Origin of the sequence: Nesterenkonia halobia, from assembly GCF_039536005.1 — a bacterium.
GTDB lineage: Bacteria > Actinomycetota > Actinomycetes > Actinomycetales > Micrococcaceae > Nesterenkonia > Nesterenkonia halobia.
In genome coordinates this window covers 111,148-168,082 of the sequence record NZ_BAAAYG010000003.1, presented here as the reverse complement: position 1 = coordinate 168,082, position 56,935 = coordinate 111,148, and the positions used below count along the sequence as shown (strand labels likewise).

Below are 56,935 nucleotides of genomic sequence, written 5' to 3'. Positions count from 1 at the left end.
ACGACGCCTACAAGGAGCGCATCCGCACTGTCGTCGGCTCCGGCGAGGCGCCGACGCTGATCATGAACTGGACCGGCGGCACGCTGGCCGAGTACGTCGCCGAGGAGCGCGTCGTCGACCTCAGCGACGAGGTCGGCGACCTGGAGTCGCGCGTGCACGACTCGGTCTGGCAGAACGGCGTCGTCGACGGCTCGGTCTACGGCGTGCCGATGAGCGGCGTGCAGCCGGCGGTCATGTACCTCAATCAGGACGTCTTCGACGAGGCCGGGGTCGAGCCGCCGCAGACCTGGGCCGAGGTCAAGGAGGTCATCCCGCAGCTCCGCGACGCCGGGTACACGCCCTTCTCGCTGGCCGGCGGCTCCGTCTGGCCGGCGCTGATGTGGCTGCAATACCTCACCGACCGCCACGGCGGCGCCGAGGTCTTCCAGGCCGTCGTCGACGGCGAGGAGGGCGCCTGGAGCGACGAGTCGATCCTCTGGGCTCTGGAGGAGATCCAGTGGCTGGCCGACGAGGGCGGCTTCGACGAGACCTTCACCGGCGTCGACGCCTCGCAGAACGAGGACGCGCGCCTGCTCGCCGAGGGCGAGGCCGCGATGCTGCTGCAGGGCAGCTGGGTCTACTCGACCATCCACGCCGACTTCCCGGAGTTCGCGGAGTCCGACGCCTTCGCCTTCACCGAGTTCCCCGCGCTGGAGTCCGGCGAGGGCGACCCGAGCAACGTCACCGGCAACCCGGCGAACTTCTGGTCGGTCTCCGCCGACGCCTCCGAGGAGGAGCAGCAGGTCGCCGTCGACTACATCTCCGAGCACCTCTACAACGACGAGTACGTCCAGAACACCCTCGACGACGGCAACCTGCCGCCGCTGAACGACATCGGCGAGGAGATCGAGGCCGCGGAGAACGCCGACTTCCTGACCTTCGCCGACGAGCTGGTCAGCGAGGCGGACCACTTCCAGCTCTCCTGGGACCAGGCGGTGTCCCCCGAGGTCTCGCAGCCGCTGATGGAGAACCTGGAGAAGATCCTCGTCGGCGAGATCACCCCGGAGGAGTTCTCCGAGGCGATGAACGGACAGCAGGGCTGATCGCAGCATGACTCAGACTGTGACGTCCCCCCGGTCCGACGCCCGGCGCCGTCAGGGGCCCTCGTTCCTGATGGCGCTGCCGGCGGTGCTCTTCTTCGGCCTCTTCGCCCTGGTGCCGCTGGCCGGCGTCGTGGTGCTGTCCTTCATGTCCTGGGACGGCCTCGGCACGCCCTCCTTCGCCGGCCTCGACACCTGGTTCCGCATCCTGCAGGAGGACCAGACGCGCCATGCGCTGTGGCTGACCTTCCTCTTCGTGATCATCTCCTATGTCTTCCAGGCGCCGGCGGCGCTGCTGCTGGGCGTGTTCATGGCCGGCCAGCAGAAGTACCGAGCCTTCCTGTCGGTGCTGTACTTCCTGCCGCTGCTGTTCTCCTCGGTGGCGGTCGGCATCACCTTCCAGACGCTCTTCAGCCCCAACTACGGCCTGACGCCGGCGCTGGGGTGGGACTGGCTGCCGGCCCAGTGGCTCGGCAGCCCCGACATCGCGCTGCTGGTGGTGATCTTCGTCGTCGGCTGGTGCTTCGTGCCGTTCCACTCGCTGCTCTACCAGGCCGGCGTGCGGCAGATCCCGGCGACCATCTACGAGGCGGCGACGATCGACGGCGCCGGCCGCATGCGCCAGTTCTTCAGCCTGACGCTGCCGCAGCTGCGCTACACGATCATCACGTCCTCGACGCTGATGCTGGTGGGATCGCTGACCTACTTCGACCTGGTCTTCGTCCTCACCCAGGGCGGACCGGCCGGAGCGACCCGGATCCTTCCGCTGGACATGTACATCACCGGCTTCCGCGAGTACGACATGGGCGGAGCCTCGGCCATCGCGGTGCTCCTGGTGGCCGTCGGAGTGACCCTCTCCCTGCTGCTGAACAAGATCTCCGGATCCAGCCGCATGGAGAGCGACAAGGCAGGGGCGTGAGATGAGCACGACTGTGGACGACACCACCCGTCGGCGGACCGGCCGCGCGACCGCGAGCGCCGGAGCAGCCCGCCCGCCCGGTTCGGCCCCGACGGCGCCGGGCCCGAACCACAAGGCCCGCAAGCCCACCGACCGGCCGAACATCCTGGGCGGCCTCGCCGGCTGGGCCTGGCTGGCGGTCATCATCCTGCCCATCTACTTCATCGTCATCACCGCGTTCCGCAGCCGCCAGGACCTGGCGCAGTCGAACCCGCTGGTGCCGTCGAGCGAGCCGACGCTGCAGAACTTCGTCAAGGTCCTCGAGAACGACTTCCTGCACTTCTTCGCCAACTCGGTCATCGTCACTCTGGCCGTGGTGGCGGCGGTGCTGGCGGTCTCGCTGATGGCCTCGTACTACATCGTCCGCTCGACGACCTTCGGCGGCCGCCGGCTGTTCAGCCTGATCCTGCTGGGCATCGCGATCCCGGTGCAGGCGACGATCATCCCCGTCTACTACCTGATCCGCGAGCTCGGGCTGTACGACACCCTGTGGGCGCTGATCCTGCCGCAGATCGCCTTCGCGATCCCGCTGAGCGTGCTGATCATCGTCAACTTCGTCCGCGACATCCCGGCCGAGCTCTTCGAGTCGATGCGCGTGGACGGCGCCGGCGAGTGGAAGATCCTGCTCAACCTCGTGCTGCCGATGGCGGTCCCGGCGATGATGACCGTCGGCATCTACCAGGCGCTGCAGGTGTGGAACGGGTTCCTCTTCCCGCTGATCCTCACGCAGAGCCGCGAAGTGCGCGTGCTGCCGCTGTCGCTGTGGGAGTACCAGGGCCAGTTCGCCGTCGACGTGCCGGCCACGCTGGCCGCCGTCGTGCTCTCCGCGCTGCCGCTGCTGGCCGCCTACGTCGTCGGCCGCCGCTACATCGTCGCCGGTCTGACCGCCGGCTTCAGCAAGTGATCCCGCCCCGCCGCGGGCGCCCCGAGGATGGACCAGAGGACGAAGGAGACTCCCGTGACCGAAGCGACCGATGTGACTGATGCGAGCGTCGAGCGCCGCACCGGCGTCTGGAACGACGCCGGACGCCCCGTCGCCGAGCGCGTCGAGGCGCTGCTGGCCGAGATGACCCTGGAGGAGAAGGTCTCCCAGCTGGGCTCCCACTGGGAGATGCGCCGGGACGAGGAGGCCCAGGGCGAGGTCGCGCCGATGGAGAGCGCGATGTCGGCGGGCAAGCTGGCCTTCGAGCAGGAGATCGTCGACGGCGAGGGCCACCTGACCCGCACCTACGGGACGACGGCGCTCTCGGTGTCCGAGGGGGCGGCCGACCTGCGCGCGCGGCAGGCCGCCGTCGTCGCGGCCAGCCGTTTCGGCATCCCGGCCATCGCCCACGAGGAGTGCCTGACGGGCTTCACCGCCTATCAGGCGACGGTCTATCCGACCTCGCTGGCCTGGGGCGCGACCTTCGACCCCGACCTGATCGAGGAGATGGCCGCCGCCATCGGCCGCGACATGGCCGCCGTCGGCGTCCAGCAGGGGCTCTCGCCGGTGCTCGACGTCGTCCGCGACGCCCGCTGGGGCCGCGTGGAGGAGACCATCGGCGAGGACCCGCACGTCGTCGGCACCGTGGGCACCGCCTACGTGCAGGGGCTGCAGCGGGCCGGCATCCTCGCCACGCTGAAGCATTTCGCCGGCTACGCCGCCTCGCGGGCCGGGCGGAATCACGCCCCGGTGCACATCGGCCCGCGCGAGCTGCACGATGTGATCCTGCCGCCGTTCGAGATGGCCGTCCGCGAGGGGCGGGTCGGCTCGGTGATGAACTCCTACGCCGACCTCGACGGCGAGCCGCCGGCGGCCTCGCACCGGCTGCTCACCGAGATCCTGCGCGAACAATGGGGCTTCGAGGGCACCGTGGTCGCCGACTACTGGTCGGTGGCCTTCCTGGAGTCGATGCACCGGGCGGCCGCCGATCAGCCCGAGGCCGCCCGGCTGGCGATCTCGGCCGGCCTCGACGTCGAGCTGCCGCACACCGGCGGCTACCGCACGCTGGCCCGGCAGGTCCGCGACGGGACGCTGGACGAGGCGGTCGTCGACCGCTCGGTGCGCCGGGTGCTGCGCCAGAAGGTCGAGCTCGGGATGCTCGACGCCGGCCCGGGCGAGACCTGGGAGCCGGCCGTCGACGAGTCGACGGACCTGGACTCGGCGTCCAACCGCGCCCTGGCCAAGAAGGTCGCCGAGCGCTCGCTGGTGCTGCTGAAGAACGACGACGGCGTGCTGCCGGCGCGGCCCGAGGCGCTGTCCGGAAAGCGCGTGGCCGTCGTCGGGCCCTCGGCCGACGAGCCGCGGACGATGATGGGCTGCTACTCCTTCCCGAACCACGTGCTGGCGAAGTATCCCGAAGGCACCTTCCCGCATCGCGGGATCGGCGTGCCGATGCCGACCATCCTGGAGTCGCTGCGCGAGGCCTGGGGCGATGCCGAGATCACCCACGCGAGCGGCTGCCCGATCGTCGAGCACGACGCCTCGCGGATCGCTGAGGCCGCCGAACAGGCCGCCGCTGCGGATCTGGCGGTGGTCACCGTCGGCGACCTGGCGGGCATGTTCGGCGCCGGCACCTCCGGCGAGGGCTGCGACGTCGAGGACCTGCGGCTGCCCGGCGCCCAGCAGGAGCTGGTGGAGACGGTGCTCGACGCCGCCGAGGCCTCGGGCACTGAGGTGGTGCTCGTCGTCGTCTCCGGCCGGCCCTATGCGCTCGGGGCGGTGGCGGAGCGCTGCGCGGCCATCGTGCAGGCGTTCTTCCCCGGCGAGGAGGGCGGCCCGGCGCTGGCCGAGCTGCTCACCGGGGCCGTCGAGCCCGCCGGGCGGCTGCCGATCGGCGTGCCCGCGCTGCCGGGCGGCCAGCCGGCCGGCTACCTGGCCGCGCCGCTGGGGCAGAACAGCCAGGGCGTCTCCAACCTGGACCCGACGCCGCTGTACCCCTTCGGCCACGGACTGAGCTACACGACGGTGGAGTACTCCGCGTGGGAGGTCTCGGCCGCCGAGATCCCGGTGGACGGCACTGTGGAGGTCTCGGCGACGGTGACCAACACCGGCGAGCGTCCGGTGGACGAGCTGGTCCAGCTCTACGTCGGTGACCGGATCGCCCAGGTGGCGCGTCCGGTGCGGCAGCTGATCGGCTACGCCCGCGCCGCGCTGGCCCCGGGCGAGTCGAAGCAGGTGACCTTCGAGGTGCACGCGGATCGGTTCTCCTTCATCGGCGTCGACCTGCGGCGCATCGTCGAGCCGGGCACGATGGACCTGTGGATCGGCCGCTCGGCGGGCGACCTGCCGCTGGCCGGCGAGATCGAGCTGACCGGCGCGCTGCGCGAGGTCACGGGCGCGCGGGTGATGACCACCCCCGCTCGCGTGGGCTGAGGGGGTGCTCTCCTCCCGCCCCGCCCCGCCCGGCGCTGAGTGGTCGATTCTGACGGGACTTCCGGCCCGACACGCCGTGTTCGGCGCGCAGAAGCCGTCAGAATCGACCACGCGTCGCGTCAGAGGCGGCGGATCCGCCCATCGGGCCTCCACCCGTGGGCACGCAGCGCGTCGACGATCTTGCGGATCGCCGCCTGCCATCCGGCGGCCCGGTGACGGTTCGTCAGTCGCACCTCGATCCACCCGTGGGCCATCGCGATCTCGGCGCGGGCGACGTCGCGTTCGACCTGCTGCGGATCGGAATGATGATGCCCGTCGTACTGGACGGCCACGCGCAGGTCCTCGAAGGCCAGGTCCGGCTGGAAGAGCGTCCTGCCCTGCTCATCGCGGACCCGGATGTTGACGGAGGGCTCGGGCAGGCCTGCGCGGAGGATCGCCAGCCGCAGCTCCGTCTCTCGCGGCGAATCGACCCGCTCCCGCGCCAGGTGCGCCGCGTTCCGGGCCAGGCGCACGCCGGGCGAGGCGGTCCGAGCGGCGACGGCGGCTTCGAGCTGCTCGGGCGAGGTGAGCTGGCTGCCGCGCTCGCCGAACTCCGGGCGCGGGGCGCGCAGCATCTGATCGGCGAGTGTCACGGCGTCGAGAAGCCCGTTCAGCTGGGGACAGAGGTCGACGAACGTCCACGCGGGATGGGTCGCGGGTAGCCCCAGCGTCTCGGTGGTGAACTGCTCCGGCACGTCCGTGCGGTGCCCGACCACGAGGCCCGGACGTCGGACACGACTGCCCGCCCGCGGACTCGTGAGATGGAACGGTGCGTCGAGACGGCCCGGCCTCATGTCCTGGAGCACGGCGGCCGTGGCGTGGGAGACGAGCCGGTCCGAACCGCTCGTGAGGGCGTGGAGCGTCTCGAGGGCCGCGGAGTCCTCCTCGAGCAGGTGATCCGGAGAGGTGTAGAGCCCGTGGGCGAGCCGTCGGAGCTGACCGTGGCCCCGTGCACGGCGGAGTTCCGCGGAGGAGAGCTGGGCATCGAGCAGCGTGGCGCGGGGAGAGCCGCGGGTCGAGATGTCGCGGACAGGGCGGCGGCGGAGATCGGGGTGCTCAGTCGTCATGGTGCCCAGTCGACGTCGGAGGTGTCCGCGGCGGAATGCCAGGACGCGCGACTGTGCACGGCCCGGCGTGTCGCCGTCGGAACGACCGTCCCTGTGGAGGAGCACGGCCCTTTCGCCGGCCGGGGGAGTCCCTCGATGCTGTGCCTCTGTGCCTCTGTGCCTCTGTGCCTCTGTGCCTCTGTGCGCCGCACGGCGCCATCGAGTGGTCACGAAGGACGGCGCTGCATCGTTGGAAGGTGCCACTCAGGGCCGAGATGCCGTCAAAAGTGACCACTCCGTGGAGGGGAGCCCCGGGGCACCGTGTGCCGAGCGCCGATTCGGCCACTCGGTGGTGGGAGGGCCCGACGCGCCACCGCGTCCCGGGCCGGAGGGGTCCCCAGGGCGGGGGCGCTCGTCATAGCATGCAGACGTCAGCACGAGATGCGCGACGACACCAGGACCCCACGGGCGGACGGACCGTCCCCAGGAGGCATCACCGTATGGCAGACGAACAGTTCGCCGACTACACCGTCCCGGGCCTCGCGACGGAGAACGGCCACGAGATCGCCGGACTGCTGCAGATCCGGCTGCACGCCTTGAACGACCTGCAGCTGACGCTGAAGCACGTCCACTGGAACGTCACCGGCCCGCACTTCATCGGCGTGCACGAGATGATCGACCCGCAGGTGACCACGGTCCGCGGGTTCGTCGACGAGCTCGCCGAGCGGATCGCCACCCTCGGGGGATCCCCCAGCGGCCGCACCGGCGAGCTGGTCGGCGCCCGCCACTGGGGGGACTACCCGCTGGGCAAGGCCGACACCATGACCCACCTGACGGAGCTGGACAAGGTCTACAGCGGCGTCATCTCCGACCACCGCGAGGTGATCGCCAAGTCCGGCCAGGTCGACCCGATCACCGAGGACATCCTCATCGGCCAGACCAAGGAGCTCGAACAGTTCCAGTGGTTCCTCCGCGCCCACCAGGAGCGCTCCGCCGGCTGATCGGCCGACCGCCGCCCGCCCGGCCCGGAACCGATGACTCGGCGGAATGCGTGGGAAAGCCACGGCATTCCCGCACGTTCCGCCGAGTCATCCCGGAGCGGGGCGGGGCTGGGCCGGCGGCGAGTGTTCTAGTCCCGCTCGGCGTAGAGCCCGCGGCGGGCGGCGTAGGCCTCGCGCACCTGCGGGGTCGGCGCGGCGGTGAAGGTGTGCACCGGCGACGTCGTCCACGACGGCGGCTGCGCGGCACCGGGGAGCACCCACGCCGCCTGCCGTGCCGCGCCGTCGGCGACGTACTCGCCCGGCTCGGGCACCTGCACCTCGCGGCCCAGCACCGCCGGGGCGATCTGCTGCACCGCCGCCGAGCGGGCCGCGCCGCCGATGAGCTTCACCGACTCCACCGGCACGCCCTGCTCGGTCATCGCCTCCAGGCCGTCGGTCAGGCCGCAGAGCAGGCCCTCGACGGCGGCCCGGGCGACGTCGGCGGGGTTCATCGACGCCAGCGAGAGCCCGACGAAGGAGCCGGTGGCCCGCGGCAGGTTCGGCGTGCGCTCGCCCTCCAGGTACGGGATCAGCGTCAGCCCGTCGGCGCCGGGCTCGGCGGAGAGCGCCAGCTCGGCCAGTCGGGCGTGGTCGACGTCGAGCATCGTCGCCGCGCCGTCGAGCACGCGGGAGCCGTTCAATGTCACCGCCAGCGGCAGGAAGGCGCCGGTGGCGTCGGCGAAGCCGGTGACCATGCCGGTGGGGTCCTGGATCGGCTGCGGGGAGATCGCCGAGACGACCCCGGAGGTGCCGATGGAGATCGCCACGTCGCCAGGCGTCATGCCCAATCCCAGGGCCGCGGCGGCGTTATCCCCGGCGCCGGGCCCGAGGATCAGCTCGCCCCAGCCGCGGGCGGCGTCGCCGGTGCCGGCGCGCTCGCCGGGATCCAGCACCCGCGGCAGCACGATCTGCTCGGCGGCGGCCTGGTCGATGCGCAGCGCCCGGGCCAGCAGGTCGCGGCGGTAGGCGCCGCCGGCGGGGTCGTAGTAGCCGGTGCCCGAGGCGTCGGAGCGGTCGGTGGTCAGCTCCTCCAGCCGGGTGGAGCCGGAGAGCTTCCAGGTCAGCCAGTCGTGGGGGAGGGCGACGGCGGCCACGCGCCGCGCGTTCTCCGGCTCGGCGTCGGCCAGCCAGCGCAGCTTGGTCACCGTCAGCGAGGCCACCGGCACCGAGCCGGTCATCCGGGTCCACTCGGCCGCGCCGGCCGTGCCGCCGCCGAACTCGGTGACCAGGTCGTCGGCGGCGTCGGCCGAGCGGGTGTCGTTCCACAGCAGCGCGTCGCGGATGACCGCGCCGTCGGCGTCGAGGGCGACCATCCCGTGCTGCTGGCCGCCGACGGCGGCCGCGGCGACGTCGGCCAGCCCGCCGGCCTCCGCGATCGCCTGCTGCAGCGCCTCCCACCAGGCGGCGGGGTCGACGGAGGTGCCGTCGGGGTGCTTGGCCGAGCCGGTGCGGATCAGCTCGCCGGTCTCGGCGTCGCGGATGACGACTTTGCAGGACTGGGTCGAGGAATCGATGCCGGCGACGAGCGTGGGCACTGCGGTCTCCTTGGCGCTGAGGCGGGTGTCGGGATCGGGGTCAGTCTAGACGGGTCGCGTGACCTGCGGCACAGCCGGGCGCGGCCGGCCGCAGACGCGCGCGGGGAAGCCGCCGGCGTCCCGGGCGGTGCCCGGTCCGACGCGGCGGCTTCCCCGGTCGTCAGGGTCGGCGGATCAGCCGATGAGGTGCTTCAGCGCCAGCTGGTTGAGCTTGACGAAGCCGAAGTTGCGCTCGGCGGCCTGCTCGGCGTCGAAGTCCTCGTAGGCGGACCGGTCGGCCAGCAGGTCGGACACCGACTCGCCCGCGGCCAGCGTGGGCTCGCCGAGCTCGTAGATGCCGGCGGCCTGCATGGCCTCCTGGACCTCCGCGTCGGCGCGGTAGGCCTTCGCCTTCTCCGCGAGCATGGTGACCATCTCGATGTTGGCCTTCGCCGAGTCCCAGATGCCCTGCACGTGGTCGGTGCGCGAGGGCTTGTAGTCGAAGTGGTACCAGCCGTCGTAGCGCGGGCCGCCGCCGGGGAATCCGTTGACCAGCAGGTCGATGGTGAAGAAGGCCGAGGTCAGGTCGCCGTGGCCGAAGACCAGGTCCTGGTCGTACTTGATCGAGCGCTGGCCGTTGAGGTCGATGTGGAACAGCTTGCCGGCCCAGAGCGCCTGCGCGATGCCGTGGGTGAAGTTCAGCCCCGCCATCTGCTCGTGGCCGGTCTCCGGGTTCAGGCCGACGATGTCGCCGTGCTCCAGCTCGGCGATGAAGCCCAGCGCGTGGCCGATGGTCGGCAGGAAGATGTCGCCGCGGGGCTCGTTCGGCTTCGGCTCCAGACCGATGCGCAGGTCGTAGCCCTTCTCCTTGATGTAGGAGGCGACAGTGTCGATGCCCTCGGCGTAGCGCTGGTGCGCGGCGTGCAGGTCCTTCGCGCCGTCGTACTCGGAGCCCTCGCGGCCGCCCCACATCACGAAGGTCTCGGCGCCGAACTCGGCGGCGCGGTCGACGTTGCGCAGCAGCTTGCGCAGCCCGAAGCGGCGGACCGAGCGGTCGTTGGAGGTCAGCCCGCCGTCCTTGAAGACCGGGTGGCCGAAGGTGTTGGTGGTGACCATCTCGACGGTCAGCCCGACCTGCTCGGCGACGTCCTTGAACTTCGCGAAGTACGTCTCCCGCTCGGCGTCGTCGGTGCCGAAGGGGGCGACGTCGTCGTCATGGAAGGTGACGCCGTCGGCTCCGGCCTCCTTGATCCGAGGCAGGTACTCCCACGGGTCGAAGGCCGGGCGCGAGGCGGAGCCGAACTGGTCCTGGGCGGTCCAGCCGACGGTCCAGAGGCCGAACGAGAACTTGGGGGAGACGGCGTCGTGATGGGTCATGGAGGTCCTCCTTGGCAGAAGAGTGCGGGGCGAACGCATAGTGTGGAGCACAGGTGTGACTCGGCACTCATTTTGTTTCTAGATCGAACCTAAATCCTCTGGGGGATAAGATCAAGTCCGTGACCGAATCGAGACCCGGCGACGCCGACGCCCAGCAGCCCGCCGGACCCGCGTCCGGGTCCGGGCGGGGTGCCGGAGCGCGCGCCGCCGACCAGGACGCCGCCCGGACCGCTGACCAGGACGCCGGTCAGGACGCCGCGCCGGATGCCGCGCCGGATGCCGGCCAGAATGCCGCGCGGGGAGAGGCTCGCGCCGCCGGCGGGCGCGTCGTCGGTCCGGATCCGATCGCCCGGCTGGGCCGCCGTGGCGCCGGCCGGGGGCTCAACGGCGGCGGCGACGATGTCCAGCCCGGTCTGGGCGGGCGTCGCGAGCGGCCGGCGCAGCGCCGCCCGCAGCGGCCGGGCGCGCGCCAGGAGACGCTGCGCGAGTCGAACCTGCTGCTCATCACCGAGGAGATCTTCTCCGCCGCCGAGCCGCTCTCCCGCGCCGATCTGAGCACGCGCACCGGGATGACGCGCTCGACCGTCTCCCGGCTGGTCGACGATCTGCTCGCCGCCGGCATCGTGCGCGAAGGCTCGCCCATCGTCGGCGGCAGCCGCGGGCGCCCGGCGGTGCCGCTGCATCCGGCGCGCAGCACGCTGGCCGGTCTGGGCGTCGAGGTCAACGTGGACTTCATGGCCGCCCGGGTGCTCGATCTGACCGGGGCGATCCTGGCGGAGGAGGTCGTCGAGGGCGACTTCCGCGACTCCGAGCCGACCTCGGTGCTGCCGCAGCTCGGCGCGCTCGCCTCGCGGGTGGCCCGTCGTGCCGGCGACCGCGGGGCACGGGTGGTCGGCACCGTGCTGGCCATGCCCGGCCTGGTCTCGGCCGGCGAGGACCATCTGCTGCTGGCCCCGAACCTCGGGTGGCGGGACGTCGACGTGCCCGAGGCGCTCGGCGAGGTGCTGCCGCGCCCGGTCGACGACGCCGGGCTTCCGCCGGTGCTGAACCGTGAGGAGCCGGTCTACGGCGAGTTCGGCGACTTCGTGGTCACCGCCAACGAGGCCAAGCTCGCCGCGTTGGCCGTCGCCCAGGACCTGACCCGGCAGGACGAGGTCGAGCAGTCCTTCCTCTACGTCTCGGCCCAGATGGGCATCGGCGCGGCGGTGGTCATCGACGGCGTCGTCGACGCCGGCCCGCGCGGCTGGGCCGGGGAGGTCGGGCACATCGCCGTCCAGCCCGGCGGCCCGCTCTGCGGCTGCGGGGCCACCGGCTGCCTGGAGGCCTTCGCGGGCAAGCGCGCCCTGCTGAAGGAGGCCGGTCTGGACCTGCGCTCCACCGCCGAGGAGCTGGTGGCGATCACCGAGTGGGACGACGAGTCCGGCGCCCGGGCACGGGCGGCCATCGACCGGGCCGGCTGGGCGCTCGGCGTCGCGCTGGCCGGAGCGGTGAACATGCTCGACGTCGACGACATCGTCCTCGGCGGCGAGTTCGGCCCGCTGGCCGACCTGCTGCGCCCGCGGATCGAGGAGGAGCTGCGCCAGCGCGTGCTGGCCGCCCCCTGGTCCAGCTTCCGGGTGCGCGAGACCGGCACCGGTCTCGCCCCGGCGACCACGGGCGGAGCGCTGCGCGCGCTGCGGGCCGTGGTGGACTCCCCGATGCAGTGGGTGCCGGCGGAGCAGAGCCCTGCCTGAGTCCTGAGTCCTGCCCGGGCCCGGCCCGATCACAGCGAGGGGCGTTCCGGCGGCTGTCCCCGGCGGCGGAGCCGACGTCGTCTCGGCAGTCGGTGAGGCGGCGGGTCAGCCGGCCCGCAGCGCCTCGATGCTGTAGCCCACGCGGAACCACTCGCCCGGCGTCAGGCGCACCACGTCCTCGCCAGAGTTGAAGGCGTCCGGCGGGCAGGTCATCGGCTCGACGGCGACGCCGGCCCGGCCGATGGAGTCTCCGGTGAAGATCTGCGCCCAGGGCGTGTCGGCGATGAGCCGCACGGTCAGGCCCGAGGCGTCGTGGGTCAGCTCGGCGATCCAGGCCTCGGCGGGCAGATCGGTGTAGGCATGGTCGATCGTGCGGCCGTCCAGCCGCGGGCCGACGACCAGGTCCAGATCGCCGGAGACGGTCTCGCGGCCGGTGACCTCGCCGTCGGATTCGGTGCTCAGGACGGTGGACGCCGGCAGGGTCAGCCGGCACTCGTCCAGCGGGGCCTCGCCTGCGCGCAGGTAGGGGTGGAAGCCGGCGCCGAAGGGAGCTCGCACGGGGGTCTCGGCGGGCGTCTCATCCGCCTGCGCGGCGCCCTCGGCCTCCGTGTCCGCGGCCTCTGCGCCCTCGTCCGTCTCTGCGCCCTCGTCCGTCTCGGCGGCCTCGGCGGTCTCGGCAGACTCCTCCGACGCCGGGGCCTCGTCGGCCTCGGCGGCTTCGGCGGCTTCGGCGGCGGCATCGGTCTCGGCAGACTCCTCGCCGGAGTCCGCACTGGGGTCCTCGGCAGGGGCGTCGAGGGTCTCGGCCGTCTCCTCGGCCGCGGCCGCGTCGGCCGTCGCGGGCTCGACCGCGTCCTCGTCGGCCTCCTGCTCCTCCTGGTCCGCAGCGTCGGTCTCGGTGACCGGCTGGCGCGCCATCAGCGTGATCCCCAGGCCGGCCTCCGGCAGCAGGCGGGCGCGGAGCACCAGATCCAGAGTCCACGGGTACCCCTCTGTGGCCTCCAGCCGGGCGGTCAGCTCGAGGATGTCCTCGGTCTGCTGGGCCACGGTGAAGTCCAGCTCGGTGATCAGCCCGTGCAGCGCCGCGCCGGTGGAGTCCTCAGTGGCCGCCAGCTCGTGGGCGGAGCCGTCGACGGTGTAGGAGGCGCCGGCTATGCGATTGGGCCAGGGCGCGAGCACGCAGCCGGCGTACCCGCCCTCGGTCCGGTCGGCCGGCACCACCAGGTCCTCCTGCCCGTGTGAGAGCGCCAGCAGGCGTGCTCCCCGCGGGGAGATCTCGGCGGCGTACTCGCCGGCGATGAGCGTGACGCTGTCCTGTGGCTGGTGCATGCCTTCCTCCAGTGCTCCATGACGCCGCCGGTCGGCGTCGTGTCCCGGCAGGTGCCGCCGGGTTCTCGGCGATGGACGGGCCGCCGTCGTCGCTGGCCGGCCCATTGCTGTTCACCGGACATTCTGCCCGGACTGGAAGCATCCGGCATAATGGGCTGATCCCCTTCGCGGGTCGGCCACCCCGACCCGGCGAGGAACAGGACACGACCAGTGCAGGCGACGCTCATGAATACATCCTCGGACACTTCTCCCTCGGACTTCGCAGTCCCCGCCGCCGGACTCGGCGGCACCTTCGTCCATCAGCAGGGCAAGCTGATGGTCTGCCTCGACGTGGACGGCACCCTCGTCGACCACGACGGGCATATGTCCGAGGCTGTGAAGCAGTCCGCCCGCGCCGTCGTCGGCGACGGCCACGCAGTGGTGGTCGCCACCGGACGCTCGCTGCCGGCCACGCTGCCGATCATCGAGGCGCTCGGCGTCACCCACGGGTACGCCGTGTGCAGCAACGGCGGGGTGACGGTGCGGATCGACGTCGACCTGCCCGACGGCCACGAGGTGATCGACCGGCGCGTCTTCGACCCCGCTCCCGCCCTGGACGCGCTGGCCGAGCGGCTGCCCTATGCGAAGTACGCGATCGAGACCGACGACGGCGGCTTCCTCTCCACCCAGCGCTTCCAGGACATGTCCTTCGGCCTGCAGGCCCGTGGGACGAGCTTCCGCGAGATGCGCCGTGCCAGCGCCGTCCGCCTGGTGGTCAACTCCGACGACTCCACCTCCGACGAGTTCGCCGCCGCCGTGGAGGGCATCGGGCTGCACGGGGTGACCTACTCGGTGGGCTGGTCGGCCTGGCTGGACGTCGCCGCCGCCGGCGTCACGAAGGCCTCCTCGCTGGAGGCGCTGCGCGATCAGCTCGCCGTGCCGGAACGGATGACTGTGGCCTGCGGCGACGGCCGCAACGACCTGGAGATGCTGCGCTGGGCCGCCCGCGGCGTGGCCATGGGCCAGGCGCCGGTGGAGGTCAAGGAAGCCTCCGACGAGGTCACCGGCACCGTCTGGGAGGACGGGCTGGTCGAAGTGCTGACCAGCGTGCTCACGGTGGACTGAGCCGCGGCGCGCCGGTTCCCTGCGTTGCCTCTGGACTTTGGGCCTTAACCCCCGCCGTCGCGGAGGGGGTTAAGGCCCAAAGTCCAGAGGCAACGTCGTCCGAGTCCAGGTTCAGCGCGTCTCGGCCCGCTCCATCGCCTCGCCGAGCGCGTCGAGCGCGGCGACGCCGACCAGATCGCCGGCCAGCAGCGGCAGGGTCTCGACGGCGGCGCCGTCGGCCCGTCGCTCCAGCTCGGCCAGCTGCGCCTGCTCCTGCGCGCGGCGGCCGGCCAGGAACTCGCCGGCCTCGGCCGGGGCCAGCCGGTTGGCCACGAAGCCGCCGACGGCGACGCCGGCCTCGTCCAGCTGGTCGCGCAGCGCGGCCGACTCCAGCACCGGCAGCCGCTCGGCGGTCAGCACGATCACGAAGCTGCACCGCGTCGCCTCGGTGATCACTGCGCGCATGGCCGCGAAGCGGTCGCGACGCCGGGTGATCGCCCGGCGGATGCGGCGGTCGCGGCCTTCGGAGGAGACGCTCTCCGGGTCGTCGTCGGCGTCCAGGGCGCGCACCGCCGCGCCGAAGCGCTCGGCGCGCGTGCGCCGGTCCAGCAGCCCCTCGGTCCAGGCGGTCATGATCTCCGGCAGCGCCATCAGCCGTACGGTGTGGCCCGAGGGTGCGGTGTCGACGACGACCAGATCGTGACTGGTCTGCCCCTCGTCCAGCAGCACGGCCAGCCGCTCGAGCATCGCCGACTCATGGGTGCCCGGCGAGCGGGCGGCCAGGTCCAGGTGCTTGTCCACCTCCGAGTGCAGATGCTCGGGCATCATGGTCCGCAGCGTCTCTCCCACCTCGTCCAGATGCGCCGCGGCGGTCGCGTCCGGGTCGATCTCCACCGCATCGAGGCGGCCGGCGCGCGCGGAACCGGTCGGTCCGCCGACGTCGCCGGCGTCCTCGCCCGCCCAGACCGTCGTGGCGGCATCGCCGAGCTGCTGCTCCCAGAGATGGCCCAGGTTGTGCGCCGGGTCGGTGGAGATCAGCAGCACTCGGGCGCCCTCGCGGGCGCGGCGCAGCGCGACGGCCGAGGCCACCGAGGTCTTGCCGACGCCGCCCTTGCCGCCGAGGAACAGCACGCGGCGGGATCGGGCGAGGTCGAGCAGCATGGACGGTCCTTCCGCAGGTGGGGTCGCGGGCGGGTGGTCGGCGAGTCAGCGGGATGGCGAGGAGCCGCCCGCACCGATCGCGATGCTCAGCAGCAGCGCAGGTTCTCCTCGAACGGGGATCGCTCCATGCCCATGCGCAGATGCCAGTCGTGGAAGCGATCCAGCATCTCCGGCAGCAGCTCCAGCGTGGTGCCGGCGGCCGGATTCGGCACGCCGAGCGCCTCGGAGACCACCAGCATCATGAACAGGTCCTCCTCGTCGCGCTGCGCGCGGGCGAAGGTCCGGCGGTACGGGGCCACGTAGACCTCGCGCAGGCCGTCGGAGACGGCGGCGACGGCCCGGCGCAGCCCGGCCAGGCCGCGCCGCGCCGTCGCACCGGCTCCGCTCGAGGGTCTCGAGTCCACCGCCGCTCAGCGCTCCAGGGGCAGCTTCTCGTCGTCGGTCAGAGCGACCTCGTCCTCGGGCTCCTTCTCCGCCCGGCGCGCGGCGCCCATGGCGATCAGCGACTCCACCAGCACCCAGAGCGCGGCGATGATGATCACCACGTCGAGCACCAGCAGCAACCACTCGCCGGCGGCGTAGAAGTCGACCAGCTGCACGAAGGCCGCGGCGATGCTCACCGCCAGCACGAAGAGCATCGGGATCAGCACCGGCAGGAACGGACGGCCCTTGCGGATGAGCATCACCACGATGATGCCCATCGTCAGTGCGGCCAGCAGCTGGTTGGTGGTGCCGAACAGCGGCCAGATCAGCAGTCCGCCGGAGCCGTCGGCGCCCTGCGAGAAGGTCAGTGCGAGGCTGACGACCAGCACGACGACGGTGGCCGCGCCCAGACCCAGCTTCACCCCGGCCAGCTGGCCGATCTCCTGGACGACGAAGCGCATCAGCCGCACGCCGGTGTCCATCGTCGTCGCGGCGAAGAGCACCGCCATCGTCGCCAGGATCGTCGCCGCCAGCCCTTCGGGCAGTCCGAGGCCCGCGTTGACGATGCTCGCCCCGCCCTCGACGAAGACCGGCACCCCGCCGGAGCTGAAGGAGTCGTAGACCTGCTCCCACTGGGAGATGGTCTGGTAGCCGGCGGTGGTGGCCACGATGGCGCCCAGCGCCAGCAGGCCCTCGCCGACCGCGCCGAAGTAGCCGACGAAGCGCGAGTCGGTCTCGCGGTCGAGCTGCTTGGAGGTCGTGCCGGTGGCCACAGTGCCGTGGAAGCCGGAGATGGCCCCGCAGGCGATGGTCACGAAGAGCAGCGGCACCAGCGCCGGCGCGTCCTCGGGGACGTTCTGGTTGTAGGCCGGGGCGACGACGGTCGGGGTGGCGATCAGCACGGCGCCGTAGATGATCGCCAGGCCGATGAACAGCTGGATGCCGTTGATGAAGTCGCGAGGCTGCAGCAGCACCCAGACCGGCAGCAGCGAGGCGACGCCGGCGTAGAGGAACAGCAGGATGATCCACACGCCCTCCGGGGCGAGGCCGAAGGTCGACTCCGGCAGCGAGACCGGGAACCGGTCGCCCAGCAGGATCAGTCCGTAGAGCGCGGCGACGCCGACGGCGGTGACCGCCAGCAGGTTCCAGCGCAGCCGGTAGATCGCCTGGCCGACCAGCAGCGCGACGACGAGCGCGCCCCAGGTGGGGATGACCGCGCCCGGCTGGGCGACGAGGAGTCCGGAGATCACCACGGCGAAGGCCGCGACGACCATCAGCAGCAGCAGGAAGACCACGACGAGGAAGAGGTTGCGTCCGCGGCCGCCGATGTAGCGGCCGGAGAGGGTGCCGATCGACTGGCCGCGGTTGCGCACCGAGGCCCAGAGGGCGCCGAAGTCGTGCATGCCGGCGATGAAGACGGTGCCGATGGTGACCCAGAGGAAGGCCGGCAGCCAGCCCCAGATCACCGCCACCGCCGGGCCGACGATCGGTGCCGCGCCGGCCACTGAGGTGAAGTGGTGGCCCCAGAGCACGTAGCGGTTGGTGGGCACATGGTCGACGCCGTCGCGCAGCGCATGCGCCGGGGTCTTGAACTCGGCGTTGACCCGGTAGATCTTCTGCGCGAGGAACTTCGAGTAGAGCAGGTAGCCGGCGAGCATCATGGCGATGCCGATGACCGCCAGCACCAGGGCGTTCGGGCCGTCCATGGGTCTGCCTCCTGAGGTGCTCGGGCTCGCGCGGGCCGCAGGACGGCGGCTCCACGCCGAGCCGGTGGTGCGTGGGTGCGCCGCGGGCGTGCCGGCGCACCTCTCGCGGACGTCGAGACGCCCGCCCGTGATCGCTGTCATACTATCGCTGATGAGGGTCGGCGACATCGAGGTCGTCCTCCGGCGCGCGGCGACCCGGACGCGGACCGGTGACGAGGAACCCGGGCGGCGGTGCGGCAGGATAGGTTCATGGACCGCTTCGCCATCCGCCCCGAGGACCCCGACCAGCCGCTCGAGGAGATCTGGCCGCCCTTCGGGCTGCGCCTGGAGACCCCGCGGCTGGCGCTGCGCGTGGTCCGCGAGACCGACTTCCCCGCCTGGGTCGCCGCCGTGACCTCCGGGGTGGTCCGCGGCGAGCGGAACCCCTTCGCCCACGCGTGGAACGAGAACTCGCCGGAGGAGCTGGTGCGCGGCTCGCTGCCGTGGCTCTGGTCGACCCGTGCATCGGTCGGCCCGGACTCGTGGACGCTGCTGTTCGGCGTCTTCCTCAAGCCGGTCGAGCGGCACGGGGTGATCCGGACGGGCGGCGACGACGGCGACGACGACCGGACAGACGACGACGGCGCGGCGGCGCCGGTGGTGCGCGCCGGCGAGCGGCTCATCGGGATGCAGGACTGTGCCGCCGCCGAGTGGCCGGCGCTGGCCACGGTCAGCTCCGGCAGCTGGCTGGCGGCCGATCACCAGGGCGTCGGCTATGGCCGGGAGATGCGCGCCGGCATGCTGCTCTGGGCCGTCGACCATTTCGGGGCCTCCTTCGCCGAGTCGGGCGCCTACTCCTGGAACGAGCCCTCGCGGCGCGTCTCGCTGGGGCTCGGCTACCAGGAGGTCGGGCGGCGCCGCGTCTCCGACGCCCAGGGGCGCTGTGCCGAGTGGGAGGACCAGTTCCGGCTCGCCGCCGAGGACTTCCGCCGTCCCGACTGGACCGTCGGAGTGCAGGGATCGGAGCGGCTGCGGGCGTTCTTCTCCGCCGCCGCCTGAGGGCGTCGGCGCGGCGTGGCAGGATCGGGGCATGGAGACTCTCGTCGAACCGGAGGGGGATCCGCGCTCCGGCGTCTCGTCCGGCGCCCGCCCCGCGGAGCCGGTGCGCCTCACCGGCGACGCCGTGCGCCGCGCCGTCGTCGCCGCCCAGCGGATCCCGACGCCGCGGCCATCCGGCGCCGGATTCGGCGTCGGGTCCGGCGCTGCTCTCGGCGCCGACGCGGAGACCGCCGGCGAGACCGCCGGCGACGCGGCGCAGGTGCTGCGCACTGTCGGGCTGCTGCAGCTGGACCCGCTGATGCGGGTGAGCACCGCCCAGCGGCTGACCTCGCTGACCCGGCTGCCGCGCGGCCACCGGGCCGACGCCGTCGACGCCGAGCTCTGGCCGCGCGGCGCACCGGCCTCCTTCGAGACCTTCACCAAAGTCGCCTGCCTCTTCCCGCTGGAGGACTGGCCGCTGCTGCGCGTCCATCGCGAGCGGCACCTGCGGCGACGTCGCGAGCAGGTCGAGCAGCCGCTGGCCGAGCGGATCCGCCGCGTGGTCGAGGCCGCCGGGTCCGGGGTGCCCATCGGGACGATCGAGACCGAGGCTGGGGCGGGGGAGCGGACCACCGGCTGGAACTGGACGCGGGTGAAGGTCGCCGCCGAGCAGATGGTGCGCAGCGGCGAGCTGGTCATCACCGCCCGCGACGGCACCACCCGGCTCTTCGACCTGCCCGAGCGCGGCCTGCCCGAGCATGTCCTCGCGGCGGCGGACCTCGACGACGACGCGCTGCTGGCCGGCCTCGCCCGCCGCGCCGCGGCGAGCCTGGCGGTCATGACCCAGGCGGACTTCGCCCATCACTACCATCTGCGCCCGCAGGAGGCCGCCGACGGCCTCGCCGCCGCGGGGCTGGCGCCGGTGGAGGTCGCCGGCTGGCGCGAGCTCGGCTGGTGCGTCCCGGAGCTGCTGGCCGAGGGCGGGCTGCTGGATCCGGCGGCGCCGGCGGCCGGCGACGGCGCGGCCGGTGACGACGTCGACGTCGGCGCTCGTCGGCGCTTCGGCGCGCCGTCGCACGCCCGACTCGTCGGCCCCTTCGACCCGCTGCTGCGCGACCGCGGCCGGGCCCGGCGCATCTTCGACTTCGAGTACCGCTTCGAGGCCTATGTGCCGCCGGCTCAGCGGCTCTACGGCCACTACGTGATGGCGGTGCTCTCCGGCGACCGGCTCATCGGCCGCGTGGACCTCCGCCGGGTCGGCGAGACGCTGCGCGTCGAGCAGATCTTCGGTGAGCGCGGGGTGCCGCGGCGGGTGCTGCGTCCGCGGGTGCGCGGCGCCGGGCGCACGCTGGCCCGGCAGCTCGGCGTCGAGCTGGTGCTGCCCGAGGGGTGAGCGGCGACGGCGGAGCGGGCGGGGAGGCTGGAGCCAGACGAAGCCCGCCGCCGCCACCCCGACCTCCGTGGACGAGCCCTACGGCGACCGCCCGACCCGTGCCCGCGAGGCCTCTCCTCGCCGACGCGCGGCACGAGTGCGGTCAGAGCTCGAGTGTGAAGAGCTCCACCGTCGTGTCGTAGTAGCGGTCGGTGGTCCCGCGATGGGTCATGCCGATCCGCTCGGCCACCCGATGCGAGGCGCGGTTCTCCGGATGGGCGACGGCGAGCAGCTGCTCCAGGCCGCGGTCGCGGGCGTGCTCGATGAGCGCTTCGGCGGCCTCGGCGGCGTAGCCGCGGCCCTGGGCCTCGGGGTGCAGATGCCAGCCGATCTCGATCTCCTGCTCCGTTCCCGAGTCCGCGCCGGCGGAGAGGGGGATGGGCTTGAGCAGCATGATGCCGCGCGGCCCGCCGTCGACGGCGCAGCTCGCCAGCCAGACGCCGGTCGCCTCGCCGGCGAAGGAGCGGTACCGCTCGATCCGGGCCAGCGCCTGCTCGCGCGTCCTCTCGGTCCGTCCGTCGCCGAGGAAGCGGACGACCTCCGGCCGGGCGTACAGGGCGGCGATGAAGTCGACGTCCTCGGCCGTCGGCGCGCGCAGCCGCAGTCGGTCGGTCTCCAGGGCGGGGAGCTGATCGGGGTCCATGTCCGGAGGATAGCCGGGGCGCCTCCCGGCGCGGGAGGGGCGGGGCGCCGGGCGCCCGCTGCCGTCGTCGCACGCGTTCTGTGTACGCTGGCACCGAGCAATCCACGTTCATGCCAAGGAGGCCCCTGTGTCGCTGACCCGCGATGTGACCATCGAGATCCCCGCCGGTTCTCGGGTGAAGTACGAGATCGACCACGAGACCCACCGGCTGCGGCTGGACCGGGTGCTCTACACCCCGATGCAGTACCCCACCCACTACGGCTACTTCGACGAGACCCTCGGCGAGGACGGCGACCCGCTGGACGCGCTGGTCTACCTGCCCGGCGTGGACCTGATCCCCGGCGTCGTGGTCGAGGCCCGCCCGATCGCGGTGCTGAACATGACCGACGACGGCGGCGGCGACGCCAAGCTGGTCTGCGTGCCGGACGACAAGCGCTTCGACGCCTTCCAGGAGCTCGAGGACCTCGACGAATGGGTCCGCGGCGAGATCGAGCACTTCTTCACCCGCTACAAGGACCTCGAGCCCGGCAAATGGGTCAAGATCGAGGGCTGGCAGGGCCGCGAGGAGGCCGAGGCGGAGCTGCAGCGCTCCATCGACCGCTACAGCGAGTGATCCTGCGCTGAGCTGAAGGCCCCGCGCCGCATCGAGTGGCCGCCGGTGACGACGAATCCTCGCCCGATCCCCGCGATCGGCGCCGGATCATCGTCACCGGCGGCCACTCGTTCGTCGGGCCCCGCCCACCCCGCTTCCAGCCGACTGTGATGGGATGGGCCCATGGAGCACACCGCCGCTGACGCCGACGCCGCCCCCGCGTTCTCGCCGGAGGAGGCCTCGGACCTGCTCATCAACTGGGACGTGGTCGCTCGGACCGCCGCGCTGGCCCCGGCCGGCCCCCGGCTCTCCTCGCGGGAGATCGCCGAGGAGGTCTCCGCGCTGCGCGAGGCCGCCTCCGCCTCGGTGGCCCATGTCCACCGGCTCACCGGCCTCGACGTCGCCGCCGGCCTCGGCGAGCGGCCGGAGGAGACCCTCGTCGTCGACCGCGCCACCTGGGCGGCGGGCAACGCCCGCTCCTTCCGCACGATGCTCGGCCCGGCGATGCAGGCCGCGCTGGAGAGCCGTCCGGAGCTCGGCCGCGAGGGCAGCAACGCCCAGGTCTTCGGCTCGGCGATCACCGGCTCCGAGCTCGGCGGCATGCTGGCCTTCCTCTCGGCCAACGTCCTCGGCCAGTTCGACCCCTTCGACACCAGCGCCCCGGCCGGCCGCGGCCACCTGATGCTGGTCGCCCCGACCATCGCCCAGGTCCGTCGGGAGCTCAACGTCGTCCCCGAGGACTTCCGCCTCTGGATCTGCCTGCACGAGCAGACCCACCGGGTGCAGTTCGCCGCCGCCCCCTGGCTGGTCGACCACCTGATGGAGCAGATCACCGTGCTCTCGCGCAGCACGCTGGGCGGCGCCGGCGACCTCGGCGAGCGGCTGCGCGAGATGATCGGCCGGATGAAGGAGGCCGTGGGCGCGAGCGCGGAGAGCACCGACGACGTCGGCGAGCCCGGCTCCGGCACCGGTTCCGGCACCGACGTCGACGGCGAGCCGGCGTCGGCGCCGCCGCGGAACCGGCTCATCGAGGCGGTCGCCTCCGCCGAGGGCCGGGAGGCCTTCTCCCGGGCCACGGCGACGATGAGCCTGCTGGAGGGCCACGCGAACCACATCATGGACGCCGTCGACTCCTCGATCGTGCCCAGCGTGAAGACCATCCGCCGCCGCTTCGAGCGCCGCGGCCGCAACCGCGGGATGCTCGACCGGGCGATCCGCCGGCTGCTGCAGCTGGACGTGAAGGCCCGGCAGTATCGGGACGGCCAGCGCTTCGTCGACCATGTGGTCGGCGCCGTCGGCATGGAGCAGTTCAACCGCGTCTGGGAGTCCGTCGAGCACCTGCCCAGCGAGACCGAGCTGCACGATCCCGACCGATGGATCGCCCGGATGGAGCTGCCGCGTGCCTAGCCTGCCGCAGCCGGTCTCCGCCGCACGGCGGGCCGTCGGCGCAGTGCTCGACCCCGAAGGGCTGACCCTGGTGGGCTGCTCGGGCGGGCCGGACTCGCTGGCGCTGGCGGCCGCGGCGGCGCATCACCATCGGCGCGGAGACGCGCGGGTCGGCGCCGTCGTCGTCGACCACGGACTGCATCCGGACAGCGCGCGGATCGCCGCGACCGCCGCCGAGCAGCTGCGCGGCCTGGAGCTGGACCCGGTGCTGGTGCGCACCGTCGCCGTCGACGACGCCGGCCGCGGGCCGGAGGCCGAGGCGCGCACGGCCCGCTACGCGGCCTTCGCCGAGGTCCTCGCCGAGACCGGGGCGAGTCGTCTGCTGCTCGGCCACACCCGCGACGACCAGGCCGAGCAGGTGCTGCTCGGGCTCGCCCGCGGCTCCGGCACCCGCGCTCTGGCGGGGATCCCGGCCGCTCGGGGCCCCTACCGCCGTCCGCTGCTGGAGCTCACCCGCGCCGACGTCGAGACGATCTGCGCCCACGCCGACCTGCGGCCCTGGCACGATCCGTCCAACGAGGACCCGCGCCTGCTGCGCTCGCGGGTGCGCACCGAGATCCTGCCCTTCCTGGCCGAGCGTCTCTCCGGATCGATCCGCGAGTCGCTGGCGCGCACGGCGGCCATCGCCGCCGAGGACGCCGCCCACCTGGAGTCCGAGGCGCGCGAGACCTTCGCCCGGCTGCTCGAGGACCCCGACGACGCCGGCCGGCTGCGGCTGGACATGGCCGCGCTCGACGCCGAGCCCCCGGCGATCCGGCGCCGGGTGCTGGCCCTGGCCGTCGTCGCCGTCGGCGGGGAGAATCCCTCGGCCGAGCGGATCGCCGCAGTGGAGGGTCTGCTGGCCCGCAGCGGCTCGGCCGGACCTGTGCAGCTGGCCGGCGGCGTCGTCGCCCGCCGCGGCACGCACGATTCGCACGAGTATGGAAAACTTGTGCTCGTCCCCCGGGACCCCGCTCCGGAGCCCTGAGGGTCGGCCCGCGGGCGGCCGGCACCCAGCCCGCATGAACCTACTGCCGCACCGGCGGAATCCCCGCCGTCTCCCAGACCGAGGAGCGCATCAGCACTCATGCATGCCCAGGATGTCACCGAAGATCTGACCGAGGTCCTCTACACCAAGGAGGAGATCGACGCGCGGCTGCAGGACATGGCCGCGCAGATCGATCGGGACTACGAAGGCGAGGACGTCCTGCTGGTCGGCGTGCTGAAGGGCGCGTGCATGGTCATGGCCGACCTGTCCCGCGCGCTGACCAGCCACGTGACCATGGACTGGATGGCCGTCTCCTCCTACGGCTCGGGCACCAAGTCCTCCGGCGTCGTCCGCATCCTGAAGGACCTCGACGCCGACCTGATGGGCCGCCACGTGCTCATCGCCGAGGACATCATCGACTCGGGGCTGACGCTGTCCTGGCTGAAGGCCAACCTGGAGTCCCGCGGCCCGGCCTCGGTGGAGATCTGCACGCTGCTGCGCAAGCCCGACGCGGTGAAGGTGGACATCGACGTGAAGTACGTCGGCATGGACATCCCGAACAAGTTCGTCGTCGGCTACGGCCTCGACTTCGCCGAGAAGTACCGCAACCTCGACTGCATCGGCATCCTCGCCCCGCACATCTACCAGTGAGCTGAGGCCGGCCGGGGCCGGGGTGGGCGTCCGACGCCGAGCCCCGAGGCTCCGGCCGAGTCGGCCTCCCGCGATCCCCGAGTCTTCGCAGGATCACCGTGGTGCAACACCGTGATTCTGCGAAGACTCGGGGATCTTCTGCGCCTTCAGGGGCGGGGCGACGGCGCCGGCTCGTCCTCGCCGATCGCCTCCGCCTCCGAGCGCGCCGACGTCGAGCCCTCCGACGTCGAGCCCTCCGGCGTCGAGCCCTCGCCGTCGACCTCCTGCGCGGCCGGGTCGTCGGCGGCCAGCGCCTCGCCGCGGGCGACCATGCCGGCCGTGTCCGACAGCGGGATCTGCTTGAGGATCAGCGCCAGCACGAACGCCAGGACCAGGAACGGGACCAGGTACCAGAACACTGGGGCCAGCGAGTCCGCGTAGGCGCCGACGATGCCGTCGCGCAGCGCCTGCGGCAGCTGGTCCATCGTCTGCGGGTCCAGGGTGGCCGAGGCCTCGGCGGCCGCCTCGGGGGAGGCGCCGGCGGAGCTGAAGACGTCCTCGAGGTTCTCCGAGAGCCGGTTGGTGAACATCGCGCCGAAGACCGCCACGCCCAGGGCCGCGCCGGCCTCGCGGAAGTAGTTGTTGGTGCTCGTCGCGGTGCCGACCTGTGCGGCGGGCACCGAGTTCTGCACCACGAGCACCACCACCTGCATGATCAGTCCCAGCCCGGCGCCGAGCAGCAGCAGGAAGCCGCAGATCAGCCACACCGGCGTCTGGGCCGAGAGCGTGGTGAACAGGACCATCGCCGCGATCGTCAGCACGGTGCCGGCGATCGGGAAGCGTTTATAGGTCCCGGTCTTGGTGATCCGCAGTCCCGACCAGATCGAGGTGGTCATCATCCCGGCCATCATCGGCAGCATCAGCAGCCCCGACTCGGCGGCCGAGGTGCCCGAGGCCATCTGCAGGAAGGTCGGCATGAACGCCAGGGCGGAGAACATCCCCAGCCCCAGGGTGAAGCCGATGGCGGTGGCGTTGAGGAAGATCGGGCTGCGGAAGAGGCCCAGCGGGATGATCGGGTCCTCGACCCGGGCCTCGGTGAGCACGAAGGCGGCGGCCGTCACGAGCAGCCCCGCGCCCCAGGCCCAGGTCTCCGGAGCGTCCCAGCCGTGGTCGGTGTTGCCGCCGAACTCGGAGAAGAAGATCAGGCAGGTCGTCGCCGCGGAGAGCAGCACGACGCCGAGCACGTCGATCCGCCGCTCGGCCTTCTTGCTCGGCAGCGTCAGCGCGAACCAGGCGATCGCGAAGGCCGCGACGCCGATCGGGATGTTGATGTAGAACGCCCACTGCCAGGTCATGTGGTCGACGAAGAAGCCGCCCAACAGCGGGCCGGCGACGGCGGAGAGGCCGAAGATGCCGCCGATGGGGCCCATGTACTTGCCGCGCTCGCTGGCCGGGACGATGTCGGCGATGATCGCCTGCGAGAGGATCATCAGTCCGCCGCCGCCCAGGCCCTGCATGGCGCGGAAGAAGACGAAGACCCAGAAGCCGTCGGCGACGGCGCAGCCGATCGACGCCAGCGTGAACAGCCCGATGGCGATGAGGAAGAGGTTCCGCCGGCCCAGCACGTCGCCGAACTTGCCGTAGACGGGCATGACGATCGTCGTCGCCAGCAGATAGGCGGTGGTGATCCAGGCCTGGTGCTCGACGCCGCCGAGCTCGCCGACGATCGTCGGCATCGCGGTGGAGACGATGGTCTGGTCGAGGCTGGCCAGCAGCATGCCGGAGACCAGCGCGGAGAAGATGATCCAGATGCGGCGCTGGGTCAGCACCAGCGGCTGGCCGTCGCGGCCGGGGCGCGGCCGGCGGGGCGCGCGCTCAGCAGTGGTCGTGGTCAAGGCGGGTCCTTCGGGGAAGCAGGAGTGAGGAGCGGGAAGGAGGGGCGGGGCGAGCGGAAGCCGGAGGGCTGCCGCGGCGGGTCAGCCGAACAGCCGGCGCGCGTGCTCGAAGCGTGCGGCGAGCAGCTGCCGCAGCCGCGCGCGGGACGGAGCCTCAGCCGGTCCGCCCAGTCCGCTCGGAGCGCCGGCGGCGCCGGCTGAGTCGACCGGGTCGGCCGGGTCGGCGTCGGCCGGTCGGAGCGGCTCCTCGGCGAGCTCGCGCATCGTCGACATCACCAGATGCCCGACCAGTCCGGCGGCGGTGGCGGCGAAGGCGTCCTCGGCGTCGAGCCCCTCGCGCTCGGCGATGAGCGCGGCCAGCTGCCGGTGGCGGTCGGCATGGAGCCGGTCCATCCGCCGCAGCAGCGCCGGCTCGCCGTGCATGAGCTCGATCAGCTCCTCGCCGTCGGTGGGCACATGCTCCATGGCGTCGAACGTCGCCAGCACGAGGTCCCGCAGGGCTCCGGGGAGGTCCTGCCGGTCGGCGGTGTCCAGGAACGCCTCTCGGTGCTCGGCGAGCAGGTCCTCGTCGCGCACTCCGAGCACCGCGTCCTCCTTGGTCTGGAAGTAGTTGAAGACAGTGCGGCGGGAGACGCCGACGGCGTCGGCGATCTCCTCGACGGTGAAGCCGGACAGGGTCCGTTCGGCGGTGAGCCGGCGCGCCTCGGCCGTCAGCGCGGCGTAGGTGGCCTCGCGTCGGCGGGCGCGGAGTCCGCCGCCGGAGTCCTCGTTGCGTGCACCATCGTTCATAGAGTGCAGTTTTGCACTATCAGCGGAAGGGTGCAATCGATGAGCGGGGTGAGCTTCGCCTCCCGAGGGCTCCCGCCGCCCGGTTCCACCTGGCGCGAACGTCGTCGCGGCTCAGGTGCTGATCCCCGGAGCGGCTAGTACCGTTGTCCTTCAGGTACATCCCTGCGCGTCTGACGGAGCTGCATGAACTTCAAGAAGATTGTCACCGGTCCGCTGTTCTGGATCCTGCTGGCAGTGGCCGCCCTGCTGCTCGTCGTGCCCATGCTCTTCTCCACGGGCCAGTCCGGTCCGCGTGTGGACACCGACGTGGGGATGCAGCTGATCGCCGACGGCGAGGTCGAGGAGGCTCAGGTCGACGACGCCGACCATCGCGTCGACCTGCATCTGAAGGAGCCCTATACCCAGGACGGCGAGGAGCTGGGCGAGAACGTCCACTTCACCTACTCCGAGGCGCGCGCCGAGTCGGTGGTCCAGGCGATCGCCGACGCCGACATGGAGGGCTACACCGACCAGCCGGAGCAGTCGAACTGGTTCATGAACCTGCTGGGCTTCATGATCCCCTTCCTGCTCATCGCGCTGCTGTTCATCTTCCTGATCAGCCGCATGTCCGGCGGCAACTCCAAGGTCATGCAGTTCGGCCGCTCCAAGGCGCGGAAGTTCGACAAGGACATGCCGGACGTGACCTTCGGCAACGTCGCCGGCGCCGACGAGGCTGTCGAGGAGCTCCACGAGATCAAGGAGTTCCTCGCCGAGCCGCAGAAGTTCCAGCGGCTGGGCGCGAAGATCCCCAAGGGCGTGATGCTCTACGGCCCGCCCGGCACCGGCAAGACGCTGCTGGCCAAGGCGGTGGCCGGCGAGGCCGGCGGCGCCTTCTACTCGATCTCCGGATCCGACTTCGTCGAGATGTTCGTCGGCGTCGGCGCCTCGCGTGTGCGCGACCTGTTCAAGCAGGCCAAGGAGAACGCCCCGGCGATCATCTTCGTCGACGAGATCGACGCCGTCGGCCGCCAGCGCGGCGCCGGCGTCGGCGGCGGCAACGACGAGCGCGAGCAGACGCTGAACCAGCTGCTGGTGGAGATGGACGGCTTCCAGTCGGAGGCGAACATCATCGTCATCGCCGCCACCAACCGGCCCGACGTGCTGGACCCGGCGCTGCTGCGTCCGGGCCGCTTCGACCGGCAGATCCCGGTGGAGGCCCCCGACTTCGCCGGCCGCCGCGAGATCCTGCGCGTCCACGGCGAGGGCAAGCCCATGGTCGAGGACCTGGACCTGGACTCGATCGCGCGCAAGACCCCGGGCTACACCGGTGCCGACCTGGCCAACGTGCTCAACGAGGCCGCGCTGCTGACCGCCCGCTCCAACGCTGACCTGATCGACGACCGCGCCGTCGACGAGGCCATCGACCGCGTGATGGCCGGCCCGCAGAAGCGCACTCGGCTGATGAAGGACCACGAGCGCCGGGTGACCGCCTACCACGAGGGCGGCCACGCGCTGGTCGCCGCGGCGATGAACTACTCGGCGCCGGTCACCAAGATCACCATCCTGCCGCGCGGCCGCGCGCTGGGCTACACGATGGTCATCCCCGAGGACGACAAGTACTCGACCACCCGCAACGAGCTGCTCGACCAGATCGCCTACGCGATGGGCGGCCGCGTGGCCGAGGAGATCATCTTCCACGACCCCTCCACCGGGGCGGCCAACGACATCCAGAAGGCCACCGAGATCGCCCGGAAGATGGTCACCGAGTACGGCATGAGCTCGAAGGTCGGCTCGGTGAAGCTCGGCTCCGAGGACTCCAGCCCCTTCCTGGGCAAGGAGATGGCCTCCGGCCGCGAATACTCCGAGGAGACGGCCTCCGTGGTCGACGCCGAGGTCCGCGGCCTCATCGAGGAGGCCCATGACGAGGCCTACCAGGCGGTGGTGGACAACAAGCACGTCCTCGAGCGGCTGGCCGAAGAACTGCTGCGCGTCGAGACGCTGAACGCCCACGAGGTCGCCGAGATCTTCTCCGACGTGGTCAAGCGGCCCCGCCGCGAGATCTGGGAGTCCTCCGCGGAGCGGCCGATCATCGTCCGTTCCACCACGCAGCCCGACGCCGCGGATCCCGACGACGGCGAGTTCATCGGCGCCGAGCCCGGGGAGGCGGCCGGCCCGGCCGGCGACGCGGGCGTCGACGCCGATCAGAAGGCCGTGCGCGACGCCGGCTCGTCCGAAGGGGAGGGCCGATGAGCCAGGTCGATCTGCCGCGCATCGAGGCCGCGATCACCGAGATCCTGGTGGCCGTCGGCGAGGACCCGGGGCGGGAGGGCCTGAAGGACACCCCCGCCCGCGTGGCCCGCGCCTATGAGGAGGCCTTCCGGGGTCTGCACGAGGACCCGGCCGAGCTGCTGGAGACCACCTTCGACATCGGCCATGAAGAGCTGGTGCTCGTCCGCGACGTGCCGTTCTACTCGATGTGCGAGCACCACCTGGTGCCGTTCTTCGGGCGGGCGCACATCGGCTACATCCCCGCCGAGGGGCGGGTCACCGGGCTGAGCAAGCTCGCCCGGCTGGTGGAGATCTACGCCAAGCGCCCGCAGGTGCAGGAGGTGCTGACCACCCAGGTGGTCGACGCGCTGGTCGAGCATCTGGACCCGACCGGGGCGATCGTCGTCGTCGAGGCCGAGCACCTGTGCATGTCGATGCGCGGCGTCTCGAAGCCGGGCGCGAAGACGATCACCTCGGCGGTCCGTGGGCAGCTGCGCGACGCCGCGACGCGCTCCGAGGCGATGAGCCTCATCCTGCACAGCAGCCAGTGATCCTCCGGAGCATCCCATGATCGTCCAGCAGCGCACCCGGGTGATGGCCATCCTCAACGTCACCCCGGACTCCTTCTCCGACGGCGGTCGTTTCGTCGACGCCGCGGACGACGGCGGCGACCGCCCCGCCGCACCGGCCGGGACCGACCACGACGCCGCCGTGCGCCGCGGTCTGGCTCTGCACGCGGCGGGAGCCGACATCGTCGACGTCGGCGGCGAATCCACCCGCCCCGGCGCGGAGCTGCTGGAGCCTGAGATCGAGCAGGAGCGCATCCTGCCGGTGGTCGAGCAGCTGGCCGCGGCGGCGGTTTCGCTGTCCGTCGACACCCGGCACGCCGCCACCGCCGCCGCGGCGATCGACGCCGCCCGCCGCGGACGCCGCGCCGCGGGTCTCGACGGCGTGATCACCCCGGAGCGACTGGTGATCAACGACGTGTCCGGACTGCTCACCGAGGCGGAGATGCCCGCCGTGATCGCCGCATCCGGCGCGGGCATCGTGGTCATGCACAACCGCGGCGACGCGCAGACCATGCAGGAGCGCGCCGACTACGTCGACGTCGTCGCCGACGTCCGCGCCGAGCTGGCCGAGATCGTCGGCCGCCATCGCGCCGCCGGCGTGGCCGACGAGCAGATCATCGTCGACCCGGGCGTGGGCTTCGCCAAGACCGAGGAGCAGAACTGGGCGGTGCTGCGCGCCCTGCCGCAGCTCATCGCCGAGTCGGCGCATCCGGTGCTGCTGGGCGCCTCCCGCAAGGGCTTCCTGGGGGCGGTGCTGGCCGATGCCGACGGGACCCGCCGCCCGGCCGAGGGCCGGGACGTCGCCACTGCGGCGCTGACCACGCTGGCCGCCGACGCCGGCGCCTGGGCGGTGCGGGTGCACGAGGTCGAGCCCCATCGCGACGCGGTCCGCGTCGTCGAGGCGCTGCACTCCTGCTGACCCGCCGCATGACGGCCGGGCGGCTTCAGGATCGCGGCGGAATGGGGGAAGCTGGAGGCATGCGCAGCGACAGGATCCGCCTCACCGGCATCGCCGCCGTCGGCCACCACGGGGTCCTCGCCCACGAGACCCGCGACGGCCAGCCCTTCCGCGTCGACGCCGAGCTGCATGTCGACCTGCGCGCGGCCGGCCGCAGCGACGAGCTGGCCGACACCGTCGACTATTCGGCCGTCGCCGAGCGGATCGAGGCGCTGATCGCCGGCGAGCCGCTGGCGCTGATCGAGACGCTGGCCCATCGGCTGGCCGGCGCGGTGCTGGCCGTCGACCGCCGGATCGCCCGCGTCGAGATCACCGTGCACAAGCCCGAGGCCCCGCTGACCCAGCGCTTCGACGACGTCGCCGTGGTGGTCTCGCGGGACCGCGCCGACGTCGGCCTGAGCGCGGCCGCAGGGCCGGACGACGTCACCGGGACCGACGAGTCCGGTGCGGCCGACCAGACCGCCCGTGCCGGCGGCGCCACCGGCTCGGCGCCGGCCGACGCCGTGCTGCGCGACCCCGACCTGCCGGCCTCCTTCGCCGTCGACGCCGTGCTCGCGCTGGGCTCGAACCTCGGCGACTCCGGCGCGACGCTGGCGGCCGCCGTCGACGCGCTGGCCGCCGCCGAGGGCGTCGAGGTCGCCGCCGCCTCCCCGCGGGCCCGCACCCGCCCCGTCGGCGGACCCGAGGGTCAGCCGGACTTCCTCAACCAGGTCGTCGCGGTGACCACCACGCTCTCGCCGCACGGGCTGCTCGACGTCGCCCAGCGGATCGAGGCCGAGCATCACCGCACCCGCGAGGTCCGCTGGGGCCCGCGCACCCTCGACGTCGACGTCATCACCTACGCCGGCGCGCACATCGACTCGCCGCGGCTGCAGGTCCCGCACCCGCGGGCGCATGAGCGTGCATTCGTGCTGCGCCCCTGGTCCTGGCTGGATCCCGTCGCGCTGCTCGACGGCGTGCCGGTCCGCGAGCTCGCCGCCGCGGCGGCCGACGACGACGGCGTGGAGCGGCTCGACGACGCCGGTCACGCCGACGACGCCGGCGGCGGCCCGGCCGGCGGGAGAGGCCGGTCCTCGTGACCCGCCTGCGCCCGCTCTGGCTGCTGGTCATCGCCGTCGTCGCGGCGGCCTCGGCGCTGCCGACCACCGCCGTGCTGGCCGGCCGCGGCGTCAGCTCACCGGCGCTGCCGCCGTCGTCGCTCATCACCCTCGGCGGCGTCGGCTGCGTGGTGCTGGGTCTGGGGATCGCCGTCCGACGCGACCAGCGGCGCCTCGAGCAGGAGGCCGAGCGCCGCCGCCGGGCCGAGCGCGAGCACCCCGAGACCCCGCCGCGGCGCGGGGAGGACGCGCCGCGGCCGAGCCGGACGGTGCATCCGCTCGACGCCGTCCGCGTCGTCGCCGCCGGTCAGGCCTGTGCCTACGCGGGGGCGCTGATCGCCGGCTGGCACGTCGGCGTCGCCACCTACCTGGGGATGACGGCCGGACTCGGAGCCCCGCGGGTGAGTTCATCCCTGATGCTGATCATCGGCGGGATGATCTGGGTCATCATAGGGTTCGTGGTGGAGCAGCTCTGCCGGATCCCGCCGGACCGGGGCTCCGCCGCCGCAGCGAGCGCCGACGGGACGGACGAGGGGCCCGACGGCTCCAGACCAGAGGAGGGGTATGCCCGCGGAACCCATTGACCCGGCCGGTGTGACCTGGACCCGGGTCGACGAGCGATACATCACCGTCCGGCTGCTCACCGCGGCGGTCGGCTGGGCGATCACGCTGCTGATCGTGCTGACGCCGGTGGTGCTGGACCTCCTCGGGGTGATCAGCGTGCCCACCTGGCTGGAGGTCACCGTGCTGGCGGTGCTGGTGGTCTGGATGGTCGCCGACCTGCTGCTCATCCCGCGCCGCGTGCGGGCCATCGGCTACCACGAGCGCGACGACGACCTGCTCATCCGCCGCGGGCTGCTCTTCCAGCGCGTGGTCGCCGTCCCCTACGGACGGCTGCAGTACGTCGACATCGAATCCGGCCCGATCATGCGGCACTTCCAGCTCTGCACTGTGGAGCTCAAGACCGCCTCGGCCGGCACCGACGCGACGATCCCGGGCCCGCACCGCGACGAGGGCGCCCGCCTGCGCGAGGAGCTCCCCGCCCGCGGCCAGGCGCGCCTGGCGGGTCTGTGAGGGCCCGGCGATGAGTCAGCACTCCGACCCTTCTCCGCATTCCGAGACTCCGGAGCACGCCGCGGCGGCGGAGAGCTCGACCGCGGGCGAGCCGTGGTTCGACAGCACCTGGACCAGAGTCCATCCGCTCAGCCCGGTGGTGCGCGGCTGGCTGGCCCTGGTGGCGATCCCCTTCATCGCCCTCTCCTCGAACTGGGAGACGATCACCGACCTCTGGGAGGCGCTGCGCTCCGGCGAGCTCACCGAGGCCGCCGATCGCCATCCGATGATCGCCCTGGCCGTCGTCGGCGGCGTGCTGCTGCTGATCCTGCTCATCTTCGGCGGCTTCGCGCTGTCCTGGTGGTTCACCCGGTACAAGATCACCGACGAGCACGTGATGGTGAAGTCCGGCATCTTCGTCCGCCAGCATCGTCAGGCGCGCATCGACCGGGTGCAGGCCGTCGACCTGCGCCAGCCGCTGCTCGCGCGCCTGACCGGGCTGGCCGAGCTGAAGTTCGAAGTCGCCGAGGGCGACGGCACCGCGGCGACGCTGGCATTCCTCACCCGCTCCGCGGCCGAGCAGATGCGCACTGAGATCATGGACCGCGCCTCCGGCCGGACGACGGCGCGCGACCGGCCCGCCGGACCGGCCGCCGAATGGTCCGACGACGCCGAGCAGTCCGGCGACGCCGACGCCGGCGGCCGGTCGACGGCGGGGGAGCCCGGCGCCGGCGCGCCGGACGCCTCCGCGGACGCCGGGTCCGGCTCGGCGGCGCCGCAGGAGCTCCCGGAGGTCGAGGACCGGCAGATCGTCCAGGTGCCCACCGGTCGGCTCATCGGCTCGGTGCTCACCGGCTGGGGGACGGTCCTGCTGCTGATCCTGATCCTCGCCGGCGGCGTCTTCGGCGCGGTCGGTCTGGTCACTGCTCTGGTGCTCGGCCTCGACGACGTGCGCGGCCAGATCGGCGCGTCCCTCGGCGTCCTCGGGGCCGGGGTCCTCCCCGCGGCCATCCCGATGGCCATCGCGGTGGCCACCACCTATTACCAGCAGTTCAGCACCGGCTTCCGCTTCACCGCCACGATGACCTCCGCCGGGCTGAAGCTGCGCTACGGGCTGCTGGAGACCACCACGCAGACGGTGCCGCCGGGCCGGGTGCAGGCGATCCAGATCCACCGGCCGCTGCTCTGGCGGCCCTTCGGCTGGGCCCGGATCATGGTCGTCGTCGCCGGCTACGGATCCGGAGAGCAGCGGTCGGTGCTGCTGCCGGTGGGCACCCGCGACGACGTGCTGGCCGTGGTCGCCGAGATGTTCCCCGATCTGCAGGTCGCCGATCCGGCCGCGCTGATCGACGAGGGCCTCACCGGCGTCGGCGACGACGGCGCGTTCACCGCCGGACCTCCCGCGGCACGCTGGCTGGATCCGGTCGTGCGGCGCCGGCGCGGCGGGACGGCCACGCCTGCGGCTCTGCTGGCCCGCGACGGGCGGCTGGCCCGACGACTGACCCTGGTCCCGCACGAGCGGATCCAGTCGCTGAGCATCCAGCAGGGTCCGGTGCAGCGGCTCGCCGGCCTGGCCACGCTGCGGCTGCACTCGCCGGCCGGCCCGTTCCAGGCACGGCTGGAGAACCAGCGGCTCGACGACGTCCACGGCTTCTTCGAGCACGAGTCCCGGCAGGCCGCCGTCGCGCGCCGGCTCCGTGACCGCGAGCAGTGGATGGGGCCCGATGAGCTGCACGAGTTCGAGAAGATGGTGCGGCAGGACTCAGCCGTCTGAGGCGCAGCCCGTGCCGTCCCGGGTCCCGCGTCCCGCGCGGCCGCCCCGCTCCGTCCCCGTCCCCTCCCAGGAGGTCCGAGACCCCCATGCATGCCCAGCCCCATCCGGACCAGGCCGACCCGTCGCGACGCGAGGGCCGGCTCGGCGTCGGCGTCATCTCCGCCGGGAAGGTCGGCGCCGTGCTCGGCGCGGCGCTGCGCGCGGCCGGCCACCAGGTGGTCGGCGTCCACGCCGTCTCCGAGGATTCCCGGACCCGCGCGGAGTCGCTGCTCGACGACGTCCCGATCCTCGAGATCCCGGAGATCCTGCGACGCAGCGAGCTGGTGCTGCTGGCGGTGCCCGACGACGTGCTCTCCGACGTCGTCGCCGGCGCCGTCGACGCCGGCCACATCCAGACCGGCCAGCTGCTGGTGCACACCTCGGGCCGCTGGGGCACCGAGGTGCTGGCCCCGGCCGCGCAGTCCGGCGCGATCGGGCTGGCGATCCACCCGGCGATGACCTTCACCGGGCTGAGCATGGATCTGCAGCGGCTGAGCGCCTGCGCCTTCGCCGTCACCGCCCCGGCGCCGGTGCTGCCCATCGCCCAGGCGCTGGCCGTGGAGATGGGCGGCGAGCCGGTCGTCGTCGCCGAGGGCGACCGCGGCACGTACCACGCGGCGTTGACGCATGCGGCGAACCACCTGAACACCATCACCGGGCAGGCCGCCGAGATGCTCTCGGGCATCGGCGTCGAGCGCCCCGACCGCGTGCTGGGACCGCTGATGCAGGCCTCGCTGGACAATGCGCTCTCCTCCGGCGAGGGCGCGCTGACCGGCCCGGTGGCCCGCGGCGACGTCGGCACGGTGACCGAGCACATCCGGCTGCTGGAGGCCTCCGAGCTGCCCGAGGACGTGCGCACCGCCTATGTCTCCATGGCCCGGGCGACTGCGCAGCGCGCCGCGGCGCGCGGGCTGCTGTCCGAGGAGCGCGCCGCCGCGATCCTCCGGGCGCTGGACGGCGAGCAGGCCTGAGCGCCCCGGCTCGTCATAGGATCACCGCGTGAGCACTCCAGAGGTTCTGACCACCGTCGCCGGCTTCCGCGCCGCGCTCGCCGCGGCCGTCTCCGTCCGGGAGGCGGCGGACTCCGGGGACGGCCCCGACTCCGGCTCCGGCCCCGACGCCGGCGCCGCATCCGCCGCCCCGACCGTCGCGCTGGTGCCCACGATGGGCGCGCTGCACGACGGGCACGCCGCCCTGCTCGACGCCGCCCGGGAGTCCGCCGACATCGTCGTCGCCTCGCTCTTCGTCAATCCGCTGCAGTTCGACGACGAGGACGACTACCGCCGCTACCCGCGGACGCTTCAGGCCGACGTCGCGCTGCTCGGCGAGCACGGCGTCGACCTGGTCTTCGCCCCGGAGGTCGAGGAGATGTATCCCGGCTACCCGGACGCGCCGCTGATCCGCGTCACCGCCGGCGAGCTCGGCGGCCGCTTCGAGGGCGCCTCCCGCCCCGGACACTTCGACGGCGTGGTCACCGTGGTCACCAAGCTGTTCAGCATCGTCGCCCCGCCCGCGCCGGGGCGGCTGACCGCCTGGTTCGGCGCCAAGGACGCCGAACAGCTGGCGATCATCCGGCGGCTCGTCCTCGACCTGAGCCTCGCCGTCGACGTCCGGGCGGTGCCGGTGGTCCGCGACGCCGACGGCCTCGCCCTCTCCAGCCGGAATCAGCGGCTGTCCGCCGAGGACCGGCCGGCGGCGCTGCGGCTCTCGGCGGCGCTGCGCACGCTCGCCGAGCGGGCGGCGGCCGGCGAGCCGCTCGCCGTCGCCGCGGTGCGCCGCGAGCTGGCCGCCGCCGCGGGAGTGGAGCCGGACTATCTGGAGGTCGTCGACCCGACGACGCTGCGCCCGCTGGAGCTCTCCGCGCCGGACGGCGATGGGAGCGACGGCGCGGGCGACGGCGTGCTGGACCGCGAGGCGCTGGCGCTGGTCGCCGCGCACGTCGGCCCGGTGCGGCTGATCGATACGATGACGCTGCGGCCTGCGCCCGGCGCGGCGGCCGCGGTCGACGAGTAGGATCGTCTCCACATGTGAAAGACATGATGAAGAACACCCCGCGCAGCACTGCGCGCCCCCGCTGAGCCCCTCCCGAGAGCAAGGAGCCGGACGTGACCGACACCGCCTCCGCCGACACGGCGAGCACCCCCTTCCCGCACCGCGCCCCCGAGGTCCGTCCGCAGGACGACCTGCAGCGCCACGTCAACGGCGGATGGCTGAAGACTGCGGAGATCCCCGCGGACCTGGACGCCTACGGCTCCTTCCTGGAGCTGCGCGACAAGTCCGAGGCCGATGTGCGCGCCATCCTCGAGGAGGCCGCCGCCGGCACCACGGGCGACGCGGAGGGCGCGGAGCTCGCCGACGCCGCCGACGCCGAGGAGACGGCGGCGATCCGGGCGCGCATCGGCGACTTCTACGCCGCCTTCATGGACGCCGAGGCCGCCGAGCGGCGGGGACTGGACCCGATCGCCGACATGCTCGCCGAGCTCCAGGCCGTCGCGACGCCGGCGGAGCTGGTGCGCCTCTCGGCGAGCTGGCAGCGGTTCGGCGTCGACGGGCTCTTCGCCGCCGGTGCGCTGCGCGACGCCGGCGACCCCGCCCGGATGCTCTGGCACGTCATGCAGGACGGCCTCGGACTGCCCGACGAGTCCTACTACCGCGACGAGTCCTTCGCCGAGATCCTGACGCAGTACCGCGAGCACCTGGGGCGCCTCCTGGCGCTCTCCGGCGTCCGGGACGCCGAGCAGGCCGCCGCCGACGTCGTCGCGCTGGAGACGGAGATCGCCTCCCACCACTGGGACCGGGTGACCACCCGGGACGCGCAGAAGCGCTACAACCTGCGCAGCCGCGAGGAGGCGGTGGAGGCGATGCCGCTGCTGGCCGAGGCGCTCGACGGCTGGGGCCTGGACGCGGAGAAGACCGCCGAGCTGGTGCTCGCCCAGCCCGACGTGCTCGATGCGATGCAGACCGCGCTGACCGAGCAGCCGCTGGCGCACTGGAAGCTCTGGCTGCGCGCCCAGCTGCTGCGCTGGGCCGCCCCGCTGCTGCACTCCGCGATGGTCGAGGAGCACTTCTCCTTCTACGCGCAGGTGCTCTCCGGCGCCCAGCAGCTCAAGGAGCGCTGGAAGCGCGGCGTCGCGCTGACCAACGCGCATCTGGGCGAGGACGTCGCCCGGCTCTACGTCGCCCGGCACTACCCGGCCGAGTCGAAGGTGGCGATGGACGAGCTCATCGACGCGCTGGTCGCCGCCTACCGCCGCTCGATCTCCACGCTGGAGTGGATGGGCGAGGAGACCCGGCAGAAGGCGCTGGAGAAGCTGGGCACCTTCCGGCCGATGGTCGGCCGGCCGGAGCGCTGGATCGACTACGGCGACGTCGCCGTCGAGCCGGACGACGTCGTCGGCAACGTCCGTCGGGCCGCGGCCGCAGAGTGGGACCGCGACGCGGCGAAGATCGTCGACGGCCCGGACCCCGACGAGTGGCACATGACGCCGCAGACGGTGAACGCCTACTACCACCCGATGGAGAACGTGATCTGCTTCCCGGCGGCGATCCTGCAGCCGCCGTTCTTCGACCCGCAGCGGCCGATGGCGGCGAACTTCGGGGCGATCGGCGCGGTGATCGGCCATGAGATCGGCCACGGCTTCGACGACCAGGGCTCGCGCTACGGCGCCGACGGCTCGCTGACCGACTGGTGGACCGAGGGCGACCGCGAGGCCTTCGAGCAGCGCACCGCCGCGCTGGTCGAGCAGTACTCCGCGCTCTCACCGTCGGCCGCGCCGGAGCACACCGTCAACGGCGAGCTGACCCTCGGCGAGAACATCGGCGACCTCGGCGGGCTGGGCATCGCGCACCAGGCGTACCGGCTGTGGCGCGAGGAGCTGGCCGACGCCGAGCGCGCCGCCCAGGAGGGCCGGCGGCTGGTCGCCGGCGCCGAGGCGGTGCCGGAGCCGGCCGACGGCGAGGAGTCGCGGATCGCCGACCAGCTGTTCTTCTTCTCCTGGGCCCAGGCCTGGCGGAACCTCACCCGGCCGGAGCGGGCGGTGACGCTGATCAGCATCGACCCGCACTCTCCGGCCGAGATCCGCGCGAACCAGGTGCCGAAGAACCTCGACGCCTTCCACGAGGCCTTCGGCACGACCGCCGGCGACGGGATGCATCTGCCCGCCGAGGAGCGCGTCGCGATCTGGTGAGCCGCACCCCTCCGGCGGGCCCGGTCGGTCAGGGCCGCGCGGCGGCGCCCTGCACGGCCGAGCTGCCGAGGTCGCCGCGCGGAAGGGTCTGCCGACCCTCCAGTGCGGCGGCCCAGGCGTCGGCGTCGGCGACGGCGGCCCAGTTCGACTGCAGCAGCACCATCAGCGTCTCGTGGACCTGCTGGGCCGAGACGGCGCCGGCGTCGTTGGCCAGATGGATCGCGCCGGTGGCGTCGGAGAGGACCTCGACGCTCAGCCCCAGCGGCTCGGCGGCCGCGGCGGTGGCGAGCACGCAGTTGTTGGTCATGTAGCCGACCAGGGTGATCGTGTCGATCTGCTGATCGCGCAGCCACGCGGTCACGCCGTCGGCGGTGAACACGCTGCCCAGCGACTTGGTCACATGCTTCTGCGCGTCGTCGACGCGGCGGGCCACCTCCGGGTGGAGCTGCCAGCCCTCGGAGCCGCGGGCGAAGACCGGGGACCCCTCGGGGAGCTCGTGCTGGACGGTGAGCACCGGCAGGTCGGCGTCGCGGGCGTGGTCCATCACCCGGACGATGGTCGCCAGCGAGGCGTCGCGGGGCGGGTGGTGGACCGCCAGCGGGCCCTGGAAATACTCGTTCTGCGCGTCGATGACGATGACGGCGCGGCGCGGGGTGCTCATGGGATTCCTCCTGGATCGCGTCCGGTGTGCGTCGCGGCCGCCCGGGCGGCCGCTCCCCTCCAGGATCGTCGGCTCGAGGCGGTAGCGTGAGTGGCAGACAGGCACCCCTTCGATGAGATCAGGACATCCATGCGCATCGCCGTCCGCGCCTTCGACGGGATCACGACGTTCCACCTCTCCGCGCCGCTGCTGACCTTCGGCGAGGTCGGTCGCCAGGGGCTGGACGAAGACTGGTCCTGCACGGTCTTCAGCGCCGATGGTTCGCCTGTGCGGTCCGCTGAGGGGGTGCTCCTCGACGGGCTCGTCGACCCCGGGATCGTCGAGGCCGCCGACATGCTGATCCTGCCTTCCTGGCCGACGGACCTGCCGGAGCCGGAGGAGTGGATGCTCGCGGAGATCCGAGCCGCCCACGCGCGGGGTGCGACCGTCGTGGGACTCTGTCTCGGCGCCTTCCCCGTGGCGGCCTCCGGGGTCCTGGACGGTCGGACGGCGGCGACCCATTGGGCGGCCGCGGATCGCTTCGCCGAGGAGTTCCCGGCGGTCGACGTGCGGGACGACGCCCTCTACGTCGATCACGGTGATGTGCTGACATCGGCCGGCACGGCCTCGGCCCTGGACGCCTGCCTGCACCTGGTCCGGGAGCGTCTGGGCGCGGCGGCGGCGTCGACGGTCGCGCGGCACCTGGTCATCGCCCCGCACCGCGACGGCGATCAGGCCCAGTACATCCACCGGCCGATTCCTGCGCCCGGCGACGGGCCGATCGGCCGCACGGCGAGCTGGGCGCTGGCACACCTCGACGAGGATCTGTCCGTGGAGGAGCTCGCCGCGCGATCACGCATGAGTCCGCGGCAGTTCAGCCGGCGGTTCCGGCAGGAAGTGGGGGCCAGCCCCGCCCGCTGGGTGCTCGCCCGCCGGCTCGACGAGGCATGCCGGCTGCTGGAGGTCACCGACTGGAGCGTCGAGCGCGTCGCGCGGACCTGCGGATTCGCCAGCGCGGTGACCTTCCGGCAGAACTTCGTGGCCCGCTGTTCGACGACGCCGACGTCTTACCGTCGGCGCTTCGCCGGCCTCATCGACGGGCCGTAGAATGGGCTCCTGTGAGTGCTCAGAACCCCGCCCCCAGTGATCTCGACACCAACGACCAGCGCGCGGTCCGCATGGACAAGCGCGAGCGGCTGCTGGCCGCCGGCGTCGCGCCGTATCCGGTGACCGTGGAGCGGACCAGCTCGCTGGCGGCGGTGCGCGAGCGCTTCGACGCCGAGGAGCTCGGCCCCGACGCCTCCACCGGCGAGACCGTCTCGGTCACCGGGCGGGTGATCTTCGGGCGGAACACCGGCAAGCTCTGCTTCGCCACGCTGCAGGAGGGCGGTCCCGAGGGGAGCGGCACCCGGCTGCAGGCGATGCTCTCGCTGGCCGCCGTGGGCGAGGAGGCGCTGGCCGAGTGGAAGCAGATGGTCGACCTCGGCGACCACGTGCAGGTCACCGGCGAGGTCATCACCTCCCGCCGCGGCGAGCTCTCGGTGATGGCCACCTCCTTCCAGGTCGCCTCCAAGGCGATCCGCCCGCTGCCGGTGCTGCATGCCGACCTCAACGAGGAGACCCGGGTCCGACAGCGCTATGCCGACCTGATCGTCCGCGACGACGCGCGACGGATGGTCTACCAGCGCGCGGCGATCACCCGGTCGATCCGCGACACGCTCCACGGCGACGGCTACGTGGAGGTCGAGACGCCGATGCTCAATCTCATCCACGGCGGTGCGCAGGCCCGTCCGTTCCGCACGCACCTGAACGCCTTCGATCAGGACATGACACTGCGCATCGCCACCGAGCTGTATCTGAAGCGCGCCGTCGTCGGCGGCGTCGACCGGGTCTTCGAGATCGGCCGGGTCTTCCGCAACGAAGGAGTGGACTCCACCCACTCGCCGGAGTTCACCACGCTGGAGTCCTATGAGGCCTGGTCGGACATGTACGGCATGGCCGACCGGATGCAGGAGATCATCCTGAACGCCGCCGACGCCGTGGGCTCCGGCCGGCAGCTCGAGACGGAGATGGGCACTGTCGACCTGGACGGCGAGTGGCGCTGGCTGGGGGTCTACCCCGGACTCTCCGAGGCTGTGGGCCGCGAGATCACGCCGGAGACAGACGCCGCGACCCTGCGCGAGGTCGCCGCCGAGCACGCGGTGAAGGTCGACCCGGCCTGGGACGCGCAGAAGCTGGTCATCGAGCTCTTCGGCGAGATCGTCGAGCCGACGCTGCTGCAGCCGACCTTCGTCTGCGACTACCCGCCGGCGGCCCAGCCGCTGGCCCGCGCCCACCGCTCGAAGCCCGGCGTCATCGAGGCCTGGGACCTGATCATCGCCGGCATGGAGCGCGGCACGGCCTTCTCCGAGCTGATCGACCCGGTCGTCCAGCGCGAGCGGCTGGTGGAGCAGGCCCGGCTGGCCGCCGGCGGCGACGACGAGGCCATGCAGCACGACGAGGACTTCCTCCGGGCGCTGGAGTACGGCGCCCCGCCCATGGGCGGCATCGGGCTGGGCATCGACCGGCTGGTCATGCTCTTCACCGGCGCCGGCATCCGCGAGACGATCCTCTTCCCGCTGCTCAAGCCCGAGAGCGCGGGGGAGTGAGGCAGGAGCCACGATGGACGACCTCTGGATCTACCTCAGCGTGCTGGCGCCGTCGGTCGGCGTCGGCCTGATCTTCTGGCTGGCCATGCGGGCGATCTTCCGCGCCGACCGGGGCGAGCGCGCCGCGGAGGCCGAAGTGCGGCGGGAGTCGCGCGACGAGGATTCCGCGCCGTCGTCGGATGATTCGGCGCGCTGACCTGGATCAGCTTCCCACGTCGGTTCTCGACGTTCAGTATTCACCCAGCTTCGCTGTTTCTCGGGCGGAAAACCAGGCGGTCAGCTGAGATCCCTTCAGTTGACGCAGAATGTAGTTTCTTGAAACACTGGCTTCATCCTGCCTTCGTGTCTTCCGGCGCGGAGGCACCAGCAGCGGGTGCCGCCGACGGAGGCCCGTCGTCCGCGGCGAGCCGCAGAGGGTGCCCGAATGACGTCGACTGCCACCGGGGGTCCGCCGCGGATCCCGTCGGGCAGGAATGGAGCAGTGAGGTGGCTATGGCCCAGAAGGTGGAGGTCGTGCTGGTCGATGACCTGGACGGCAGCGAGGCGAAGGAGACTGTGACCTTCGGTCTGGACTCCCGCTTCTACGAGATCGACCTCAGCGAGGAGCACGCGAAGGAACTGCGTGACCTGCTGAAGAAGTACATTCGCAAGGGGCGGGCCGTCGCGCCGCCGTCCCCGCAGAATGAGGCCAAGAAGATTCGCGAATGGGCGATCAAGAACGGCTATCAGGTCTCCAGCCGCGGCCGCCTGCATCGCGACATCGTCGAGGCCTACCGCAACGCGAAGAAGCGCTGAGCAGGCTCTCTTCCCGCGCCTGAGGGTGCTTCGACCGACTCGGCCCGGCCCGCATCCGCTGCGGGCCGGGCCGAGTCGTGTGTGCGGCCGATAGGCTGGTCCCATGTCCGGACCGCTGATCACCCCTGCCTCCGCCTGGCTGCTCGCCCTGATCGTCGGCGGGCTCGGCGCCGGCGCCGAGGCGCTGGCCGGCGGCTCGACCCTCGTCGGCGTCGTGCTGCCGCTGGCCTGCCTCGCCCTGGGGCTGTATCTGCACCAGGCGCCGGGTCAGCGCGAGAAGCTCGAGCGTCTCCCCGGCGGCGCCTGGGTGCTCGCCGCCGTGGTGGTGCTCGTGCTGGCCGGACTCGTCGCCCGCTGGGCGATGGGTCAGCCCGCCGCGGCCGCGCTGCTCAGCGCCGTCGCCCTGGGCGGGGTCGTGGTGCCGGTGGTGCTGACCACGCGCAGCGGCGCGGCCGGGGGAGACTCGGGAGAGGCCCCCCGCGGCCGCGGCTGAGTCCCGCTGATCAGTCGCGCAGCTCGGCGGCCAGCTCGTGGAAGGCCGGGCTCGGATTGCCGAAGCGGTGCAGCGTCATCGACACCGCCTGCTCCTTCGTCCAGTACCGCAGCTCCACGCGGCCGGAGCCGGTGACCGCGTCGTCGAGCAGAGCGACCTCCGGACGCGGGGCCAGCTGCTCGCGCACGGCGGCGCCCAGTGTGCCCAGCACGCGCACCCGCACGCCGACGCCGGTGTCATGCGTCCCGGCGGCCAGTGCCGCGGCGAAGGCCTCGTCGTCCTCGCGGCGGACCGTCAGCCCCAGCTCGCCGGCCAGCCCCTTGAGCAGCTTCTTCACGTCCTTGGCGACCTTCGGGTCCCGGGAGACCGCGACCTCGGCCCCGACGGCGGCCGCCGCGGCCACTGTGCGCGCGACGTCCCGCGCCTCGGCGTCGGAGGCCACGCGCAGCAGCCCCGGCTCCGGCCAGTAGCGGAAGACGTTGGCCTCGGCCTCCAGACCGGTGCGGTCGGTCCCGACGCCGAACTCTCGGGAGACCCAGCGAGCGTCGTCGTCGACGGCCGTGCGCAGCCAGCCGAGGTCCTCCTCGTTCAGCAGGCCCTTGTCCTCGACGGTGCCGAGCACGGCCGCCACCGCTCCGCCGGCGACGGTCGGGGTCTCGGCGGTCGGCTCGGCGGCGTCGTGCCAGCGGCCGAAGAGCATCACGTAGTTCGGGCCTCCGGCCTTCGACCCCAGCCCCACCGAGGACTGCTTCCAGCCGCCGAAGGACTGCCGCTGGACGATCGCGCCGGTGATGCCGCGATTGACGTAGGCATTGCCCGCCTCCACGCGATTCAGCCAGGTGCGGACCTCCTGCGGCTCCAGCGAGTGGATCCCGCCGGTGAGGCCGAAGTCCACCGCGTTCTGCAGCGCGATGGCCTCGTCCAGATCCTTCGCGCGCATCAGCCCGAGCACCGGACCGAAGACCTCGGTCTTGTGGAAGAAGGATTCGGGCTTCACGCCCTCCTTGATCCCCGGGGACCACAGCTTGCCGGTGTCGTCGAGCGGCTGCGGCTCCAGCAGCCAGGACTCGCCCTCCTCCAGCGTGGTCAGCGCCCGGTGCAGCTTCTCGCTGGGCTGCTCGGTCAGCGGGCCGACAGCGGCCGAGAGGTTGGTGGGCCAGTCGACGATCATCGACGACGCCGCGTCGACCAGCTGGCGGCGGAACCGCTCGGAGTCGTGCACGCTGCCCACCAGGATGCCCAGCGAGGCCGCCGAGCACTTCTGCCCGGCGTGGCCGAAGGCCGAGTACACCAGATCCTGCACCGCCAGGTCGCGGTCGGCGGCCGGGGTGACCACCAGGGAGTTCTTGCCCGACGTCTCCGCGTTGATCTGCAGGTCCGGCTTCCAGGAGCGGAACATCGCCGCGGTCTCCGAGGCGCCGGTGAGGATGACCCGGTCGACGTCGGGGTGGCTGACCAGCTTCTGGCCGGCCTCCCGCTCGTCCGGGTAGACGCCGTGCAGCACCTCGGCCGGCACGCCGGCGTCCCAGAGCGCCTCGAGGATCGCCGTCGAGCAGTGCGGAGTCGGCTTGGAGGGCTTGTGGATCACCGCGGCGCCGGCGGCCAGCGCGGCGAAGGTCGAGCCGGCCGGGATCGCCAGCGGGAAGTTCCACGGCGGGGTCACCAGCACCAGCCGGTCGGGCGTGAACTCGGCGTGCTCGACCTCCTCGAGCTCCAGCGCCCGGTGGGCGTAGTAGCGGGCGAAGTCGATCGCCTCGGAGACCTCGGGGTCGGACTGGGCGACGGACTTGCCCACCTCGGCGGCGGCGATCGAGATCAGGTGCCCGCGCCGGGCGGCCAGCAGGTCGGCGGCGCGGTAGAGGACGGCGGCCCGCTCGGCGGCCGGCCGGGCGGCCCATGCCTCGCCGGCGGCGCGCGCCTCGGCGGTCAGCGCGTCGACCTCGTCGGCGCCGAACTGCCGGGGCACGGACTGGGCCTCGAGCCAGCCGGGCTGCGCCGCGCGCTCGATCGCCTCGCGGGCCCAGGCCTGATTGGCGGGCAGCGAGGGGTCGGTGTCGGGCTCGTTGGCGAAGGCCGGGATCCCCTCGGCGTAGTCGGGAAGGTCGTCGACGGTCTCCGGGTCCTCGTCGACGCGGCGGTCCTGGGTGTGCTGCGGGGCCGGCGCCTCGTGCCCGTCGGCGGCGACGATCTCGCCCAGGGTGCGCAGCGAGGAGCGGAAGCGGTCGGCTTCGCGATGGAAGACCTCGCTGCCGGGCTCGAGGTCGAAGATCCCGGACATGAAGTTCTCGCTGGAGGCGTTCTCCTCCAGTCGGCGGACCAGATAGGAGATGGCGACGTCGAACTCGGCCGGCCGGACCGCCGGCACGTAGAGCAGCAGCTGGCCGACGTCGGAGCTGACGACCTCGGCCTGCTCGGAGGCCATGCCCTGCAGCATCTCGAACTCCAGGCGGTCGGAGACGCCGCGCTCGACGCCGAGCAGGTGGGCGAAGGCGATGTCGAAGAGGTTGTGCCCGGCCACGCCCAGGCGCACGCCGGCCATCCGCTCCTGGGTCAGCAGCCAGTGCAGCACCAGCTTGTAGTTCGCGTCGCTGGCCTCCTTGGAGTCGCAGACCGCGCTGGGCCAGCCGGCGATCTCGGCGTGGACGGTCTCCAGGGCGAGGTTCGCGCCCTTGACCAGACGCACCTTGATGCCCGCGCCGCCCTCGGCGGCCCGGCGGTTGGCGAACTCGGCCAGGTCCTGCATCGCGCCCAGGGCGTCGGGCAGGTACGCCTGCAGCACGATGCCGGCCTCGAGCCCGTGGACCTCCGGGTCGGAGAGCAGCCGCTTGAAGACCTCCATGGTCAGATGGAGGTCGCGGTACTCCTCCATGTCCAGGTTGATGAACTTGGATCCGGCCGGGGCCTGCGCGGCCTCGCGGTACATCGGCGCCAGGCGCTCGACCACGTGCTCGACCGTCTGCTCGAAGCCCCACATGGACAGCTGCGAGGCGATCGAGGAGACCTTGATGGAGACGTAGTCGACGTCGTCGCGGCGCAGCAGCCGCAGCGTGTCGTCCAGGTGCTTCTGGGCCTCGGCCTCGCCGAGCACGGCCTCGCCGAGCAGGTTGATGTTCAGCCGGTGGCCGTCGCGGGTGAGGGTCTGCACCGCCTTGCCGAGCTGCTTGTCCCGCGCGTCGACGACCATGTGGCCGATCATCGAGCGCATCCGGGCGCGGGCGGCCGGGACGACGACGTCGGGCAGCATCCGGCCCAGCGCCGAGCCGGCCGTGATCTGGGCGCGGTCCAGCGCCGAGAGCGTGTCCGGAGCCAGCTCGCCGATCTCGGAGAGCGCCTGAGCCGCGGCCCGGGTGTCCTCGGTGCGGATGACCCGGTCGACGAAGCCGACGGTGAAGTCCAGCCCGCGCGGGTGGGAGAGCACCGCGGAGAGTCGCTCGGCCGAAGCGTGCGGCTTGACGTCGGACTCGCGGACGGTCTCCAGCCAGTGGGTGACCTTGTCCACGGCGGCGTCGCCGAGGCGGCTCAGCTCCGCCTCGACGGCCTCGGGCGAGGGGCGGTCCGCGGCGGTCGCGTGTGCTGGGGTCTCGGTCGACATGATGCTGTCCTCGCAAGTCTGGACGGGTGGTGATGGGTCTCACAGACAGTCTGATCCGCAGGTGCGGCCGCGGGGAAGCGACGAGGTCCGGATATCGACGATTCTGAGTCAGAATAGAGGCATGACGCAGCAGACGCATGGCGCGCCGGGCGGTCGCGCGGGGCGGCCGCGGATCCAGGACACCGCCGACGATCTGGTGGCCAGCGTGCTGGCCACGGCGGGGTCACGGGTGGGCACGCGGGCGTTCTCCACCCGGCGCGTCGCCGAGCTGACCGGGCTCAGCCAGACGGTGGTCAGCCGGGCGTTCCGGCGGCTGCGGCGCCGCGGGGCGGAGCCCGCCGAGCCTCCGCGGCTCGCCGGTCCGCTGGAGCTGGTCGAGCTCCAGGTCGCCTTCCCGCGGATCCGCGTGGTGTTCGGCGTCGCCGAGGCTCCGGCGCCGGCGGCTCAGCGCACCGCCGCGGACCGGCGTGCGACGGCCCTGCTGGCGGCGCTGCGCGTGGCCGGGGTCGGTCAGTGGGCCGGCGGATCGGAGGAGGTCGCCGAGCCGGGGCGGGAGCGAGTCGCCCCCGGGCGTCTCGTCCACGAATGGTCGCCGGGGCGGGACTGGGAGGCGTTCCTCGACGCCGTCGCCGCCGGGCTCGACGTCGCGGCTCCCAGTCTGGACGCGGTCCCGGGTGATCTGCTGGGGCTGCTCGCCGCGCGCGTGGGCCGGGGACTGCACGGCGTCGACTGGCGGCGCGACGCCCGTCGGGCGCCGGGCGAGACCGCGGTCGGCGAGGATCCCGGCAACGATTCCAACCGATATTCTGACTCAGATCAGGCCTTCGGAGTCCTCAGTGTGCCCGAGTATCCGGCGCCCGGTTCGGCGCCGGAGCGGAGTCGGTCGGCCGGGCGCTGGCTGCCCCACGGCGAGCTCTCGGTCACCGAGCAGATCGCCATCGCGCTGCGCCGCGAGATCATGAACGCCGGCTACCGTCCCGGTGATCGGATCACCGCCGGGCCGCTGGCCGCGACGCTGGGGCTGAGCGCGGCCACTGTGCGCACCGCGATGCGGCGGCTGGCCGACGACGGCCTGCTGGACTCCGCGGCCGGCGGGTTCAGCGTGCCGGCGGTGACCGGCGCCGACGTCGTCGACCTCTACGCCGCCCGGCTGCACGTCGGCATGGTGCTGCTCCGCGGCGTCGCCGCCCGGCCGCGGCACCGGATGCTGCCGGCCCGACTGGCCCTCGGCGCTGTGGAGGCCGCGGCCCGGCAGGGCTCCGGCGCCGACGTCGAACGGGCCGATCTGCAGTTCCAGCAGGAGCTGGCCGACGCCTCCGGGCTGGAGCAGTCGGCGCGCAGCTTCCACGCGCTGACGCTGCGGGTGCGGATGTTCATCTCCGTGCTGCAGCTGGACTACACCCCGGCCGCCGAGCGCATCGTCGCCGACGATCGACGCCTGTTGACCGCCGTGCTGGAGGGCCGGGCGGAGGATGCGGTGCGGATCTGGCGGGCCAAGCTCGACAACGCAGTGCGGCATATGTCCGCGCTGGCCCCGGAGGCCTTCGACGCCGAGCTCTGGGCCCGGCTGAGTCGGTGACGGGGTTGCGCCGGTCGGCGGCGTGTGGCTAGAGTCACAGTCGACGCCGGGCGTCGATGCGTATCGATTCCGTCTGCGGCATGCCGCCAGGCGGTCCGGCGCGACATGATCGATGCGAGACGATCGACGCGACATGATCGAGGGGCGGCCGGGACCGGCCGCGCCCCGCCCTGACCGACGACGTACGAGGTGACCAGCATGGCGAGCAGCCGCACGGCCCGCCGGGGCCCGACGAGCAAGGACGTCGCGCGCCGGGCCGGGGTCTCGCAGAGCACCGTCTCCTACGTGATGTCGGGCAAGCGCTCGATCTCCGCCGACACGCTGCGCCGGGTGGAGGACGCGATGGCGGCGCTGGACTACCAGCCGCACGTCGGTGCCCGATCGCTGGCCGGCAGCCGCACCGGCACCATCGCCGTGGTCATGCCCTTCGTCTCCGCCGTCGGCGCCCAGTCGCTGATGGCCTTCGTCGAGGAGTTCGTCGTCGCCGCGCGCCAGCACGGCAGCGACGTGCTGCTGGTGACCGCCGAGGAGGGGGTCGAGGGGCTGCGCCGGCTGACCGGCGGCTCGGTCTGCGACGCCGCCCTGGTCATGCAGGTCGCCTCCCACGACGAGCGCGCCGAGGCCGCCCGGGGCCTGGACTTCCCGGTGATGTTCATCGGCGTCCCCGAGGATCCCGCCGGGCTGGACTGCATCGACTTCGACTTCGCCGCCGGCGGCCGCCTGCTGGTCGACGAGCTCGTCGCCCTCGGCAATCGCCGGATCAGCGTGCTCGGCTGGAGCGCCGAGCTGGTCGCGCAGGGCTACAACTACATCGACCGCTTCTCGCGCGGGGTCCACGAGGCCGCCGCGGCGCACCGGGTGCCGGTGGACTGGCATCGCGCGCCCGTCGAGGGCGGCTTCCTCGAGACCCTCGAGCAGGGTCTGCACCGCGACGGCGAGCGCACCGGCGTGGTGCTCACCAGCGCCGTGCCGGCGGCCATGCGCGCGCTGGCCGCCCAGGGAATGCATACCGGGGGCGACGTCGACGTCGTCGCGCTGTGCACCGAGGCCGAGGCCGAGGAGCAGGCCGTGCCGCTGACGGCGGTCTCCACCCAGCCGCGCGACGTCTCGCGCCGGGCCACCGAGCGGATCTTCGCGCTGCTCGACGGCTCGGCGACGCCCGGCGAGCGGCTCGAGCTCGTCGACGCCGGCCTCGTCCGCCGCCGATCCACCCGCCGGTCCGCCCCAGGGCCCGCGTCCGACGCCCGCTGATCGCTCCGGCCGGTCCGTCCGGTCGGGTCCCGCCCCATCGTCCTGAGGAGGATGCATGAGATTCCGCCCGCAATCGATACGTATCGACAGGTGATCGCCGATGCCGAGGACGCTGATGTCATCGCCGGCGGATCCCCGCCGTGCCGCGCCCGGTCGTGAGCCGGGCGCTCCGATCTCCCGCCGCGCGTTCACCGCCGCGGGACTCGCCGCGCCGCTGGCCGGACTGCTGGCCGGCTGCGGCCGCGGAGCCGACGCCGCTCCGGGCGTGCTGCGCGTGCTGGACTCCTACGGCAACGAGCCGGACAGCACCCTCATCGGCGACGCCCTGACGAAGGCCGCCGACGCCGTCGGCGTCGAGCTGGAGCGCGTCTCCGTGGACGGCAGCGCGCTGATCCAGAAGGTGCTGCAGCAGGGCTCCTCCGGGACGCTGCCGGACATCCTGATGCTGGACAATCCCAATCTGCAGCAGATCGCCGCGACGACGGCGCTGCGGCCCTTCGGCGAGCTGGGCATCCCCACCGACGGCTACGCCGAGGGCATCCTCGACGCCGGCACGTACGACGGGCAGGTCTACGGGCTGGCGCCGACGGTCAACACCATCGCACTGTTCTACGACGTCCGCGCCCTGGACGAGGCCGGCGTGGAGCCGCCGACCACCTGGGAGGAGCTGCGCGAGACCGCCGCGGCGCTGACCGGGGACGGTCGCCACGGCATCGCCTTCTGCGCCAGCGCCGACTACGAGGGCACCTGGCAGTTCCTGCCGTTCTTCTGGTCCGCCGAGGCCGACGAGACCGCGATCGACTCCCGCCCCGCCGCCGAGGCGCTGGGGCTGCTGCAGGACCTCGTCGCCGACGGCTCGGCCTCGCCCTCGGTGGTCAACTGGGGCCAGGTCGAGGTCAAGGACCAGTTCGTCGCCGGACGGGCGGCGATGATGATCAACGGCCCCTGGCAGATCCCCGGCATGGCCGACGTCGAAGGGCTGGAGTACGACGTCGTCGAGATCCCGGTGCCCGCGGCCGGGTCGCCGTCGGTCGCCCCGCTGGGCGGCGAGGTCTGGACGGTGCCGGCCACCGGTGACAGCACCAAGGAGAGCCTCGCCGCCGAGGTGCTGACGGAGTTCTTCTCCGACGAGAGCCAGCTGACCATGGGCGCCGAGCGCTACACCGTCCCGGGACGGACCGCGCTGGCCGAGCCCTACCTGCGGCGGCGCCCGGAGATGGAGACCTTCACCGAGCTGGTCGGCGACGCCCGCGCGCGCACCGCCCAGCTGGGCGACGAATGGCCGGCCACAGCCACGGCGCTCTACACCGCAGTGCAGCTGGCCATGACCCGCCAGGCCTCGCCCGCCGAGGCTCTGGCCCGAGCGGAGGAGCAGCTATGAGCACCACCACCGCCCCCACCACCGGCGCGGGCCTCGGAGCCTCGGGCGCCGCCGACCCCGCCGACGGAGCCGACGGCGCGCCCCGCCGCGGCGCCGGCGTCGCCCGTCCGCGGCTGAGCATGCCCGTCCGGCAGCGGCTGATCACGCTGCTCTTCCTGGGCCCGGCGGTGGCCTATATGGCGCTGTTCTTCGGCTATCCGCTGGTGAAGAACATCATCATGGGGTTCCAGGACTACACGATCTCCACCTTCTTCACCGGCGAGGCGCCCTGGGTCGGCTGGGGCAACTACGTCGCGGTGATCACCGGACCGCTGTTCGGCACTGCGCTGATGAACACGATCATCTTCACGATCGGCTCCATCGCCGGCCAGTTCCTGCTGGGGCTGGGCCTGGCGCTGTTCTTCCGGCGGCGCTTCCCGCTCTCCGGGGTGCTGCGCTCGCTGCTCCTGCTGCCCTGGCTGATCCCGCTGATCGTGGCCAGCGCGGTGTGGAAATGGCTGCTGGACACCGAGACCGGCGCGCTGAACCGGCTGCTGATGAGCACCGGCGTCGTCGACTCCGGCATCCCCTGGCTCTCCAGCACCGAGCTGGCGCTGTTCACCGTGATCGTGGTGAACATCTGGATCGGCATCCCGTTCAACGCGGTGATCCTGCACGGCGGCCTCCAGGGGATCCCGGAGGAGCTCTACGAGGCGGCCAGCATCGACGGCGCCTCCCGGTGGCACGCCTTCCGGCACATCACCTGGCCGATGCTGCGCCCGGTGGTCTCGGTGGTGCTGGTCCTCGGCGTCGTCTACACGCTCAAGGTGCTCGACGTGATCCTCGGCCTCACCGGAGGAGGTCCGGCGAACGCCACCCAGATCCTGTCCACGCAGGCCTACCAGCTCTCGTTCACCACCTTCGACTTCGGCCAGGGCGCGGCGGTGAGCAACATGCTCATCGTGCTGGCGCTGCTCTTCGCCGTGATCTACCTGCGGCTGAACCGCCGCGCCGTCGACGAATGAGCGCATCCGTGAGGAGTTCCGCATGAAGACCGTCAAGCATCCGCTGCTGCACACAGTGCTGGGTGTGCTCATCCTGGCCGTGCTGCTCTTTCCGATCTACTGGATGATCAACGCCTCGCTGCAGCCCGGCGGCGCCACAGTGGACACCGCCTGGTTCCCCACGGATCCCGACCTCGCCGGCTACCGGACCGCGCTGGCCGAGCAGGGCGGAAACCTGCTGACCAGCCTCACCGTGGCGCTGGGCAGCGTGGTCCTCTCGCTGACGATCGCGGTGCCGGCGGCCTATGCGCTGGCCCGCTTCCGCATCCGCTGGGCGCACTGGGTGCTCTTCGCAGTGCTGATCAGCCAGATGATCCCCGGCATCGTCATCTCCAACGCGCTCTACAGCGCCTATGCCGATCTGGGACTGCTGAACTCGATCCCCGGGCTGATCCTCGCCGACTCCTCGGCGGGCATCCCCTTCGCGATCCTGATCTGCCGGGCGCTGATGGAGTCGCTGCCCGACGCCGTCGTGGAGGCCGCGATGGTCGACGGCGCCGGGCCGGTGCGGGCGTTCATCGCCGTGGTGCTGCCGATCAGCCGCAACGCGCTGATCACCGCGGGGCTGTTCACCTTCCTGTTCACCTGGAGCGACTTCCTCTTCGCGCTGACGCTGACCACCACTGAGGAGGTCCGGCCGGTCACGCTGGGCATCTACAACTACCTGGGCGCCTATGTGGCCGACTGGAGCTCGGTGATGGCCACCGCCGTGCTGGCCTCCGTCCCCGCGGTGGTGCTGCTGCTCATCGCGCAGAAGTACGTCGCCGCCGGCGCCACCGGCGGGGCGGTGAAATGAACGCCGGGATGCCGCGCGGCCGTCCGCCGCCGCGGCCGCCCGAGCCGCCCGAGCCGCCTGACCTGCCTGCCGCCCGACCTGCCCGACCCTGCACCCCGCACCCCATCCCCGGGAGGACCGACCGATGACCGAATCCGCCGAGAACCGGCCCGCCGCGCCGGCCGATGCCATGCCGTCTCCGCGGACGGTGTTCGCCCGCCCCGTCCGGGTCACCGTCTGGGGCGAGAACCGCCACGAGCAGGTCGAGCCCGAGGTGGCCGCGCGCTATCCCGACGGGATGCACGGCGCCGTCGCCGCCGGCCTCCGCGAGCACCTGGGCGAGGCCGCCGAGATCCGCACCGCCACGCTGGACGAGCCCGAGCACGGGCTCACCGAGGAGGTGCTGCGGAGCACCGACGTGCTGACCTGGTGGGGGCACGCCGCCCATGAGGAGGTCGACGACGCCGTCGTCGAGCGCGTCCACCGCCACGTGCTCGAGGGCATGGGACTGATCGTGCTGCACTCCGGGCACTGGTCGAAGATCTTCATGAAGCTCATGGGCACCAGCTGCACGCTGCGCTGGCGCACCGAGCACGATCGCGAGCTGCTCTGGACGGTGGACCCGACCCATCCGATCGCCCGGGGGGTGCCGCATCCGATGATCATCGAGGAGGACGAGATGTACGGCGAGCACTTCGACGTCCCGGCCCCCGACGAGCTGATCTTCCTCTCCAGCTTCTCCGGCGGCGAGGTCTTCCGCTCCGGGATGACCTATCGGCGCGGCTACGGGCGGATCTTCTACTTCCGCCCCGGGGACCAGGACTACCCGACCTACTTCCACCCCGGGGTGCGGCGGATCATCGCCAACGCCGCCGAGTGGGCGGTCACCGACCGCCCGGAGCGCACCAGCCCGCAGCTGCTGCGCTACGAGACCGAGGACTTCTACACCGGCCACGGCTACCAGGGCCCGCTCGAGGACGCCGCGGAGCAGGACACTGCGCAGCAGCAGGACACTGCGCAGCAGCAGGACACTGCGCAGCAGCAGAACACTGCGCAGCAGGACGTCGCGCAGACGGGAGGCGCCCGATGACCGGCACGCATCCGCACCAGACCGAGGACTCCTCGCCGCGGCGGCTGCTGCTGGTCGGCGCCGGCGGCATGGGCCGGGCCTGGCTGGAGACCATCCTGGCCGAGCCGCGGGCCGAGCTGGTCGGCGTCGTCGACCTCGACCTGGAGGCCGCCCGCGCCGCGCTCGCCGCCGCGGGGGCGGCGCAGGTGCCGGTGCGCGACGACGTCGTCGCGCTGGCCGAGCGCACCGCCGCCGACGCCGTCGTCGACGTCACCGTGCCCGCCGCGCACCACCGCATCACCACTGACGCGCTGCTCGCCGGCTATCCGGTGCTCGGCGAGAAGCCCGCGGCGGCGACGGTGCCGGAGGCGCTGTCGCTGGCGGCGGCCTCCGAGGTCACCGGCCGACTGTTCATGGTCAGCCAGTCCCGCAGCTTCAACCCGCGGCTCTTCCGGCTGCGCGACCACGCCCGGGCGCTCGGGACGGCCGGAGTGCTGTCCACCGAGTTCTTCAAGGCGCCGCACTTCGGCGGGTTCCGCGAGCAGATGGCGCATCCGCTGCTGGTCGACATGGCCATCCACCCCTTCGACGCCGCGCGGCTGGTGCTCGACGCCGAGCCCGTCTCGGTCTACTGCGAGGAGCACAACCCGCCGTGGAGCTGGTACGCCGGCGACGCGGCGGCCACCGCGCTCTTCGAGATGACCGGCGGGGCGCGCTTCGCCTACACCGGCAGCTGGTGCAGCCCCGGCCGGGAGACCTCGTGGAACGGCTCCTGGCGACTCTCCGCCGAGCACGGCACCGCCCTCTGGGACGGCGAGACCGAGCCGGAGGTCGAGGATGTGCGCGGCGGCCGGGCCGCCGACGACGCGGCGACGCCGACCCGGCCGGCGGTGGGCGAGGGGATCGCCGGGTCGCTGGCGGCCTTCCTCGACGCGCTCGCCGGCGGGCCGGCGCCGATGGGCGAGGTGCATGGCAACGTGCTGAGCCTGGTGATGGTCGAGGCCGCCGTCGAGTCCTCGGCGCGGCGCGGCCGGGTGATGGTCGACGAGATCCTCGAGCGGGCGCTGGCGAAGGCCCTGGAGGCCGAGGTCCGCGACGACGTCCGGGCCGCGCTGGCCTCCTGGCCCTCGGTGCGCCGGGCGCTCACCGGCGCGCCGTCGGCGCTGCCGGGCTGACCGGTCGCGGCGCGGCGTCTGCGCGGCGTCGGGCTGGCGTCGGCCCGGCGTCGGCCCGGCGTCGCCGGCCGCGGCCGCTCCCGTGCTCAGCCCACGGCGCCGAGGATCGTGTCGACCAGCTTCTGCACGCCCAGGACGATGAACAGCAGCGCCGTCAGCCCCAGGGCGGCGTTGGTGTGCCAGCGGTTCCGCCACCGGCGCGGGGTGCCGAACCGCGAGGAGTTCAGCAGCGCGAGCAGCGTGACCGCCAGGAACGGCATGAACAGCGATCCCAGCGCGCCGTAGAGCAGCACCAGGAAGATCGGCTTGCCGGCGAGGAGCAGCAGCATCGGCGGGAAGGTCAGCCAGATCAGGTAGAAGCGGAAGTACTTCCCGTTCAGCCGGGAGTCGGGGTGCTGGGCGTCCTTGCCGCGGCTGTGCGCCCAGAAGTCGGCGAACATCAGCGAGACGCCGTTCCACACGCCGAGCATCGAGGAGAACGCCGCGGCGAAGAAGCCCCAGAGGAACAGCGTGCCGATGAACCGGCCGTAGCGCTCGGCGAGCACCTCGTCGAGGGCCAGCAGGTCCTGCGAGTCGGAGGAGACCGCCGTGCCGGCGGCCGAGACGACCTCGACGCCGACGACCATCATCGAGGCGACGAAGACCCCGACGAGCACGTAGGCCATCGTGTTGTCGATCCGCATCACGCGCATCCACCGCGGGGTGATCCAGCCCTTCTCGCGCAGCCAGTAGCCGTAGGCGGCCAGCGTGATGGTGCCGCCGACGCCGCCGGCCAGCGCCAGCGTGTAGAACAGCCCGCCGTCGGGGATCGTCGGCACCAGGCCCGCCGCCATCGCCGGGATGTCCGGCACCGCGAGGATCGCCAGGCCGACGATGACCAGGAACATCAGCCCCACCAGCGTCGCGGTGATCTTCTCGAAGACCGCGTAGCGGTTGAACCAGACCAGCAGGAAGGCCAGCAGCGCAGTGCCGATGGCGAAGACCGGCAGCGGCACCGCCGGGAAGAGCGCGGCCAGCGGCAGCGCCGTCGTCGACATCGCCGTGGCCCCGTACACGAAGCCCCAGATGATGATGTAGGGCCCGAAGTACCAGACCGTCCAGCGGCCCAGCGCGCGCCAGCCCTCGAAGATGGTCCGCCCGGTGGCCAGCGTGTAGCGGCCGGCGCCCTCGACCAGCACGATCTTGAGGATCACGCCGAGCACCAGCGCCCAGAACAGTCCATAGCCGTAGTTCGAGCCCGCCGCCAGCGTGGCGACCAGGTCTGCGGCGCCGACGCCGGTGGCCGCGACCACCAGGCCGGGGCCGATGACCTTCCA

General features: G+C 72.7%; 48 protein-coding genes (2 of these 48 running past the window's edge). 35 read left to right on the top strand and 13 right to left on the bottom strand.

Annotation, left to right across the window (positions count from 1 at the left end; translation table 11 throughout):
• The 4 genes in view from ABD652_RS03590 to ABD652_RS03575 are tightly spaced (at most 54 nt apart) and all read left to right on the top strand, a layout consistent with a single transcriptional unit that may run on beyond the window.
• Window positions 1–1,082, top strand: partial view of an extracellular solute-binding protein gene (locus ABD652_RS03590; protein ID WP_344718264.1) — the 3' portion only. 241 nt of this gene lie to the left of the window's left edge; 1,082 of the gene's 1,323 nt are visible here — the last part of the coding sequence; its start codon lies off the left edge, out of view; its stop codon occupies window positions 1,080–1,082.
• A 7-nt stretch (window positions 1,083–1,089) separates the two neighbouring features.
• Complete coding sequence (locus ABD652_RS03585) at window positions 1,090–1,998, top strand: carbohydrate ABC transporter permease (protein WP_344718262.1); 909 nt, start codon at window positions 1,090–1,092, stop codon at window positions 1,996–1,998.
• Between the two features lies 1 nt (window position 1,999).
• Window positions 2,000–2,941 carry a carbohydrate ABC transporter permease gene (locus ABD652_RS03580; RefSeq protein ID WP_344718259.1) on the top strand — a complete coding sequence of 314 codons (942 nt, stop codon included), beginning with the start codon at window positions 2,000–2,002 and terminating at the stop codon, window positions 2,939–2,941.
• Window positions 2,942–2,995: 54 nt separating this feature from the next.
• Window positions 2,996–5,392, top strand: coding sequence for a glycoside hydrolase family 3 N-terminal domain-containing protein (locus ABD652_RS03575; protein ID WP_344718257.1), 2,397 nt, complete (start codon window positions 2,996–2,998; stop codon window positions 5,390–5,392).
• Between the two features lie 119 nt (window positions 5,393–5,511).
• On the opposite strand, the gene ABD652_RS03570 is transcribed toward ABD652_RS03575, so the two are convergent.
• The gene (locus tag ABD652_RS03570; protein WP_344718255.1) at window positions 5,512–6,498 is read right to left on the bottom strand and encodes a hypothetical protein; all 987 of its coding nucleotides are present in this window, start codon (window positions 6,496–6,498) and stop codon (window positions 5,512–5,514) included.
• A gap of 479 nt (window positions 6,499–6,977) precedes the next feature.
• On the opposite strand from ABD652_RS03570, the gene ABD652_RS03565 reads away from it, so the two are divergent.
• Window positions 6,978–7,478 carry a Dps family protein gene (locus tag ABD652_RS03565; RefSeq protein WP_344718253.1) on the top strand — a complete coding sequence of 167 codons (501 nt, stop codon included), beginning with the start codon at window positions 6,978–6,980 and terminating at the stop codon, window positions 7,476–7,478.
• A gap of 128 nt (window positions 7,479–7,606) precedes the next feature.
• Here ABD652_RS03565 and xylB read toward each other — a convergent pair whose 3' ends face one another.
• Window positions 7,607–9,052 (bottom strand): xylulokinase, encoded by a 1,446-nt coding sequence (gene xylB / locus ABD652_RS03560; protein WP_344718251.1) that lies wholly within the window; start codon window positions 9,050–9,052, stop codon window positions 7,607–7,609.
• Between the two features lie 174 nt (window positions 9,053–9,226).
• Entirely contained in the window at window positions 9,227–10,408 is a 1,182-nt protein-coding gene (gene xylA / locus ABD652_RS03555) for a xylose isomerase (protein ID WP_344718249.1), read from the bottom strand.
• 119 nt (window positions 10,409–10,527) lie between these two features.
• Here xylA and ABD652_RS03550 point away from each other — a divergent pair, with 119 nt between their 5' ends.
• The gene (locus tag ABD652_RS03550; protein ID WP_344718247.1) at window positions 10,528–12,141 is read left to right on the top strand and encodes an ROK family transcriptional regulator; all 1,614 of its coding nucleotides are present in this window, start codon (window positions 10,528–10,530) and stop codon (window positions 12,139–12,141) included.
• A 105-nt stretch (window positions 12,142–12,246) separates the two neighbouring features.
• Here ABD652_RS03550 and ABD652_RS03545 read toward each other — a convergent pair whose 3' ends face one another.
• Complete coding sequence (locus ABD652_RS03545) at window positions 12,247–13,470, bottom strand: aldose epimerase family protein (protein WP_344718245.1); 1,224 nt, start codon at window positions 13,468–13,470, stop codon at window positions 12,247–12,249.
• Window positions 13,471–13,695: 225 nt separating this feature from the next.
• On the opposite strand from ABD652_RS03545, the gene ABD652_RS03540 reads away from it, so the two are divergent.
• The gene (locus tag ABD652_RS03540; protein WP_344718243.1) at window positions 13,696–14,574 is read left to right on the top strand and encodes an HAD family hydrolase; all 879 of its coding nucleotides are present in this window, start codon (window positions 13,696–13,698) and stop codon (window positions 14,572–14,574) included.
• A 111-nt stretch (window positions 14,575–14,685) separates the two neighbouring features.
• On the opposite strand, the gene ABD652_RS03535 is transcribed toward ABD652_RS03540, so the two are convergent.
• The 3 genes from ABD652_RS03535 to ABD652_RS03525 all read right to left on the bottom strand — a co-directional run bounded on the left by ABD652_RS03535 (window position 14,686) and on the right by ABD652_RS03525 (window position 17,843).
• A complete protein-coding gene (locus tag ABD652_RS03535; protein ID WP_344718241.1) occupies window positions 14,686–15,714 on the bottom strand; it encodes an ArsA family ATPase in 1,029 nt (342 codons plus the stop codon).
• A gap of 86 nt (window positions 15,715–15,800) precedes the next feature.
• The gene (locus ABD652_RS03530; protein WP_425574538.1) at window positions 15,801–16,118 is read right to left on the bottom strand and encodes a cory-CC-star protein; all 318 of its coding nucleotides are present in this window, start codon (window positions 16,116–16,118) and stop codon (window positions 15,801–15,803) included.
• Between the two features lie 6 nt (window positions 16,119–16,124).
• Window positions 16,125–17,843, bottom strand: a complete 1,719-nt coding sequence (locus ABD652_RS03525; protein WP_344718238.1) for a carbon starvation CstA family protein — start codon at window positions 17,841–17,843, stop codon at window positions 16,125–16,127.
• Between the two features lie 249 nt (window positions 17,844–18,092).
• On the opposite strand from ABD652_RS03525, the gene ABD652_RS03520 reads away from it, so the two are divergent.
• Window positions 18,093–18,881: a GNAT family N-acetyltransferase gene (locus ABD652_RS03520; protein ID WP_344718236.1), complete on the top strand. Its 789-nt coding sequence runs from the start codon at window positions 18,093–18,095 to the stop codon at window positions 18,879–18,881.
• A 31-nt stretch (window positions 18,882–18,912) separates the two neighbouring features.
• Window positions 18,913–20,253, top strand: coding sequence for a DNA glycosylase AlkZ-like family protein (locus ABD652_RS03515; RefSeq protein ID WP_344718234.1), 1,341 nt, complete (start codon window positions 18,913–18,915; stop codon window positions 20,251–20,253).
• 142 nt (window positions 20,254–20,395) lie between these two features.
• Here ABD652_RS03515 and ABD652_RS03510 read toward each other — a convergent pair whose 3' ends face one another.
• A complete protein-coding gene (locus ABD652_RS03510) occupies window positions 20,396–20,935 on the bottom strand; it encodes a GNAT family N-acetyltransferase (protein WP_344718232.1) in 540 nt (179 codons plus the stop codon).
• Window positions 20,936–21,068: 133 nt separating this feature from the next.
• On the opposite strand from ABD652_RS03510, the gene ABD652_RS03505 reads away from it, so the two are divergent.
• From ABD652_RS03505 to hpt, 4 genes are all read left to right on the top strand, one after another.
• A complete protein-coding gene (locus ABD652_RS03505; RefSeq protein ID WP_344719033.1) occupies window positions 21,069–21,548 on the top strand; it encodes an inorganic diphosphatase in 480 nt (159 codons plus the stop codon).
• A 162-nt stretch (window positions 21,549–21,710) separates the two neighbouring features.
• Complete coding sequence (locus ABD652_RS03500) at window positions 21,711–22,934, top strand: zinc-dependent metalloprotease (protein WP_344718230.1); 1,224 nt, start codon at window positions 21,711–21,713, stop codon at window positions 22,932–22,934.
• Window positions 22,927–23,940 carry a tRNA lysidine(34) synthetase TilS gene (gene tilS / locus ABD652_RS03495; protein ID WP_344718228.1) on the top strand — a complete coding sequence of 338 codons (1,014 nt, stop codon included), beginning with the start codon at window positions 22,927–22,929 and terminating at the stop codon, window positions 23,938–23,940. Before ABD652_RS03500 ends, tilS begins: the two co-directional genes overlap by 8 nt.
• Window positions 23,941–24,039: 99 nt before the next feature.
• On the top strand, window positions 24,040–24,591 hold the full coding sequence (gene hpt, locus ABD652_RS03490; RefSeq protein ID WP_344718226.1) for a hypoxanthine phosphoribosyltransferase: 552 nt from the start codon (window positions 24,040–24,042) through the stop codon (window positions 24,589–24,591).
• 146 nt (window positions 24,592–24,737) lie between these two features.
• Here the strand turns inward: hpt and ABD652_RS03485 are convergent, their stop codons facing one another.
• Both ABD652_RS03485 and ABD652_RS03480 read right to left on the bottom strand, forming a co-directional pair.
• Complete coding sequence (locus tag ABD652_RS03485) at window positions 24,738–26,465, bottom strand: MDR family MFS transporter (protein WP_344718224.1); 1,728 nt, start codon at window positions 26,463–26,465, stop codon at window positions 24,738–24,740.
• Between the two features lie 81 nt (window positions 26,466–26,546).
• Window positions 26,547–27,254: a TetR/AcrR family transcriptional regulator gene (locus ABD652_RS03480; RefSeq protein WP_344718222.1), complete on the bottom strand. Its 708-nt coding sequence runs from the start codon at window positions 27,252–27,254 to the stop codon at window positions 26,547–26,549.
• 183 nt (window positions 27,255–27,437) lie between these two features.
• On the opposite strand from ABD652_RS03480, the gene ftsH reads away from it, so the two are divergent.
• The 10 genes from ftsH (at window position 27,438) to ABD652_RS03430 (ending at window position 39,178) form a co-directional block, all read left to right on the top strand.
• Entirely contained in the window at window positions 27,438–29,483 is a 2,046-nt protein-coding gene (ftsH, locus tag ABD652_RS03475) for an ATP-dependent zinc metalloprotease FtsH (RefSeq protein WP_344718220.1), read from the top strand.
• Window positions 29,480–30,052: a GTP cyclohydrolase I FolE gene (gene folE, locus ABD652_RS03470; protein ID WP_344718218.1), complete on the top strand. Its 573-nt coding sequence runs from the start codon at window positions 29,480–29,482 to the stop codon at window positions 30,050–30,052. Before ftsH ends, folE begins: the two co-directional genes overlap by 4 nt.
• Window positions 30,053–30,068: 16 nt before the next feature.
• A complete protein-coding gene (gene folP, locus ABD652_RS03465) occupies window positions 30,069–30,989 on the top strand; it encodes a dihydropteroate synthase (RefSeq protein ID WP_344718216.1) in 921 nt (306 codons plus the stop codon).
• A gap of 59 nt (window positions 30,990–31,048) precedes the next feature.
• Window positions 31,049–32,107 carry a 2-amino-4-hydroxy-6-hydroxymethyldihydropteridine diphosphokinase gene (gene folK / locus ABD652_RS03460; RefSeq protein ID WP_344718214.1) on the top strand — a complete coding sequence of 353 codons (1,059 nt, stop codon included), beginning with the start codon at window positions 31,049–31,051 and terminating at the stop codon, window positions 32,105–32,107.
• The gene (locus tag ABD652_RS03455) at window positions 32,104–32,709 is read left to right on the top strand and encodes a DUF3180 domain-containing protein (protein WP_344718211.1); all 606 of its coding nucleotides are present in this window, start codon (window positions 32,104–32,106) and stop codon (window positions 32,707–32,709) included. Before folK ends, ABD652_RS03455 begins: the two co-directional genes overlap by 4 nt.
• Window positions 32,690–33,199: a PH domain-containing protein gene (locus ABD652_RS03450; RefSeq protein ID WP_344718209.1), complete on the top strand. Its 510-nt coding sequence runs from the start codon at window positions 32,690–32,692 to the stop codon at window positions 33,197–33,199. Before ABD652_RS03455 ends, ABD652_RS03450 begins: the two co-directional genes overlap by 20 nt.
• A 10-nt stretch (window positions 33,200–33,209) precedes the next feature.
• The gene (locus ABD652_RS03445) at window positions 33,210–34,952 is read left to right on the top strand and encodes a PH domain-containing protein (protein ID WP_344718207.1); all 1,743 of its coding nucleotides are present in this window, start codon (window positions 33,210–33,212) and stop codon (window positions 34,950–34,952) included.
• An 86-nt stretch (window positions 34,953–35,038) separates the two neighbouring features.
• Complete coding sequence (locus tag ABD652_RS03440; RefSeq protein ID WP_344718205.1) at window positions 35,039–35,962, top strand: Rossmann-like and DUF2520 domain-containing protein; 924 nt, start codon at window positions 35,039–35,041, stop codon at window positions 35,960–35,962.
• A gap of 28 nt (window positions 35,963–35,990) precedes the next feature.
• Window positions 35,991–37,004, top strand: a complete 1,014-nt coding sequence (gene panC, locus ABD652_RS03435; RefSeq protein WP_344718203.1) for a pantoate--beta-alanine ligase — start codon at window positions 35,991–35,993, stop codon at window positions 37,002–37,004.
• 92 nt (window positions 37,005–37,096) lie between these two features.
• The gene (locus ABD652_RS03430) at window positions 37,097–39,178 is read left to right on the top strand and encodes a M13 family metallopeptidase (protein WP_344718200.1); all 2,082 of its coding nucleotides are present in this window, start codon (window positions 37,097–37,099) and stop codon (window positions 39,176–39,178) included.
• A gap of 28 nt (window positions 39,179–39,206) precedes the next feature.
• On the opposite strand, the gene ABD652_RS03425 is transcribed toward ABD652_RS03430, so the two are convergent.
• The gene (locus ABD652_RS03425) at window positions 39,207–39,839 is read right to left on the bottom strand and encodes an isochorismatase family protein (protein ID WP_344718198.1); all 633 of its coding nucleotides are present in this window, start codon (window positions 39,837–39,839) and stop codon (window positions 39,207–39,209) included.
• 129 nt (window positions 39,840–39,968) lie between these two features.
• On the opposite strand from ABD652_RS03425, the gene ABD652_RS03420 reads away from it, so the two are divergent.
• From ABD652_RS03420 to ABD652_RS03400, 5 genes are all read left to right on the top strand, one after another.
• Window positions 39,969–40,925: a GlxA family transcriptional regulator gene (locus tag ABD652_RS03420; RefSeq protein ID WP_344718196.1), complete on the top strand. Its 957-nt coding sequence runs from the start codon at window positions 39,969–39,971 to the stop codon at window positions 40,923–40,925.
• Window positions 40,926–40,936: 11 nt separating this feature from the next.
• Window positions 40,937–42,466, top strand: coding sequence for a lysine--tRNA ligase (lysS, locus tag ABD652_RS03415; protein ID WP_344718194.1), 1,530 nt, complete (start codon window positions 40,937–40,939; stop codon window positions 42,464–42,466).
• Window positions 42,467–42,479: 13 nt separating this feature from the next.
• Window positions 42,480–42,662, top strand: coding sequence for a hypothetical protein (locus ABD652_RS03410; RefSeq protein WP_344718192.1), 183 nt, complete (start codon window positions 42,480–42,482; stop codon window positions 42,660–42,662).
• Window positions 42,663–42,958: 296 nt separating this feature from the next.
• On the top strand, window positions 42,959–43,261 hold the full coding sequence (locus ABD652_RS03405; protein WP_344719031.1) for a histone-like nucleoid-structuring protein Lsr2: 303 nt from the start codon (window positions 42,959–42,961) through the stop codon (window positions 43,259–43,261).
• A 103-nt stretch (window positions 43,262–43,364) separates the two neighbouring features.
• The gene (locus ABD652_RS03400; RefSeq protein WP_344718190.1) at window positions 43,365–43,754 is read left to right on the top strand and encodes a hypothetical protein; all 390 of its coding nucleotides are present in this window, start codon (window positions 43,365–43,367) and stop codon (window positions 43,752–43,754) included.
• A gap of 10 nt (window positions 43,755–43,764) precedes the next feature.
• On the opposite strand, the gene ABD652_RS03395 is transcribed toward ABD652_RS03400, so the two are convergent.
• Entirely contained in the window at window positions 43,765–47,346 is a 3,582-nt protein-coding gene (locus ABD652_RS03395) for a bifunctional proline dehydrogenase/L-glutamate gamma-semialdehyde dehydrogenase (RefSeq protein WP_344718188.1), read from the bottom strand.
• 121 nt (window positions 47,347–47,467) lie between these two features.
• On the opposite strand from ABD652_RS03395, the gene ABD652_RS03390 reads away from it, so the two are divergent.
• From ABD652_RS03390 to ABD652_RS03360, 7 genes are all read left to right on the top strand, one after another.
• On the top strand, window positions 47,468–48,925 hold the full coding sequence (locus ABD652_RS03390; RefSeq protein WP_344718186.1) for a GntR family transcriptional regulator: 1,458 nt from the start codon (window positions 47,468–47,470) through the stop codon (window positions 48,923–48,925).
• Between the two features lie 198 nt (window positions 48,926–49,123).
• The gene (locus ABD652_RS03385) at window positions 49,124–50,176 is read left to right on the top strand and encodes a LacI family DNA-binding transcriptional regulator (RefSeq protein ID WP_344718184.1); all 1,053 of its coding nucleotides are present in this window, start codon (window positions 49,124–49,126) and stop codon (window positions 50,174–50,176) included.
• A gap of 115 nt (window positions 50,177–50,291) precedes the next feature.
• Window positions 50,292–51,557: a sugar ABC transporter substrate-binding protein gene (locus ABD652_RS03380; RefSeq protein WP_344718182.1), complete on the top strand. Its 1,266-nt coding sequence runs from the start codon at window positions 50,292–50,294 to the stop codon at window positions 51,555–51,557.
• Window positions 51,554–52,561 (top strand): carbohydrate ABC transporter permease, encoded by a 1,008-nt coding sequence (locus ABD652_RS03375; protein WP_425574537.1) that lies wholly within the window; start codon window positions 51,554–51,556, stop codon window positions 52,559–52,561. Before ABD652_RS03380 ends, ABD652_RS03375 begins: the two co-directional genes overlap by 4 nt.
• A 22-nt stretch (window positions 52,562–52,583) precedes the next feature.
• Window positions 52,584–53,396, top strand: a complete 813-nt coding sequence (locus tag ABD652_RS03370; protein WP_344718180.1) for a carbohydrate ABC transporter permease — start codon at window positions 52,584–52,586, stop codon at window positions 53,394–53,396.
• A gap of 169 nt (window positions 53,397–53,565) precedes the next feature.
• The gene (locus tag ABD652_RS03365; RefSeq protein ID WP_344719027.1) at window positions 53,566–54,465 is read left to right on the top strand and encodes a ThuA domain-containing protein; all 900 of its coding nucleotides are present in this window, start codon (window positions 53,566–53,568) and stop codon (window positions 54,463–54,465) included.
• Window positions 54,462–55,619 (top strand): Gfo/Idh/MocA family protein, encoded by a 1,158-nt coding sequence (locus tag ABD652_RS03360; protein WP_344718178.1) that lies wholly within the window; start codon window positions 54,462–54,464, stop codon window positions 55,617–55,619. Before ABD652_RS03365 ends, ABD652_RS03360 begins: the two co-directional genes overlap by 4 nt.
• Before the next feature lie 86 nt (window positions 55,620–55,705).
• Here the strand turns inward: ABD652_RS03360 and ABD652_RS03355 are convergent, their stop codons facing one another.
• On the bottom strand, window positions 55,706–56,935 hold the 3' portion of the coding sequence (locus ABD652_RS03355) for an Nramp family divalent metal transporter (protein ID WP_344718175.1). 81 nt of this gene lie beyond the right edge of the window; the window shows 1,230 of its 1,311 coding nt (coding positions 82–1,311); its start codon lies beyond the right edge, outside the window; it ends in the stop codon at window positions 55,706–55,708.

Bases quoted from the DNA above. Each gene is read 5' to 3' on its own strand.
- ABD652_RS03585 (WP_344718262.1), top strand. From the start codon at position 1,090: ATGACTCAGACTGTGACGTCCCCCCGGTCCGACGCCCGGCGCCGTCAG.
- ABD652_RS03580 (WP_344718259.1), top strand. From the start codon at position 2,000: ATGAGCACGACTGTGGACGACACCACCCGTCGGCGGACCGGCCGCGCG.
- ABD652_RS03570 (WP_344718255.1), bottom strand. From the start codon at position 6,498: ATGACGACTGAGCACCCCGATCTCCGCCGCCGCCCTGTCCGCGACATC.
- ABD652_RS03565 (WP_344718253.1), top strand. From the start codon at position 6,978: ATGGCAGACGAACAGTTCGCCGACTACACCGTCCCGGGCCTCGCGACG.
- xylA (WP_344718249.1), bottom strand. From the start codon at position 10,408: ATGACCCATCACGACGCCGTCTCCCCCAAGTTCTCGTTCGGCCTCTGG.
- ABD652_RS03545 (WP_344718245.1), bottom strand. From the start codon at position 13,470: ATGCACCAGCCACAGGACAGCGTCACGCTCATCGCCGGCGAGTACGCC.
- ABD652_RS03540 (WP_344718243.1), top strand. From the start codon at position 13,696: ATGAATACATCCTCGGACACTTCTCCCTCGGACTTCGCAGTCCCCGCC.
- ABD652_RS03535 (WP_344718241.1), bottom strand. From the start codon at position 15,714: ATGCTGCTCGACCTCGCCCGATCCCGCCGCGTGCTGTTCCTCGGCGGC.
- ABD652_RS03525 (WP_344718238.1), bottom strand. From the start codon at position 17,843: ATGGACGGCCCGAACGCCCTGGTGCTGGCGGTCATCGGCATCGCCATG.
- ABD652_RS03520 (WP_344718236.1), top strand. From the start codon at position 18,093: ATGGACCGCTTCGCCATCCGCCCCGAGGACCCCGACCAGCCGCTCGAG.
- ABD652_RS03515 (WP_344718234.1), top strand. From the start codon at position 18,913: ATGGAGACTCTCGTCGAACCGGAGGGGGATCCGCGCTCCGGCGTCTCG.
- ABD652_RS03510 (WP_344718232.1), bottom strand. From the start codon at position 20,935: ATGGACCCCGATCAGCTCCCCGCCCTGGAGACCGACCGACTGCGGCTG.
- ABD652_RS03500 (WP_344718230.1), top strand. From the start codon at position 21,711: ATGGAGCACACCGCCGCTGACGCCGACGCCGCCCCCGCGTTCTCGCCG.
- hpt (WP_344718226.1), top strand. From the start codon at position 24,040: ATGCATGCCCAGGATGTCACCGAAGATCTGACCGAGGTCCTCTACACC.
- ABD652_RS03480 (WP_344718222.1), bottom strand. From the start codon at position 27,254: ATGAACGATGGTGCACGCAACGAGGACTCCGGCGGCGGACTCCGCGCC.
- ftsH (WP_344718220.1), top strand. From the start codon at position 27,438: ATGAACTTCAAGAAGATTGTCACCGGTCCGCTGTTCTGGATCCTGCTG.
- folE (WP_344718218.1), top strand. From the start codon at position 29,480: ATGAGCCAGGTCGATCTGCCGCGCATCGAGGCCGCGATCACCGAGATC.
- folP (WP_344718216.1), top strand. From the start codon at position 30,069: ATGATCGTCCAGCAGCGCACCCGGGTGATGGCCATCCTCAACGTCACC.
- folK (WP_344718214.1), top strand. From the start codon at position 31,049: ATGCGCAGCGACAGGATCCGCCTCACCGGCATCGCCGCCGTCGGCCAC.
- ABD652_RS03450 (WP_344718209.1), top strand. From the start codon at position 32,690: ATGCCCGCGGAACCCATTGACCCGGCCGGTGTGACCTGGACCCGGGTC.
- ABD652_RS03445 (WP_344718207.1), top strand. From the start codon at position 33,210: ATGAGTCAGCACTCCGACCCTTCTCCGCATTCCGAGACTCCGGAGCAC.
- ABD652_RS03440 (WP_344718205.1), top strand. From the start codon at position 35,039: ATGCATGCCCAGCCCCATCCGGACCAGGCCGACCCGTCGCGACGCGAG.
- ABD652_RS03425 (WP_344718198.1), bottom strand. From the start codon at position 39,839: ATGAGCACCCCGCGCCGCGCCGTCATCGTCATCGACGCGCAGAACGAG.
- ABD652_RS03420 (WP_344718196.1), top strand. From the start codon at position 39,969: ATGCGCATCGCCGTCCGCGCCTTCGACGGGATCACGACGTTCCACCTC.
- ABD652_RS03410 (WP_344718192.1), top strand. From the start codon at position 42,480: ATGGACGACCTCTGGATCTACCTCAGCGTGCTGGCGCCGTCGGTCGGC.
- ABD652_RS03405 (WP_344719031.1), top strand. From the start codon at position 42,959: ATGGCCCAGAAGGTGGAGGTCGTGCTGGTCGATGACCTGGACGGCAGC.
- ABD652_RS03400 (WP_344718190.1), top strand. From the start codon at position 43,365: ATGTCCGGACCGCTGATCACCCCTGCCTCCGCCTGGCTGCTCGCCCTG.
- ABD652_RS03395 (WP_344718188.1), bottom strand. From the start codon at position 47,346: ATGTCGACCGAGACCCCAGCACACGCGACCGCCGCGGACCGCCCCTCG.
- ABD652_RS03390 (WP_344718186.1), top strand. From the start codon at position 47,468: ATGACGCAGCAGACGCATGGCGCGCCGGGCGGTCGCGCGGGGCGGCCG.
- ABD652_RS03385 (WP_344718184.1), top strand. From the start codon at position 49,124: ATGGCGAGCAGCCGCACGGCCCGCCGGGGCCCGACGAGCAAGGACGTC.
- ABD652_RS03380 (WP_344718182.1), top strand. From the start codon at position 50,292: ATGTCATCGCCGGCGGATCCCCGCCGTGCCGCGCCCGGTCGTGAGCCG.
- ABD652_RS03375 (WP_425574537.1), top strand. From the start codon at position 51,554: ATGAGCACCACCACCGCCCCCACCACCGGCGCGGGCCTCGGAGCCTCG.
- ABD652_RS03370 (WP_344718180.1), top strand. From the start codon at position 52,584: ATGAAGACCGTCAAGCATCCGCTGCTGCACACAGTGCTGGGTGTGCTC.
- ABD652_RS03365 (WP_344719027.1), top strand. From the start codon at position 53,566: ATGCCGTCTCCGCGGACGGTGTTCGCCCGCCCCGTCCGGGTCACCGTC.
- ABD652_RS03360 (WP_344718178.1), top strand. From the start codon at position 54,462: ATGACCGGCACGCATCCGCACCAGACCGAGGACTCCTCGCCGCGGCGG.